This is a genomic window from Mangrovibacter sp. MFB070 (genome assembly GCF_000705335.1).
Classification (GTDB): Bacteria; Pseudomonadota; Gammaproteobacteria; order Enterobacterales; family Enterobacteriaceae; genus Mangrovibacter; species Mangrovibacter plantisponsor.
In genome coordinates this window covers 1-57,671 of sequence record NZ_JJMI01000008.1, presented here as the reverse complement: position 1 = coordinate 57,671, position 57,671 = coordinate 1, and the positions used below count along the sequence as shown (strand labels likewise).

At 50.0% G+C, this 57,671-nt stretch carries 48 protein-coding genes; 20 read left to right on the top strand and 28 right to left on the bottom strand.

The genetic code is table 11. The features are described 5' to 3' along the window. Window positions 1-500 precede the first annotated feature (500 nt). The gene (gene proX / locus DT73_RS03050) at window positions 501-1,508 is read left to right on the top strand and encodes a glycine betaine/L-proline ABC transporter substrate-binding protein ProX (RefSeq protein WP_036103740.1); all 1,008 of its coding nucleotides are present in this window, start codon (window positions 501-503) and stop codon (window positions 1,506-1,508) included. A gap of 148 nt (window positions 1,509-1,656) precedes the next feature. Here the strand turns inward: proX and DT73_RS03045 are convergent, their stop codons facing one another. Further along, window positions 1,657-1,911, bottom strand: coding sequence for an EF-hand domain-containing protein (locus DT73_RS03045; protein ID WP_036103737.1), 255 nt, complete (start codon window positions 1,909-1,911; stop codon window positions 1,657-1,659). Between the two features lie 319 nt (window positions 1,912-2,230). Here DT73_RS03045 and DT73_RS26535 point away from each other — a divergent pair, with 319 nt between their 5' ends. The 5 genes from DT73_RS26535 to DT73_RS03020 are packed head-to-tail and all read left to right on the top strand — an operon-like array spanning window position 2,231 to window position 7,159. Continuing rightward, complete coding sequence (locus DT73_RS26535; RefSeq protein ID WP_200874769.1) at window positions 2,231-2,659, top strand: hypothetical protein; 429 nt, start codon at window positions 2,231-2,233, stop codon at window positions 2,657-2,659. 15 nt (window positions 2,660-2,674) lie between these two features. After that, window positions 2,675-3,862: an efflux RND transporter periplasmic adaptor subunit gene (locus DT73_RS03035; protein WP_036103734.1), complete on the top strand. Its 1,188-nt coding sequence runs from the start codon at window positions 2,675-2,677 to the stop codon at window positions 3,860-3,862. Continuing rightward, complete coding sequence (locus DT73_RS03030) at window positions 3,846-4,985, top strand: ABC transporter permease (RefSeq protein ID WP_036103732.1); 1,140 nt, start codon at window positions 3,846-3,848, stop codon at window positions 4,983-4,985. The genes DT73_RS03035 and DT73_RS03030 overlap by 17 nt, the downstream gene beginning before the upstream one ends. Further along, on the top strand, window positions 4,982-5,704 hold the full coding sequence (locus DT73_RS03025; protein WP_036103729.1) for an ABC transporter ATP-binding protein: 723 nt from the start codon (window positions 4,982-4,984) through the stop codon (window positions 5,702-5,704). Before DT73_RS03030 ends, DT73_RS03025 begins: the two co-directional genes overlap by 4 nt. 3 nt (window positions 5,705-5,707) lie before the next feature. Further along, window positions 5,708-7,159 carry an efflux transporter outer membrane subunit gene (locus tag DT73_RS03020; RefSeq protein WP_036103727.1) on the top strand — a complete coding sequence of 484 codons (1,452 nt, stop codon included), beginning with the start codon at window positions 5,708-5,710 and terminating at the stop codon, window positions 7,157-7,159. Between the two features lie 71 nt (window positions 7,160-7,230). Here DT73_RS03020 and DT73_RS03015 read toward each other — a convergent pair whose 3' ends face one another. The 11 genes from DT73_RS03015 to DT73_RS02965 all read right to left on the bottom strand — a co-directional run bounded on the left by DT73_RS03015 (window position 7,231) and on the right by DT73_RS02965 (window position 19,979). Then, a complete protein-coding gene (locus DT73_RS03015) occupies window positions 7,231-8,532 on the bottom strand; it encodes an ATP-binding protein (RefSeq protein ID WP_036103725.1) in 1,302 nt (433 codons plus the stop codon). 101 nt (window positions 8,533-8,633) lie between these two features. Next, a complete protein-coding gene (locus tag DT73_RS03010; RefSeq protein WP_235234382.1) occupies window positions 8,634-9,365 on the bottom strand; it encodes a response regulator in 732 nt (243 codons plus the stop codon). A gap of 147 nt (window positions 9,366-9,512) precedes the next feature. Next, window positions 9,513-10,799: a Zn-dependent hydrolase gene (locus DT73_RS03005; protein WP_036103724.1), complete on the bottom strand. Its 1,287-nt coding sequence runs from the start codon at window positions 10,797-10,799 to the stop codon at window positions 9,513-9,515. Window positions 10,800-10,838: 39 nt separating this feature from the next. Next, window positions 10,839-12,287 (bottom strand): dihydropyrimidinase, encoded by a 1,449-nt coding sequence (gene hydA, locus DT73_RS03000; protein WP_036103721.1) that lies wholly within the window; start codon window positions 12,285-12,287, stop codon window positions 10,839-10,841. A 24-nt stretch (window positions 12,288-12,311) separates the two neighbouring features. Then, window positions 12,312-13,616, bottom strand: a complete 1,305-nt coding sequence (gene preA / locus DT73_RS02995; protein WP_036103719.1) for an NAD-dependent dihydropyrimidine dehydrogenase subunit PreA — start codon at window positions 13,614-13,616, stop codon at window positions 12,312-12,314. After that, window positions 13,609-15,009 (bottom strand): NAD(P)-dependent oxidoreductase, encoded by a 1,401-nt coding sequence (locus DT73_RS02990; RefSeq protein WP_235234379.1) that lies wholly within the window; start codon window positions 15,007-15,009, stop codon window positions 13,609-13,611. The genes preA and DT73_RS02990 overlap by 8 nt, the downstream gene beginning before the upstream one ends. Window positions 15,010-15,340: 331 nt before the next feature. Beyond that, window positions 15,341-15,988 carry a TetR/AcrR family transcriptional regulator gene (locus tag DT73_RS02985; protein WP_051691249.1) on the bottom strand — a complete coding sequence of 216 codons (648 nt, stop codon included), beginning with the start codon at window positions 15,986-15,988 and terminating at the stop codon, window positions 15,341-15,343. A gap of 55 nt (window positions 15,989-16,043) precedes the next feature. Next, entirely contained in the window at window positions 16,044-17,060 is a 1,017-nt protein-coding gene (locus tag DT73_RS02980; RefSeq protein ID WP_036103716.1) for an ABC transporter substrate-binding protein, read from the bottom strand. A gap of 132 nt (window positions 17,061-17,192) precedes the next feature. After that, window positions 17,193-18,260 (bottom strand): ABC transporter permease, encoded by a 1,068-nt coding sequence (locus tag DT73_RS02975; protein WP_036103713.1) that lies wholly within the window; start codon window positions 18,258-18,260, stop codon window positions 17,193-17,195. Next, on the bottom strand, window positions 18,260-19,156 hold the full coding sequence (locus DT73_RS02970) for an ABC transporter permease (protein ID WP_036103710.1): 897 nt from the start codon (window positions 19,154-19,156) through the stop codon (window positions 18,260-18,262). The genes DT73_RS02975 and DT73_RS02970 overlap by 1 nt, the downstream gene beginning before the upstream one ends. Continuing rightward, window positions 19,146-19,979, bottom strand: a complete 834-nt coding sequence (locus tag DT73_RS02965; protein WP_036103707.1) for an ABC transporter ATP-binding protein — start codon at window positions 19,977-19,979, stop codon at window positions 19,146-19,148. Before DT73_RS02965 ends, DT73_RS02970 begins: the two co-directional genes overlap by 11 nt. Before the next feature lie 438 nt (window positions 19,980-20,417). Here DT73_RS02965 and dapF point away from each other — a divergent pair, with 438 nt between their 5' ends. Next, window positions 20,418-21,302, top strand: coding sequence for a diaminopimelate epimerase (dapF, locus tag DT73_RS02950; RefSeq protein ID WP_235234376.1), 885 nt, complete (start codon window positions 20,418-20,420; stop codon window positions 21,300-21,302). 416 nt (window positions 21,303-21,718) lie between these two features. Here dapF and DT73_RS02945 read toward each other — a convergent pair whose 3' ends face one another. From DT73_RS02945 to DT73_RS02930, 4 genes are all read right to left on the bottom strand, one after another. After that, window positions 21,719-22,735, bottom strand: coding sequence for an alpha/beta fold hydrolase (locus DT73_RS02945; RefSeq protein ID WP_036103692.1), 1,017 nt, complete (start codon window positions 22,733-22,735; stop codon window positions 21,719-21,721). 127 nt (window positions 22,736-22,862) lie between these two features. Next, on the bottom strand, window positions 22,863-23,699 hold the full coding sequence (locus tag DT73_RS02940) for a DUF817 domain-containing protein (protein ID WP_036103690.1): 837 nt from the start codon (window positions 23,697-23,699) through the stop codon (window positions 22,863-22,865). 143 nt (window positions 23,700-23,842) lie between these two features. Further along, window positions 23,843-24,628: a nucleotidyltransferase domain-containing protein gene (locus DT73_RS02935; RefSeq protein ID WP_036103687.1), complete on the bottom strand. Its 786-nt coding sequence runs from the start codon at window positions 24,626-24,628 to the stop codon at window positions 23,843-23,845. Window positions 24,629-24,658: 30 nt separating this feature from the next. Further along, window positions 24,659-25,789 (bottom strand): slipin family protein, encoded by a 1,131-nt coding sequence (locus tag DT73_RS02930; protein ID WP_036103684.1) that lies wholly within the window; start codon window positions 25,787-25,789, stop codon window positions 24,659-24,661. Window positions 25,790-26,266: 477 nt separating this feature from the next. Here DT73_RS02930 and rtcR point away from each other — a divergent pair, with 477 nt between their 5' ends. Further along, the gene (rtcR, locus tag DT73_RS02925) at window positions 26,267-27,850 is read left to right on the top strand and encodes an RNA repair transcriptional activator RtcR (RefSeq protein WP_036103681.1); all 1,584 of its coding nucleotides are present in this window, start codon (window positions 26,267-26,269) and stop codon (window positions 27,848-27,850) included. Between the two features lie 83 nt (window positions 27,851-27,933). Here the strand turns inward: rtcR and DT73_RS02920 are convergent, their stop codons facing one another. After that, complete coding sequence (locus tag DT73_RS02920) at window positions 27,934-28,713, bottom strand: DUF3750 domain-containing protein (RefSeq protein WP_036103677.1); 780 nt, start codon at window positions 28,711-28,713, stop codon at window positions 27,934-27,936. A 1,053-nt stretch (window positions 28,714-29,766) separates the two neighbouring features. Between DT73_RS02920 and DT73_RS02915 the strand changes: the two genes are divergently transcribed. Beyond that, window positions 29,767-30,033 (top strand): DksA/TraR family C4-type zinc finger protein, encoded by a 267-nt coding sequence (locus tag DT73_RS02915; RefSeq protein ID WP_036103674.1) that lies wholly within the window; start codon window positions 29,767-29,769, stop codon window positions 30,031-30,033. Window positions 30,034-30,369: 336 nt separating this feature from the next. Here DT73_RS02915 and DT73_RS02910 read toward each other — a convergent pair whose 3' ends face one another. After that, window positions 30,370-32,493, bottom strand: coding sequence for a TonB-dependent siderophore receptor (locus DT73_RS02910; protein WP_036103671.1), 2,124 nt, complete (start codon window positions 32,491-32,493; stop codon window positions 30,370-30,372). A gap of 645 nt (window positions 32,494-33,138) precedes the next feature. Here DT73_RS02910 and DT73_RS02905 point away from each other — a divergent pair. Both DT73_RS02905 and DT73_RS02900 read left to right on the top strand, forming a co-directional pair. Continuing rightward, complete coding sequence (locus DT73_RS02905) at window positions 33,139-34,032, top strand: MurR/RpiR family transcriptional regulator (protein WP_036104087.1); 894 nt, start codon at window positions 33,139-33,141, stop codon at window positions 34,030-34,032. Between the two features lie 582 nt (window positions 34,033-34,614). Then, window positions 34,615-35,232: a Fic family protein gene (locus tag DT73_RS02900; RefSeq protein ID WP_036103668.1), complete on the top strand. Its 618-nt coding sequence runs from the start codon at window positions 34,615-34,617 to the stop codon at window positions 35,230-35,232. Here DT73_RS02900 and DT73_RS26530 read toward each other — a convergent pair. Beyond that, window positions 35,229-35,399, bottom strand: coding sequence for a hypothetical protein (locus DT73_RS26530; RefSeq protein WP_200874768.1), 171 nt, complete (start codon window positions 35,397-35,399; stop codon window positions 35,229-35,231). The genes DT73_RS02900 and DT73_RS26530 overlap by 4 nt on opposite strands. Before the next feature lie 419 nt (window positions 35,400-35,818). Between DT73_RS26530 and DT73_RS02895 the strand changes: the two genes are divergently transcribed. Genes DT73_RS02895 through DT73_RS02875 form a run of 5 tightly spaced genes read left to right on the top strand, consistent with a single transcriptional unit; the run spans window position 35,819 to window position 45,361 of the window. Beyond that, window positions 35,819-37,555, top strand: a complete 1,737-nt coding sequence (locus DT73_RS02895; RefSeq protein WP_036103665.1) for a DUF262 domain-containing protein — start codon at window positions 35,819-35,821, stop codon at window positions 37,553-37,555. A gap of 11 nt (window positions 37,556-37,566) precedes the next feature. Beyond that, entirely contained in the window at window positions 37,567-39,936 is a 2,370-nt protein-coding gene (locus DT73_RS02890; RefSeq protein WP_036103663.1) for a class I SAM-dependent DNA methyltransferase, read from the top strand. Continuing rightward, complete coding sequence (locus tag DT73_RS02885; RefSeq protein ID WP_200874767.1) at window positions 39,936-41,360, top strand: restriction endonuclease subunit S; 1,425 nt, start codon at window positions 39,936-39,938, stop codon at window positions 41,358-41,360. The genes DT73_RS02890 and DT73_RS02885 overlap by 1 nt, the downstream gene beginning before the upstream one ends. Then, window positions 41,347-44,781, top strand: coding sequence for a type I restriction endonuclease subunit R (locus DT73_RS02880; protein ID WP_036103661.1), 3,435 nt, complete (start codon window positions 41,347-41,349; stop codon window positions 44,779-44,781). The genes DT73_RS02885 and DT73_RS02880 overlap by 14 nt, the downstream gene beginning before the upstream one ends. Beyond that, window positions 44,774-45,361 carry a hypothetical protein gene (locus tag DT73_RS02875; RefSeq protein WP_036103658.1) on the top strand — a complete coding sequence of 196 codons (588 nt, stop codon included), beginning with the start codon at window positions 44,774-44,776 and terminating at the stop codon, window positions 45,359-45,361. Before DT73_RS02880 ends, DT73_RS02875 begins: the two co-directional genes overlap by 8 nt. Window positions 45,362-45,706: 345 nt before the next feature. Here the strand turns inward: DT73_RS02875 and DT73_RS25310 are convergent, their stop codons facing one another. The 5 genes from DT73_RS25310 to DT73_RS02850 all read right to left on the bottom strand — a co-directional run bounded on the left by DT73_RS25310 (window position 45,707) and on the right by DT73_RS02850 (window position 52,114). Beyond that, window positions 45,707-45,991: a transposase gene (locus DT73_RS25310; protein WP_369792557.1), complete on the bottom strand. Its 285-nt coding sequence runs from the start codon at window positions 45,989-45,991 to the stop codon at window positions 45,707-45,709. A 135-nt stretch (window positions 45,992-46,126) separates the two neighbouring features. Then, complete coding sequence (locus tag DT73_RS02870; RefSeq protein WP_036103655.1) at window positions 46,127-47,440, bottom strand: McrC family protein; 1,314 nt, start codon at window positions 47,438-47,440, stop codon at window positions 46,127-46,129. Between the two features lie 11 nt (window positions 47,441-47,451). Next, a complete protein-coding gene (locus tag DT73_RS02865) occupies window positions 47,452-49,962 on the bottom strand; it encodes an McrB family protein (protein WP_036103652.1) in 2,511 nt (836 codons plus the stop codon). Between the two features lie 752 nt (window positions 49,963-50,714). Then, window positions 50,715-51,767 carry a hypothetical protein gene (locus DT73_RS02855; RefSeq protein ID WP_051691248.1) on the bottom strand — a complete coding sequence of 351 codons (1,053 nt, stop codon included), beginning with the start codon at window positions 51,765-51,767 and terminating at the stop codon, window positions 50,715-50,717. 137 nt (window positions 51,768-51,904) lie between these two features. Then, the gene (locus DT73_RS02850; RefSeq protein WP_036103646.1) at window positions 51,905-52,114 is read right to left on the bottom strand and encodes an AlpA family transcriptional regulator; all 210 of its coding nucleotides are present in this window, start codon (window positions 52,112-52,114) and stop codon (window positions 51,905-51,907) included. A gap of 267 nt (window positions 52,115-52,381) precedes the next feature. Between DT73_RS02850 and DT73_RS02845 the strand changes: the two genes are divergently transcribed. Next, complete coding sequence (locus DT73_RS02845) at window positions 52,382-52,876, top strand: hypothetical protein (protein WP_036103644.1); 495 nt, start codon at window positions 52,382-52,384, stop codon at window positions 52,874-52,876. Window positions 52,877-52,946: 70 nt separating this feature from the next. Here the strand turns inward: DT73_RS02845 and DT73_RS02840 are convergent, their stop codons facing one another. The 4 genes from DT73_RS02840 to DT73_RS02825 form a co-directional block, all read right to left on the bottom strand. Next, a complete protein-coding gene (locus DT73_RS02840; protein WP_036103641.1) occupies window positions 52,947-53,867 on the bottom strand; it encodes a site-specific integrase in 921 nt (306 codons plus the stop codon). A 116-nt stretch (window positions 53,868-53,983) separates the two neighbouring features. Then, window positions 53,984-54,535: a hypothetical protein gene (locus tag DT73_RS02835; protein ID WP_152552474.1), complete on the bottom strand. Its 552-nt coding sequence runs from the start codon at window positions 54,533-54,535 to the stop codon at window positions 53,984-53,986. 89 nt (window positions 54,536-54,624) lie between these two features. Next, entirely contained in the window at window positions 54,625-55,047 is a 423-nt protein-coding gene (locus tag DT73_RS02830) for a DUF2787 domain-containing protein (protein WP_084172227.1), read from the bottom strand. A gap of 379 nt (window positions 55,048-55,426) precedes the next feature. After that, window positions 55,427-55,819 (bottom strand): hypothetical protein, encoded by a 393-nt coding sequence (locus DT73_RS02825; RefSeq protein WP_369792547.1) that lies wholly within the window; start codon window positions 55,817-55,819, stop codon window positions 55,427-55,429. A 122-nt stretch (window positions 55,820-55,941) separates the two neighbouring features. Between DT73_RS02825 and DT73_RS02820 the strand changes: the two genes are divergently transcribed. The 3 genes from DT73_RS02820 (at window position 55,942) to DT73_RS02810 (ending at window position 57,200) form a co-directional block, all read left to right on the top strand. Next, window positions 55,942-56,208: a helix-turn-helix transcriptional regulator gene (locus DT73_RS02820; protein WP_036103636.1), complete on the top strand. Its 267-nt coding sequence runs from the start codon at window positions 55,942-55,944 to the stop codon at window positions 56,206-56,208. 214 nt (window positions 56,209-56,422) lie between these two features. Then, a complete protein-coding gene (locus DT73_RS02815; protein WP_152552472.1) occupies window positions 56,423-56,767 on the top strand; it encodes a hypothetical protein in 345 nt (114 codons plus the stop codon). A 52-nt stretch (window positions 56,768-56,819) separates the two neighbouring features. After that, on the top strand, window positions 56,820-57,200 hold the full coding sequence (locus tag DT73_RS02810) for a hypothetical protein (protein WP_036103628.1): 381 nt from the start codon (window positions 56,820-56,822) through the stop codon (window positions 57,198-57,200). Window positions 57,201-57,671 lie beyond the last annotated feature (471 nt).

Here is a 57,671-nt window from a genome sequence, read left to right as displayed (position 1 = left end):
CTAAGGTTATACGCGCCATTTCAGCACCTTACCAGGCCAATAATCAGGCAGGAATTATTCTTTTAATTTATCGAAACCCACCACACAAAACACTCAACCTAACGCATTGATATATTTTATATTTTTCAAAACAAATAAAATATTACACTATATTCAATTGCAGGTTAAAATTGCCAGCATTAGTTAGCCAGCCGGGAAAATTAAGCAGAATATTAGCACTTGCTTTGAAGAGAGATTATGGTAGGGTTGATATTAACAACATATTTACACAGGAAAAAACAAGATAACTAAAACACCCATCCTCATTTTAGCACAATGCAAAAAACCGTTAAAAATTGATGGCGTTAATTTTGTTTTCACCATCATCCACATGAGCAAAAATCAATAATACGCCTGCTGCATATCAGCGCCGCCGCATTATTGATGTGTGCTCCAAAAAATCATAAATCCGCTCTGCTATGGCGGAGAATAATATGCACAACATCATAAGGAACCGTTCCATGAAAAAGACCTTTCCTGTTGCACTCACCTTAATTTCCACCGTACTGATGGCAACCGGGTCCGCAAAGGCTGCTGACTTACCCGGCAAAGGTGTCACTGTTTACCCTGTGCAAAGCCCACTCCCGGAAGAATCCTTTCAAACTGAACTGGTGAACCGCGCGCTTGAAAAATTAGGCTACGATGTTCAGCCAACCAAAGAAGTGGATTACAACGTTGCGTATACAGCCATATCAGAGGGCGATGCCACTTATATGGCAGTCAACTGGGAGCCGTTACAGAAAGACATGTACAACTCGGCCGGCGGCGACAAGAAGTTTTACCGCAAAGGGACTTATATTAGTGGTGCCGCACAAGGGTATTTAATTGATAAGAAAACAGCAGATAAATACCATATTACTGATCTCTCACAGCTTAAAGACCCGAAAATAGCCAAACTATTTGATGCGGATGGCGATGGTAAAGCCGATTTAACCGGTTGTAACCCTGGCTGGAATTGTGGGTCGGTTATTGCCACACAAATAAAGGCATATGGGTTAAGCAATACTGTTGAGCAGAATCAGGGGAACTACTCCGCAATTATTGCAGAAACCCTGACTCGTTATAAAGCAGGCAAACCGGTATTATATTATGCTTGGACACCTTACTGGGTTAGTTTTGTATTAAAACCGGGTAAGGATGTGGTATGGCTCACCGTGCCATTCTCCGCCAACCCTGGCGGATTAAAAGGGCTGGATACCACACTGCCAAATGGCAAGAATTATGGTTTCTCCGTTAATAACGAACACATTGTGGCAAATAAACAGTGGGCGGAGAAAAACCCGGCGGCAGCCAAACTGTTTGCCATTATGAAACTCCCCCTGGCAGATGTGAACGCCCAGAATCTACGGATGCATGAAGGCCAGGACTCAGCGCAGGATGTTCAGCAACAGGTCGATGGCTGGATTAAAGCGCACCAAAGCACCTTCGATGGCTGGGTAAAACAGGCTATGGCTGCCGCGGGTAAATAACCTGGTTAATTGTGTTACGCCCCGCCAACTGCGGGGTAACCAAACTCAGAAAAGGTTACCTGAAGAGTACAACCAGAAAGAAACCCGCAGGTTTCTTTCTGGTTTGTTTATGTACCACATACCACTGTGTATCACCGCACCGCGAATACTAACGGTGGGCGGCGACAAATGATTCAATCTGCGCCTGAGTGATACTGCCCGTACCCTGGGTATCAATTTCACTAAAATGCTTCGCCACCATCGGCATGCCCGCCTGCGCTTCCTGCAATGTCAGCTTACCATCATGGTTGGTATCCGCTTGTGAAAACCGCTGAGCCAATCTTGCAGATTGAGTGGCAGCAACAACCAGTGTGGTACTGCCAGCCAGTAACAACCCGGCCATTAAAAATGTACGTATTTTCATTGGAGCATCCTTTTATTTTCGCAGAATTGCGGCGCTATTTATTCACCACAATTTTATTTATGGTTACCAGAATAAAATTATGTCACCTGATGTCACTATAAATAAAACCAGTGACATGCCATGACATAATTCACCACTTCTGAAGTATGGAAAATAAAAATAGAATAATCAGTGCAGAGCAAGCTATGGCCAGTTGAGCGCAACAGGCCATTATTTTCGGTAATAAACTTTTGGTAATAAATACAGGCCACACACAGCAACCACTTAATTATCAACCTAAAAACTGAAATTCATTATTTATTAATAAAGGCTTAGCACCATGAATAATAAACCAATGAATAATAAACGATGCCAGCAGCTTATCGGTGTCCTGGGGTTATTATGCACGTCAATAACCGTGGCACCCAGGCTTATGGCTGAAGAGCCGGGGCACATCAACCTGGTTTCTCCTGCCAGGCTGGTTATTATTACCCCGGCACATCCCCCGCGTTTGTTAGTGGCAGCACCACCTCCTCCTGCGGGCCCCAGAATGCCCCGTGGGATGTATTGGAAACCCAGGCCCCCTCATGGGCCTTCTCAGCCAGGCCATCCCGGGCAGCCAATGGCACCCAATGGGCAACCTGGAATGAAACCACAGCAACCAGGGCAGCAGGGAGGTTCACCACAACAACCCGGGCAGCCACAACAGCCGCAAGGCGCTCCACAACAAGGTGAGCCGGGGTCTGTTGCTCCAGCCACACATGCCTGAGGAACGGTAACGATAATGCAGTGGCCTGTTACTCTCAAACAAACGTTACTCAATAACGCAGGCAAAATCAGCGTGCTTTTGCTGCTGGCTGCCATGCTGTGCACTATTGGGTATCTGTTACCTAAACGCACCCAGGTGTTTCGCCCAACGCGTGAAGTCCTGCACCAGTCATTCCACGGCGCAGGCGAAATAGCAGCACTTAACCAGGCACAACTGTCCAGCAAAACGCCATTGCGCCTGCAGTCTCTGCTGGTTGATACGGGCGATAAAGTCAAACGAGGTGAACTCCTTGCCCAGTTTGATGACCAGGAATTGCAGGCAGATGAGCAGGCAGCCAAAGCCGCCCTTGATGGAGCTGTGAGTAGTGAAGCCGCGGCACACACCAACTGGCTGCGCCAACAGCATATCGAGCAACAGGCCAAAGATGATGACCGCCGCGCACATATTCTGGCCCGCACAGGTAAAGGCGCGATTTCACAAAGCGACCTGGAAAATGCCAAAACCAGCCTGCAGACAGCCCAGCTAGACCTGGCGTCAGCCCGGTTCCAGTGGCAGCAGGCACAACACGCCCATACAGAGGCACAGGCACAATGGCGCGCCGCTCAGTCGCGCCTTGCGGATACCCGAATGGTGGCGCCATTCAGCGGCTTAATTACCGGCAGAAAGTGCAGTGAAGGCGACATTATCTCCCCCGGCACAGACTGTATTGAGTTAACCGATACTCAATCGCTGTACATCAGTGCACGCTTTGATGAATCAGTACTGGGCACCATCCAGGTGGGTGACAGTTGCGAGGTTTTTCTGCGCTCACACCCGAACCAGGCCCTGCACGGCTATGTGGAGCGGATAAACCGCAGCGTAGACAGCGACACGCGCGAATTCACCGCCAATATTGGGTTACCGGCCCTGCCCCCTGGCTGGGCGCTGGGTGAGCGGGCGGTTGTAGTTCTTCACCACACCAGTGCGCAGCCTGTTCTTACCCTGCCAGAGCACCTGCTCACCCATGCAAACGGAGAAACCTGGGTTTGGCTGCTGGACAAAGAGCATGCGGTCTTGCGCAAAGTGCAAATTGGGCAACACACCGAACAGGCCAGTGAAATCACACAAGGGGTAACACCAGACAGCCTGGTACTGCCACCGGCCCACTACCGCCCCGGGCGGCGTATCAGCCCGGTCAGGAGCGAAAATGAATCTCGCGATTAAAGACATTCGCGCGGGTCTGTTTCGCTTTACGCTAACCTGCGTGGGGATTGGTTTAATGCTGATGACATCGCTGGCTATGACTGGGTTGTATCAGGGGATCGTGGCAGATGCATTATCCATTATTGACCACGCCCATGCAGATTTATGGGTAATTGAAGCCGGAACCGAAGGCCCGTTCGCCGAAAGCTCACTCATTGACCGCAGCGTACTGAGCCGCTCTCTGGCCTTACAGGATGTCGCAACCGCCCGGCAGTTTACTTTGCAATCAGAGCGTTTCAGCGTGCACGGTAAAACAGTGCGCGCATCACTGGTTGGGCTGGATTACCCAACAGATACCGGCAGCACTATTCCATTATCCGCAGGCCGCCACCTGCGTGCCGGGCGCAATGAAGCCATTGCAGACCAAAGTACCGGCCTGCATACCGGTGACACACTGCGCCTCGGCACAACAGCTCTCACCGTGGTGGGTGTGGCAAAAAACTACCAGGACTACAACGGTAACCCCATGGTTGCTGTGTCGGTTAATGATGCGCTGGATATCCAGGCTCATCGCCCGGAAGAAAGTGTGTATATCTCGCGCGATACCGGGCGCGTCCAGGTGCCCAGTAAAACAGCTAATATTGCCGCAGTCCTGTTAACTCTGGTCCCCGGAGCCAACCTGCAGCAAGTGCAGCAACAAGTAAACCGCTGGGGAGACGTTATCGCTCTGACCAGCGAACAGGAGCGAGAAGTCTTTTTGTATGGCAGGCTGGAGCGTTTACGGGGCCAGATAGTACTGTTCACAGCCATTTTACTGGTAGTGACCGCCGTAGTAATTGCGGTGACGCTCTACACCATGACACTGGAAAAACTCCACGAAATTGCGCTCCTCAAACTGATTGGCGCACGCAACTGTGTCATTATCAGTATGATTTTACAGCAGTCTATTGCTCTGGGTGCTCTGGGTTACACCATGGCTGCCGTGCTCATTCCTGTGGTATCACCTTTCTTTCCACGCCGCCTGGTACTGACACTCAATGATTACCTGCTGTTTGCAGTTATTGTTTTGCTGTTATGCATTGTTGGTGCGTTACTCGGTATCCGCCGTGCCATGCAGGTGGAAGCACGCGAGGTGCTGTCATGAAACGTGCAGTCATTGAACTCAGCGGTATTACCAAATGCTATGGACAGGGCCTCACCCAGGTTACCGCCATCGCCAATGTCACGACCACGCTGTATGCCGGTGAAGTTGTTGCCCTGCTCGGCCCCAGTGGCTCGGGTAAATCCACCCTGCTGATGATTGCCGGGTTACTGGAATCCCCAACCCAGGGCACAGTGACTATTAACGGGTTATCCGCCAGTGGCCCTGATGCCGCAATTGGTAACGTGCGCGATTTCCGCCGCAAGAATATTGGCTTCGTTTTCCAGAAACCCAACCTGATCCCCTTTCTTACCGCCCAGGAGAATATTCGCCTGGCCATGGAAATCAATGATGTGCCGGCACCACAGCAAGCCCGAACACTCGCGGATTTACTCAACTGGCTTGAAATTGAGCACCGGGCCAATAACTACCCCGGGCAATTATCTGGCGGTGAGCAACAACGCGTGGCGATTGCCCGGGCTCTGGCAAACCACCCGCCGCTGCTACTGGCCGATGAACCTACCGCAGCACTGGACAGCAAGCGCGGGCGGCAGGTGGTGTCGCTGTTTCATAACATTGCGCATGAGCGAGATACCGCAGTAGTGCTGGTCACTCACGACCACCGCTGCCTGGACCTGGTAGACAGAATTCTGGAAATGGAAGACGGCCAGTTAGTTGAACGCCCCATGAATAGCATGATAACTCACGATAAGCGAAACTGAACCATGCGTGTTATGAACACTCTGTGTGCCTCACTGACTGCCCTGAGTATTGCTCTGAGCCTTAGTGGGTGCCATGCCCCTGCGCTGCCAAAAGACACTACACTGGCAATTCCCAACCGGTTTAACGCAACCAGCAGCGCCTCCACAACAGCACAACTGCGCCCGGACTGGTGGGTTGAGTTTAATGACACAACACTCAACTCACTGGTTCACCAGGCGCTGGAAAATAACCCCAATATTGCCGCATCAGCAGACCGCCTGAGCGCCGCAATGGCTCAGACAGCCCAGGCCCATGCAGACCGGTTGCCACAACTTTCACTGTCGCCACAAGCCAGTCGACGCAAAGCATCCACCGCAACGGATAAACCCTGGAAAGTCAGCAGCAACGGCCAAGAAAGTGCCCTCAGCAGTAGCGGCCTGTCTCTGGACACTCAACCCTATGCCACCGACTGGCAGGTACCGTTACAATTGAGCTGGGAAGTGGATCTGTGGGGAAAACTGCAAGCCAGTGAAAATGTAGCCGGGGCACAAGCAGAAGCCAGCCAGGAAGACCTGCGCAGCGCCCGGTTATCATTGGTTGCCTCGGTTGCACAGGGTTACATCCAGTTGCGGGCCGACCAGGCCAGTGCACAACTGCTCAGTAAACAACAAGCGGTACAACAGGCATTATTCGAAAACAGCCAGGCCAGCCAGTCGGCGGGAATCACCGACCTGACCGCAGCAACTCAGGCACAAATGGCATTGTTTGCGCTGAATAACCAGCAACGGGCGATGAGCCTGCATATTAGTGACGATATCCATACACTGGAGGTACTGTGCGGGCTGATGCCAGGTAGTTTGGCTGGTTTACGCAGCTCACAACACTGGCCGCTGAATTTACCTCAGACACCCGCCAGTCTGCCCGCCAGCGTGCTCAAACAGCGCCCGGATATTCGCCGTGATACCGACCAGTTGAATGCTGCCCGTGCTCAGGTGAAAGTCGCCCGGGCTGATTTTTTCCCGTCACTGAATCTCACCACCAGCCTGGGTACCGAGTCATCGAGCCTCTCTTCTTTGCTGAGCTCCGGCAGTCTGCTGTGGTCGTTAGGTGCCAGAATTTCTCAGCCCTTGTTTGACGGCGGGCGCCTGCAGGCAAATTACCAGGCAGCAACGGCACAATTTGAAGAAGCCGCGCATAATTACCAGGCCACAGTGATTCAGGCATTAAGTGATGTCGATAAAGGGTTAACCGCTCTGCAAATCAGCAAAACCAGCAGCGAAACCGCCACCAGACTCGTCACCGCTTCGGCACAGCTTACTGCACAACAACAGGCGCGGTTTAGTGCAGGAATGGGTACTCAGGATGCCGTAAATCAGGCCCGGCTGAGTGAATACCAGCAGCAGTCGGCGCTGGTCACATCACAAACGGCAGCCTTGCAGGCCTGGCTGACATTACGCCAGGCGCTGGGTGAATAACAGACCCAGGGTGAAAAACAGGGTATGGGCGAATCAATCGCCCTGACAAATGGCGTGAGCGGCAAACCCATTTACCGGTTCAGCGGCAACAGAACAGCTACCGCCAGCCCACCAGTCGCGGAGGCAGATATACGCAGTTGCCCACCGTGCTGGCGGGCAATGCGCTCAACAATCGACAACCCCAGCCCGGCGCCTTTATCCTGGCGCGCCTTACCACGGTAAAATGGCCGAACAATATCAGGCCATTGTTCTGGTGGGATCCCAGGCCCGCTATCTGCCACTTCCACCACAGCCATGGTCCCTTCAAGGCGCGTAGACACATGCAAACCCGTTTGGCCGTATTTCACTGCATTTTGCATCAGGTTCATCAGCGCGCGCTGAACGGAAACTGGCCGCCAGGTGAACTCGGGTAACTCTGCCAGTTGCACAGTGAAATCCACACCAAGGCCCGCGTAATCTGCCACCAGCGCTTCTACCAGGTGATTGAGGTTACCCGGTTGCGCCACTTCGTTATCTTCTTTACGGGCAAAATCAATAAACTGCCCCAAAATGGCGTCAATGGCCGCAATGTAACGCTCGGCGTCTTTCTGCCCGGACTGAAACAACGCAGGTTCTGCAACCACCATGCGTAGCTTGGTCAGAGGGGTGCGAATATCATGTGAAATCCCCGCCAGCATCTCTTCCCGGGCAGCATCACTACGCGCCAGTGTACTCACCATATGGTTAAACGCACGGGTGACTGTCGCCAGCTCTTCAGGGCCCTGTGGTGGAACCGGCGCAGGCCACTCCCCGGTTGCTACCGTGCGCGCAGCCGCAGCCAGTTGGTTCAGTGGGCGCGAAAGACGCCAGTGGATCCACGCAGCGCACAAAACGGGAAACAGCATAATAATAAAAGCGACCAGAACACCGGCAGCAGGCATCTGGTTGGAAATATGCTGAGCCGAAAAGGCTATCCACCAGCCATCATCTTTACGCAGGCGAACCCACAAACGCCGCTGCTCACCATATTCCCAATGCAGTGTCACACCGGGAGGTAACTGGCGCGACAGTTGCGCGAAAAAGTGATGCAGCATCATGCCTTCTGGCAGGCTGTCATGCCGTGCGGCTGTAGGCAGTTCGCTGTCAGGAATTCCATGCATATTGATTAATTGCTGGCGGCGCTCTTCGGGCGTCAGTGTTGCGAACAACTGGTTTATCATGCTGATCTGCTGGCTGACCAGTGCGGCTGCATCATCTACCCGGGGAAACTGCACCAGGCGAATCCACACGAACCACGCAGAAGCAAAACAGAGCAAAACCATTGGGATAAGCAAAGCGAGGTTGCGGCCGAGTAGAGACCGAAATAAGCGTTTGCTGAACACAGAGCCTGGCATGTGTGCTCCTGTTACTCAGAATAACCAGGTGGGAATGAAGCCTGGTTTGTTAAGACCTGGCAGGTTTGAGCGCTTAAAGGCAGGTGAGCACTGGCACGTTGTCAGGCAATAACCTCACCGGATAACAAATAGCCTTTCCCCCACACAGTGCGCAACCAGCGTGGTTCGGACGGGTTCTGCTCAATGATTTTGCGAATACGCAACACCTGCACATCCACACTGCGGTCAAGTGCCACATAGCTGCGCCCGCGCGCGCGGGCAATTAAATTATCGCGGCTTACCGGGCGGTTAAGCGTGGTCGCCAGCGCCACCAACAGGCTGATTTCTGCAGTATTGACCTCCACAGGCGTGCCCAAATGTGTCAGCAGTGACTGCGCCAGATCCAGCTCAAACTCACCAAAGCGCACTTTTTTGGGCGCAGCCGGGTTTTCGCCCCCCAGCATACGCTGGCGGCGCAAAATAGCCCGGACACGAGCCAACAGTTCCTGTGGAATAAAGGGCTTAGCGAGGTAATCATCAGCGCCACTTTCCAGGCCGGTTATCCGGTCTACCGGGTCGCCACGGGCGGTGAGCATCAACACCGGTAAAGTGTGCCCTTCTGTACGTATGCGGCGGCACACACTCAGGCCATCTTCCGGTGTCATCATTAAATCGAGGATAAGTAAATCCCAGGGGGTGCGGGCCAGCAGAACATCAAGCCGGGCGCTGTCCGCAATAGCCTGGACACGAAACCCATGCGCCTGCAGGTAATGCTGCAACATTTGGCGCAATTCACTTTCGTCATCCAGCACAATGATGCTGGCCTGGTTTTCCACTAAGCCCTGAGAGGTCACGCTGGTTTCTCCAACCTGAGTGTTACTGACTGACTGTAGCACCCGGGGCTAACAGGCCAAAGCGGGAAAATATGTCACCGTCTTACACGGCGGGATAAACGGGCAGACACCCGCTATCCCAATGCCTGGTTAAAACTGAACTGTAACTTACTTAAGCCCAACAACCCCGGCTTTTTCCAGCATGGCATGCAACAGCACATTGCCGCCTTTTTCGACCTGTTCTGGTGAGGAATACTCAATTTCGTTATGGCTGATACCGTCTTTGCAGGGGATAAAAATCATCCCGGTGGGGGCAAGCATGCTCATATATACCGCGTCGTGCCCGGCGCCAGAGACAATATCCATATGGGAATAGCCCAACTGCTGAGCAGCACGGCGCACGGCATCTTTGCAGGCCGGGTCGAAAGGCGCAGCCGGGTAGTGAGACACCTGCTCCAGCTTAACGCTCAGGCCACTTTCCTGTTCCACTTTGGCAATAAAGGCTTTCAGGGCGGTATCCATGTTATCCACATCAGCATCGGTCATGTTGCGGAAATCAATGGAGAACTTCACGCTGCCTGGCACCACGTTGCGGCTGTTGGGGTACACCTGCACCATACCCACTGTTCCCCGCCCATGGGGCGCAAACTGCCCGGCAATGGCGATCACTTCCTGCATAATGCGGGTGGAGACCTGGAGTGCATCCTGGCGCATGGCCATTGGGGTTGGCCCGGCATGGGATTCCATTCCCGTAACGGTGCAGTCATACCAGCGGATCCCCAGCACGGCCTGCACCACACCAATAGAAATATCCTGGTCTTCCAGAATCGGCCCCTGTTCAATGTGAGCTTCAAAATAGGCACCAATCGGGTGTTGCCCGGGAACTGCCGGCCCGGCATAACCAATTTTATGCAGCTCATCTTTTACAGTTTTGCCGGTGGTATCGGTGGCGGCATAGGCCTGTTCCAGCGTGAAAATACCGGCAAACACCCCGGATCCCATCATCACCGGAACAAAGCGGGAACCTTCTTCGTTGGTCCAGAACACCATTTCTACCGGTGCTTCAGTTTCAATACCGTAGTCATTCAGAGTGCGAATCACTTCAAGGGCGGAAAGCACACCGAAGTTACCATCGAACTTGCCGCCAGTGGGCTGGGTATCGATATGGCTGCCAGCGACAATAGGTGGCAGGCTGTTATCACGCCCGGCGCGGCGCATAAACACATTACCAATCTGGTCAACTTCTACAGATAACCCGGCTTCTTTGGCCCAGGACACCACCAGGTCGCGGCCCTGGCGGTCGAGATCCGTCAGTGTCAGGCGGCATACACCGCCTTTAGGCGTGGCACCAATTTCAGCCAGGCGCATCAGTGAATCCCACAAGCGTTCGCCATTAATGCGCAGGCTCTGGGTATCTGCCGTTTTTTTCGTTGCGGATAATACTTCACTTGTCATGACTTTCTCCTTCCTTCATTGAATTCGAATAACAGGGTATTAACGCGCTACTGCCTGCGGTGCCCGCTGGCGTTCCCAGGCGGCTGCCGCACTGAAATCCGGCCCAAATGCCGGGCGTTTGATATAGCGCCCGGCACCTTCGCGGGCACGTAACTCACCATCAGCCCAAACTACAACCCCCTGGCTGAGGGTAAACACTGGAACGCCGGTGACCGTCCGGCCTTCAAACACATTGAAATCATTACGGGAGTGATGGGTGGCGGCAGATAACGTTTTGCTGCCTGCCGGGTCCCACAACACCAGGTCTGCATCCGCACCCGGCGCAACACAGCCTTTACGCGGGTACAGGTTAAACAAGCGGGCGGTGTTGGCAGAGGTGATTGCCACAAACTCACTGGGTGTCAGCCGGCCACTGTTGACACCAGCATCCCAAATTACTGCCATACGCTCTTCCACCCCACCGCACCCGTTGGGAATTTTGGTGAAACTGTCGCTGCCCATGGCTTTCTGGCTGGCGCAGAACGTGCAGTGATCTGTCGCAGTGGTATGTAACTGGCCGGATTGCAGCCCGTGCCATAACGCACTTTGGTGGGATTTATCACGAAATGGCGGGCTCATCACATGGGCGGCGGCAACGGTGAAATCGGGGTGGCGATACACGCTGTCATCAATAACCAGGTGCCCGGCAAGCACCTCGCCATACACCCGCTGGCCACGGTTGCGGGCGCGGGCAATGGCTTCGGCAGATTCACGGCAGGAAACATGCACCACATAAATAGGTACGCCCATAATGCTGGCAACAGTAATTGCCCGGTTGGCGGCTTCGCCTTCCACTTCTGGCGGGCGCGATAACGGGTGAGCTTCAGGGCCAGTAATCCCCTGTTTCAGCATTTCTTGCTGCAGGAGATACACCATTTCGCCGTTTTCCGCATGGACGGTGGGCATTGCGCCCAACTCCAGGCAACGGCGGAAGCTGTTCATCAGGGTTTCGTCATCACACATAATGGCGTTCTTATAGGCCATAAAGTGTTTAAAGCTGTTCACCCCTTCTTCGCGCACCAGCGTGCCCATATCCCGGCGGACACTCTCATCCCACCAGGTTATCGCCACATGGAAGCTGTAGTCAGATGCGGCTTTTTCTGCCCAGCCGCGCCACTGATGGTAAGCTTCCATCAAGGGCTGCTGCGGGTTTGGTATCACAAAATCAATAATGGTTGTGGTGCCTCCCGCCAGAGCTGCCGAAGTACCGCTGTAGAAATCATCTACCGTGGTGGTGCCCATAAACGGGAAATTCATATGTGTATGCGGGTCTATGCCACCGGGCATCACGTACAACCCACCGGCATCCAGCGTTTCAGTGCCCACCGGAATATCCCACTGAGTGGCATCACCCACGGCAACAATCTTCCCGCCCGCACACAACACATCGGCGCGTTGCTGGTAATCGGCATTCACCACCGTACCGCCTTTAATCAACACATTACCCATTGTTTTCTCCTTTCTGTTCAGGGTTCAGGCGGTGGTTGCCATCGGGTTATTGGGGTGCGTTGTCCAGTTGGCATACTGGTCGGTCACCACTTTACCGGTGCGTTTATCCACTTCGCCGGGTTGCAAACTACGCAGAGAAATACAGTTTTCTACCGGGCAGACAGAGGCGCACAGGTTGCAGCCAACGCAGTCTTCTTCGCGCACTTCAAAGTGGCGTTCACCGTCTTGTAAGGTAGAGATGGCCTGGTGAGAGGTGTCTTCACACACCAGGTGGCAACGCCCGCATTTAATACACAGGCTTTGATCAATTACGGCTTTATCAACATGATTAAGGTTGAGGTAACGCCAGTCAGTAACACTGCCCAGCGCCATGCCGCGGAAATCTTCAATAGTGCGGAACCCTTTCTGATCCATGTAGTTTTCCAGGCCGCTAATCATGTCGCGCACAATCTGGAAACCATTGACCATCACGGCTGTACACACCTGAACGTTGCCACAACCGAGCGCGATAAATTCCGCCGCGTCGCGCCAGGTGGAAATCCCGCCGATACCGGAAATCGGCAACCCCTGGGTTTGCGCATCGCGGCCAATTTCAGACACCATATTCAGGGCAATGGGTTTCACCGCCGGGCCACAATAGCCGCCGTGGGAACCTTTATTGCCGGTATGGGGCGTCATCAGCATGGAATCCAGGTCAACGCCCATCACGGAGTTGATGGTGTTGATCAGTGAAACGGCATCTGCGCCACCAGCCCGCGCAGCTCTGGCGGGGTAGCGGATGTCGGTGATATTTGGGGTCAGCTTGACGATAACCGGCAGGCTGCAATACTGTTTGCACCAGCGGGTGACCATCTCAATATATTCCGGCACCTGGCCTACTGCCGCGCCCATGCCCCGTTCACTCATCCCGTGCGGGCAACCAAAGTTCAGTTCAATGCCATCAGCGCCGGTTGCTTCCACTTGCGGCAGAATAGTTTTCCAGGCGTCTTCTTCGCAGGGCACCATGATAGAGACCACAATCGCCCGGTCCGGCCAGCGTTTTTTCACCTGAGCAATTTCCTCCAGGTTAATGGCAAGGCTGCGGTCGGTGATAAGTTCAATATTATTCAGGCCAAGCACTTTGCGGTCTGCGCCGCGCAACGTGCTGTAACGTGGGCCGCTTACGTTAACGACATGGGGGTCAAGCCCGAGGGTTTTCCACACCACGCCACCCCAGCCAGCGGCAAATGCGCGTTCCACATTCAGGGCTTTATCGGTTGGCGGCGCAGAGGCGAGCCAGAAAGGATTAGGACTGTGGATGCCTAAAAAATTACTATGTAAATCAGCCATGAGCGTGCTCCCCGGCGAAATCAGCATGAGATGTAGCAACAGAAAGTGCCTGTGCAATGGAAACTGCGGCGATTTTTCCCTGCCGCACCGCATCAACCGTGAGATCAAGGCCACCGAAGCAACAGTCGCCCCCGGCCCAAACACCCGGCAACGAGGTCTGGCCCTGTTCATTGGTTAAGATGCGGCCCTGTTTAAGGGTTATCGCCGTTCCTGCCGGGGCGGGGTCGTAAGCCTGGCCAATCGCTTTCAGTACCCAGTCCGCCGCCAGGGTGTAACGCTCCCCACTGTCTGCCAGGCCGGTGTCACTTTGGGCCATCACACTGAATGTCACGCCAGTCACCTGGTTATTTTGCTGTTCATACGCCAGCGGCGCAGACCAGTAACGCAGCGTGACACCGTTGTCTTTGGCAAACGCCTGCTCTTTGGGCGAAGCTTTCATGGATTCAGCCCCGCGGCGGTATACCAAAGTGACGTCACGCGCACCGAGCTTCTTCGCCTGAACGGCGGCGTCAATCGCCGTCATCCCGCCGCCAATCACCACCACGTTACGGCCAACAGGCAACTGGCTGAGGTCTGTGCTCTGGCGCAGACGGGCAATAAAATCAACGGCATCCATAACACCTGCAGGTTCTGCTGACCCCAGGCTGGCATCGTTAACAGCCGCGAGCCCCAGGCCCAAGAAAACGGCGTCATACTCTTCACGCAGGGTATTAAGGTGCACGTCCTGCCCCAGGCGGGTTTGTGGGTGAAAATGAATGCCGCCCACCGAAAGCAGCCACGCCACCTCTTTGCTGGCAAAATCTTCGCCCACTTTGTAGCGGGCAAGGCCATATTCATTCAGCCCACCCGCTTTCGGGCTGGCGTCAAACATATCCACTTCGTGGCCTGCAACTGCAAGTTGATGGGCAGCAGCCAGGCCTGCCGGGCCTGCACCAACCACGGCCACACGCTTCCCGGAGGCGGGAGCGCGAACAAACAGCGGCTTGCCGCCATCAGCAAAGAACTGGTCGGTTGCAAAACGCTGGAGCAATGCAATGTTCAGCGGTTTGCCATCCTGAGCGTTACGCACACAAGCCTGCTGGCACAGGTTTTCTGTTGGGCAAACCCGGCTGCAAATACCACCCAGCACATTGGCTTTAAGGATCAGTTCGGCTGCACCACGCGTATTGTTTTGCGCCACGCGGTGAATAAAACCAGGAACATCGATATCTGCCGGGCACGCCTGGCTACAGGGTGCGTCATAACAGTAGTGGCAACGGTCGGCTTCTGTTACAGCCTGGTGTGCTGTGAGTGGGGCTTCGCAATCGGCAAACTCACGCGCGTAATCTGCCGGGGCTAATCTGCCAGCCTGTACGCCAGCCAGATCAATACCCAAAGGTGCATGTTTATTCACAAGCCACCTCCTGCACTTGCCAAAAATGAAACAGGGGCAGCTCGGTGGGGCAACGAACAACAACATACTGCGGGACGTCTCTGCTCATTATGCTTCTCCTGAAAGATGCAGCTCACGAAAAGTCCGGCTGCAAATTTTTGACCAAATGGTTAAGTTTTCAGGAATACCCATGCGATTTGCATGCCATTTATTTCATCTTCCTTTAACCCTGCTAAAAACAAGGCTTAAGACCACCAACACACGCTTATCAATGCACAATATCTCTTCATTTTGGTGCATTTCGCACCATTTTTGACACTTTTAGCTACATTAAGAGGCAACAGGCATGCCATCACTCAAGACCGCAAATCCGTAAAACACAACTCAGCACATGCTGGGTTGCACGCTCTTCAGCGCCTTCACTGTGGGCATCACTCCCCAGAATTGCGGCTATCTGAATATCAAAATCGGCGTAGGTCTGGGTCATCGACCAGACGGTAAAAAAGAAGTGGGTGGTATCAGTTGCGCGTAATTTTCCCTGCGCTATCCAGCCATCCAGCATGCGTGCTTTTTCAGCCACCAACTGGCGTAACTGATTTTGCAGTAACGGGTGCACCACCTGTGCGCCCTGCAATATTTCATTGGCAAACAGTTTTGAGGCGTCCGGGCGCGTAAAGCTGAAGCGGATTTTTTTGCGTACATAAGCTTCCAGCGCCGCTTTAGGGTCTGCGTCCGCCACCATGACTTCGAGTGGCGCCAGCCAGTCATGGAGAATGCGCTCCAGTACCCGCAGATAAAGGTTTTGTTTATTGCCGAAGTAATAGTGAAGATTGGGCTTCGGGAGTTGGGCTTCATCGGCTATTTGTTGCATGGTCGCACCGCGAAAGCCATAACGGGCAAACACCCGCTCAGCCGCAGGCAGGATAACGGCTTCATTGTCCTGGCGAATGCGCCCTTTATCCGGGCTTTCCACCACGCCACTGAGCAATACATCATTCATCAGTTAACTTACGCCTCCGAAACGAATGAAAAGCGCCCTCCCTGGCGCAAAAGCATTACTGCAGTTTGGCAGCAGCGTCCCATACTGCGTGGGACATAGCAGCATCGCCCGGGTCTTTCTTAATCACCGGGGTATCGCCGCCACTGTGCAGCAGAACATCAATGGTGCGATGGTAGGCTGCCGGGTCAAGCCAGCCAATTTTAGGTGTGTTCGCGTTGGTTATCAGTTTGGCGACATTTTCCATCTGGCGTGTTTGCCCTTCCACGGTGGAAGCACCAGAGGCATCTTCAGCAACCACAATTTTTGCTGCTTCTTCCGGGTGTTTAACGGCATAGTTCCACCCTTCAAATGACGCTTTCAGGAATTTCGCCATTTTGCTGACAAACGCCGGGTCCTTGAGGTCCGGGCCACGCACGTACAGGCCATCTTCCAGGGTTGAAACCCCTTCGTCCTCATACGGGAAATTAATCAGTTCATCTTTTTTCAGCCCGGCGTCAATTAACTGCCAGTATTCGTTGTAATTCATGGTGGAGATACAGGCAGCCTGGTCCTGTAACAATGGGTCAACGTTGAAGCCCTGTTTTAAGATGGTGATATCTTTACCCGGTTTCAGCCCCAGTTTGTTCATCCAGTTAAAGAAGGGGTATTCGTTGCCGCCGAACCAGACACCGAGGGTTTTGCCTTTAAAGTCTGCCGGGGTTTTAATGCCACTGGCTTTTTTACAGGTGAGCATCATGCCCGAGCGGTCATACACCTGGGCAATATTCACTAATGGAACGCCAGCTTCGCGGGAAGCAAGCGCATCAGGCAGCCAGTCAACAATGACATCTGCAGATTTACCGGCAATCACCTGGACTGGCGAAATATCCGTCCCGCCCGGCTTGATAGTGACATCCAGCCCTTCTTTTTGATAAAAACCTTTCGCCTGAGCCACGTAATAGCCAGCAAACTGCGCCTGCGGCACCCATTTTAACTGGAGTGTCACTTTCTCTGCGGCAAAGGTTTGAAAGGCGAGCGTCGCAGACATTGCCGCCAGCAACAATCCCCGGCGAAAAGCAGAACGTTTTATCATTGAGTAACTCCTCGGGTTAGGTATGTATATCCCCAGAATCATTCCGGCATACCGCTACCAGCCACCGGTATTAAAAAGGGAATACAAACGTGCTAAGCATCATTAATTAACGTTATTTTTCATTCACTTCGCTTACGACATACCACGCACTGTGGGATGCCAGAAATTCACCCGCCTGTCGAGGCGGACCACCAGGGCGTACATCAGCGAGCCGGCAACGGAGGCCACCACAATGGCAGACCACACCACCGGCATATGCATGCGCGCAGATTCAGTAGAAATACGAAAGCCCAGCCCGGCAGTGGGCGAGCCAAAAAACTCCGCAACAATGGCGGTAATTAATGACAGCGTCGCATTCACTTTCAGGGCACTAAAAATGAACGGCATGGCTTCAGGCAGGCGCAGGGAAAGCAGGCTCTGGCGCGGCGTGGCGGCATAGCAATACATCAGTTCCTGCTCCATTTTCCCGCAGGATTTCAGGCCTGCCAGGGTACTCACCAAAGCCGGGAAGAAGGTGACCAGGGTGACAACAGCCGCTTTGGAAGGCCAGTCGAAACCAAACCACATCACCGCTATTGGCGCCACACCCACTAATGGCACGGTACTGGTCAGGTTGGCCACTGGCAGCAACCCGCGTTGCAGGAACGGCAGGCGGTCTATCAACAAAGCAACCACAATACCCAGCCCGCTTCCCAGTACATAACCCGCCAGGACAGACTTAATCACTGTTTGCAGGACATCGCCCATCAGCATGCCTGAGCTGCTCACCAGCGCAGACACAATCGCCAGCGGCGCAGGCAAGATGACCTGGGGCACATCAAATGCCGTGACCAGGATTTGCCAGAACACCAGGATCCACAGCCCTAACAGGCTGGCAACCAGGCTTGCCGGTAGTGGCGTGCGGGCAAGGCGCTGCACACTGACCACCGCCAGTAATGCCACCGCCGCCAGAGTTAACCCGCTGAGCGGCAACCACGCAAGCCACACGGTACCTGCCGCCAGAGTGATAGCAAAAGCCGCCATGCGCCAGACCGGCAATGTGGGTGAACAGGCCAGCAGCGCACTGGTAATCAGCACCAGATTTACCGCCACCAGCGCACCGTTCACCGGCGAGGCAACAGAGAGTTGGACCAGGGATAAAGCCAGTAACAGCAGTGCCAACAGCAGTGAGATAACACCCGGAATAGTTTTACTTTTCATCACGCCCCCTTACGCTTACGCATGACCAGGCGTTCAGCCAGTGTGACCATGCCGGTTAATACCAGGCCCAGCAGCGACGCCATCACCAGTGCCGACCAAATCTGCACTGTGTTGCCGTAATAAGAACCGGTCAGCAGGCGAGCCCCTAACCCGGCCTGCGCGCCTGTAGGCAGTTCCGCCACCATGGTGCCCACCAGCCCACTGGCAATAGCGACACGAAAAGCGGGGAACAAATAAGGCAAAGCGGAAGGCAGGCGCACCATCCAGAAGATATGGATCCGGCTGGCCGCCCAGGTGTGTACCAGTTCCATCTCCATTTTCTGCGGGGAACGCAGCCCCTGCACAGTGGCTATCGTCACCGGGAAAAAGCACAAATACATGGCGATGGTGGCTTTGGGCAACATACCGGTTATCCCCATGCTGCCGAGAATTATCAGTACGATGGGGGCAATAGCCAGTACCGGAATGGTTTGTGAGGCCACAATCCACGGCAGCAATGCTTTATCCAGGGTGCGCGAATGAACGATACACACCGCCAGCAAAATCCCCAGCGCCACCCCCATGGCGAAACCGGTTAATGCGGCGCTGGCCGTCACCCAGGTGTGCAACAGCAGGTTACGTGGCGATGTCACCGGCCATTGAGTGAGGCTGTTCCAGATATCAGCAACAATTTGGTGGGGAGCTGGCAGTAACGGGCGAGTGGCATTCAGTGAGGCAACAATCAGGTCTGCCGTGTTCCAGGAAGCCCGGTGGGACAACACCCGGTCAATAGTGCCATGGGCATTCAGCGCCACAGCCAGGGCGTACCACAACACGACCACTGCCAGCAGTACCACACTGACGGGCAGCGTATGGAACGTTAAACGCCTGCCCCAGGAGAGCGTTCTAGTGGTCATGATGCCCCTCCACCAGCGCTTCCCTCACCGCCTGAGATAGCTGCATAAATGCAGCTGTGTCGCGGATTGACAGGTCGCGCTCAGCAGGCAGGGGCGAGTCAATCACTTTAATAATGCGCCCGGGCCGTGGAGACATAATGACGATTTTGGTGGACAGGTACACTGCCTCAGAAATGGAGTGGGTCACGAACACCATAGTGCGTTGCTCGTGATACCACAGTTGCTGCAATTGTTGGTTAAGGTTGTCGCGGGTCAGTTCATCCAGCGCGCCGAAAGGTTCATCCATCATCAATATTTTGGGTTCAAAACCTAAAGCACGGGCAATGGAGACACGCTGCTGCATGCCGCCGGATAACTGCCAGGGGTACTTTTTCTCAAACCCTTTCAGCCCAACACGGGCCAGTTGCTCACGGGCAATTTCATCACACCGGCCTGGCGGCACACCCTGAATTTGTAACGGCAACATGACATTTGCCAGCACCGTGCGCCACGGGAGCAATACCGGTGCCTGGAAGACATAACCATAAGCCCCGGCCTGGCGGGCTTCAGAAGGAGACATATCGTTGACCAGCAACTCACCTGAACTCACCTGTTCGAGATCGGCAATGGCACGCAGTAAGGTTGTTTTTCCACAACCGGACGGCCCAATGAAAGAGACAAACTCACCCTGGCGAATTGTCAGATTCACATCTTTAAGTGCATGTACTGGCTGGTCTGCCGCCGGGTAAATGACATTTACATCACGCACCGTAACGGCTGGCCGTGCCGTGGCAGGCTTTAAGGACACCACGGCAGACTCTTCCTCATACATTAGCTGGCTCATTCCCCTGCTCCCCCTGTCAATTTTTGACTGGTTGGTTAAGTTTCTCTTGGTTATGCCATTTTTGTGCCAGAGTGAAAAACTGTAAGAACACAGCACGTTTAAAGCAATTAGCGGCATGATATGAACTTTTATTGACCATATGTGGTGCAAAAAACAGCAGAGTTGCTTTGTGATGGGGCAAGGAAAGTACGTGGGCGATAAAACTGTGGTCAGGGCTGCCCAAAAAGTGATGAAAAAGGCAGCAACTGCCATCCTATAAAAGGCTCGCAGTTGCAGTTAGTGACAGATGCCCACAACCGCTGTGGCAGTTGGTGGAAAAAACAGCAAAAATACCGTCATGGCTATCAGAATGACTAATATCTGTAGCCCGATGCTGAACATTCTTTCTGCCAGAACAGCAACACTGGCATAACCGGCAAAAAACGGTATGGTTTGCTGATGAAAATTGTTGATGACTTTCAGGAACTCCCCATGGAAAACCCGCTTACCTTCCACCGCTACCACGGCCTTGGCAACGACTACCTGGTCTGCCACCACAGTGTGGCGGCACAACTGACTAACCAGCAGATCCAGCGCATTTGTGACCGCCATTACGGCATTGGCTCCGATGGCCTGTTGGTGGATGGCGATGACGGCGATATCCCCACATTGCGTATTATTAACCCCGATGGTTCTGAAGCCGAGAAAAGCGGAAATGGGCTCAGGATCTATGCCCGTTACCTGTTCGATTGCGGCCGTGTAGCGCACACGCCTTTTAAGGTAAACACCCTGGGCGGCCAGGTTTCCTGCCTGGTGGAAGAAGGGGCACATCAGGTAGTTGTCGATATGGGCGAAGCCCGCTTTAACCCGGCCGCCCTGCCAGCATTAGTAGAAGGCACAGAAGCACTGGCTCTGCCATTAATGCTGGGCGGTAAATCCTGGCAGGCCACCCTGGTTTCCATGGGCAACCCACATTGTGTTATCCGTGTGGAAAAGCTCGACCTGGAGCAGGTTCGGCAGTTGGGTGGGCAAGTGGAAACCCTGCCATTATTCCCCCGGCGCACCAATGTGCAGTTTGTGGAAGTTGTGGACCGCAATAATATCAATATTGGTATCTGGGAGCGGGGAGCCGGTTATACCCTGGCTTCCGGCAGCAGCAGTTGTGCCGCCGCCAGTGCCATGTACAAACTGGGGTTAGTGGATGAACAAGTTACTGTGCATATGCCTGGCGGGCAACTCACCATTACGCTGAATAAAGATTTCCAGGTCAGAATGCGTGGCCCGGTACAGAAAGTTGCTACTATTCAGCTGGATAACGACTGTTTTTTTGATATGCACAGTTAAGCTCATATTAAGCCCGGTATATAACCGGGCTTAGATTGATGAAAAAGAAGGAAAAAGCGTGGTTTTTTCTTCTTTTTAGTTAGCAGCTGAAAATCAATAAATTGATTTTCCTGGTTTTTTATTGGGTGACATCCTCTCGTTCTGTGCGGACATGAGGTTTGTCATCAGACTCAGCCCGGTGTGTAACCGGGCTTCGATTTTTGTGCGGTTTTAATACACATAAATCAGCCGCAACCGCACACACATGTTCTGCGTATTCCCTTCAAGTTATTCCCCGGTAAGTCTGTAGCAAACTGACGGTCGATGAAACACTGAGTGCCAACCAGTTGGCTGTGCTGGATATCCGGCAGAAAATCCACTGACCACAAAAGGAAACTGCCCCATGCATAATCAACTGGGGCAGTATTTTCAGAATGTTATTTACCGCTGACGGCAGCCATACCTTTTAATAACGCGGCATTAAACACCGCAGGGTCCTGAATTTGTGGGGCGTGGCCCAGATTATCAAATTCAACCAACGTGGCGTGAGGCATTTTGCTGGCCGCTTCTTTGCCCAATACCGCATAGTTACCCAGTGTGGCCTGCACCGAAGGCGGCGCACCATCTTTACCCGGCGCGGTATTGTCTTTCTTACCCACCATAAGCAGCACCGGCATGTGTAAATCACCCCATTCATACATAACAGGCTGGGTGTAAATCATGTCGTACAGTTGTGCCGAGTTCCAGGCTATACGCTGTTTGCCCGGGCCGTTATACATACCCGCCAGCATGTTCACCCATTTATCCCATTCAGGTTGCCACTCACCGGCATAGTAAGTGTGCTGTTCATATTTGCGAATAGAAGCTGCCGTGGTTTTCAGCTCTTTTTGGTACCACTGGTCGATAGTGCGGTAAGGTACGCCTTTACGTTTCAGGTCTTCCAGACCAACCGGGTCCACCAGAATCAGTTGCGACACGGAATCCGGGTACATCAGTGCAAAACGTGTCGCCAGCATCCCACCGGTAGAGTGCCCCATCAGGCGAAAGCGGGTTATTCCCAGGTGGTTCAGCAACTGGTGGGTATTTTCTGCCAGTTGCTGAAAACTAAACTGGTAAGCTGCCGGTTTGCTGGATTTGCAAAAACCGATTTGGTCCGGCGCTATTACCCGGTAGCCCTGTTCTGACAACAAGCGAATGGTGCCTTCCCAGGTATCTGAGCAAAAGTTTTTACCATGCATCAGTACCGCCACCTGCCCATTCGCTTTTTCCGGGCGAATATCCAGGTACGCCATCTCCAGGGACTGCCCCTGGGAGGTAAAGGTAAAATGCCGGGCAGGCCAGGCGTAGTTAAAACCTTCCAGTTGCAGCCCATAGCTGGGGGGTTGCGTTTGTGCCCATACAGGAAAAGCACAACAAATCGACAGTAAAGCTGCAGGTAAAACACGTATTCCCATTATCCACCTCCATATAAAAGCCCGGCACCAGGTATAACGGTTTCAGTTAAGTGACAGGGGGAAAACGTGCTATTTGCGGTGAGTGAGGCAAGAAATACACGGCCTGCTGTTATTGCAGGCCGTGGTTTCAGCGCGCAACATGAATGCGCTTTTTAACATCTTTCAGAAATAACGTGAGCGTGAAACTCATTAATACCAGTAAACTCCATGAGCTCCATTTGCCCACATGAACCACTGACCAGGCACCCAATTGGTTGGGGTAACGCCACACTCCCATAAATGTGCTGATGTTCTCCGCCAGCCAGATAAAAAAACCGACCAGCATAAACCCAACCAGTAACGGCATTTTGCGGGGTTTATCGTAAGGCGTGAACACCACTTCACTACGCGCATACAGCCCAACCACCAGCGCAGTAATATACCAGCGGTAATCGCCAATATAATGATGAGTGAAAAAATTCAGGTAAATCAATAATGAGGCAATAACCGCAAACCCCAGAGGCGGGTGGTGGCGAATATGTAAATCCAGCAAACGCCAGGCCTGAATAATATAACTGCCAACGGCGGCATACATAAACCCGGCAAATAACGGCACGCCGCCTACTTTACTCCAGGCAAAATCCGGGTAACTCCAGGCACCAATAGCAGAAGAGGTTTTAAATAACTCAAGAATAAACCCAACGATGTGAAACAAGGTGATGGCTTTAAACTCATCCCAGGTTTCCAGTTTGGTTGCCAGCATCAGTGCCTGAATACCCAGGGCAATAATCAGCAGCAGATCATAACGCGCCAGCGGCCCAACCCCACTGCGTGGCACCACAAACATCGCCAGAAAGAAAAGCCCGGCAAACAAGCAGGCCCGGGCTTCTTTCAGGCCAAACCACAACAATTCAAAGAAAAAGCGCCGCACACCGGACATCAACCGGTTGGAGCCCGGGTACGGAAGTAATTCGGGGGGTGTCATTTAGCGTCCCTGCATCGTAATCAGGTAAATCGCCGCCAGGGTTTCTGGCGGCGGAAAAGTGCACTATTTTGCTATAAAACAATGGGTAATAATAGAAGATGCTCCCCACCAAAAAAGGTTGTACAGACCACAAACAGGTGCCGTTACCCCATTACCGTGCGGTACAGCAGGCTGTCGAGCGCCCCTGTTTTACCCGTTGCGCTCAGGGGTAATTCCGGTGGGATTTCCCCTCTTGCCAGTTCGTGTTCAATAAACGCATGCAAGTGCTCCCTGCGCGGGCCATACCCGGCTTCCCCGGTACGCTGTTTAATTTCCAGTAACTGGTCTATTTCTGCCAGAAGACTGGCATCAGTAACTGTTTTTGCCAGTAATTCGCGGAACAGTACTGGTGGTTGCCCAAGCCCGGCCTCAATCCAGCGCACTGCCAGTAAAGGCCGCAGCACATAAAAGTACTTTTTCAGCCGTACCGAGTCGCCCTGCAAATAACCGCGAAAGTTTTTCCGCGCCATTGAGTAATAGTGCCAGCGAGCTCTGACAGGTGAGAACCAGTCTGGTTGCTGTGCACGCAACTCGGCCATCACACTTTCATCCTGCTGATAAACCACCGGGGAGTTCAGCCATTCGAGCAATGTAGGGTTGGCGGCTTTTAACAGCCCCAGTGCTTTGCGCCACTCCCAGCCACTGACATCCAGCTCATCATCAATGGGAAGCTCGATGACATCGCGTTGCGGTTCAACCCGCAGGTACCACTCGGCCGGGTGAACATATAAAAACCGGACATCGTAGTCGCTGTCTGGTGAGGCAAAGCCCCACCCACGGCTCCCGGATTCACAGGCATAAAGCACTTTCACCCCAAACCGGCTTTCTACAGATTGTAATGTGTGCCGCACACGGCTCTGCATGGCGGCGTCCACTGCTAATATTGCCATTTTCTTCTCCTTTTTTAGCCTGTTGCCGGGTTACACATTAATTTTCACTAAACCCTGTAATACCTGGTCCAGCCCGCCAAATACTGAAATTTTATCAATACGTTCAGCCACTTTTTCCAGGGTTTCCATTTCTTTAAGCCGCAATGCGACCGGGTTGTTTTCCATCACTTTGGCTGTATTCAGCAAAGATCGGGTTGCTGCTGTTTCTTCACGGCGGCGGATGACATTTGCCTGCGCTGATTTTTCCGCTTCCACCAGCCGGGTTAAAATCGCTTTCATATCACCAGGCAAGATAATGTCCTTCACGCCGACAGACGCAATTTCAATACCAAAGGGAGCCAGCCGCTGTGTTACCTGCTCACCCACGATGCCGTCCAGCACCAGTTTGTCTTCCAACAATTCGTCCAGTGAGCGGGTTCCCACAGCCTGGCGCAGCGCGAACTGGACCTCGCGGTACAGGTATTCCAGTGGCTTAGTCAGTTGTGCAAATGCGCTCAATACATCCTGGTAGCGCCAGTTCACCGCCATATTCAGGCGAATGCTGACTTTGTCTTTCGTCAGGATCTCCTGGCCGCTCACTTCCAGCGCCTGTAAGCGCATATCCACCACTTCGGCTTCCACCTGGTGGTTTACCTTCCAGTACGCATGTACGCCTGGTGGTAACAGTTCCTGGGTTACACCATCTATTTTCAGTACCCCGGTATGCCAGGCAGGGACTTGTACGCTCAGCACAAGGTCGCGGCCTTTAACCGCTGCACTACCAGTGCGTGATTTCACCAGCAGGTTTTGCAGCGCTTCTGGCAACTTCACATCCTGAACTTCTACGCGTTCCAGGCGTAATGCGCCCTGGTTCTGCCAGTACAGACGGCGCGTTGAAGGGGGAATCAGTGCCTGTAACACGCCATCGCAGTACAACACACCCACTTCATCTTCACCGGTGTCTGCTTCCAGGCAATAACGCGCCACCCACTCGGGTTTGTAGTGGCGTAAATAGCCACTGAGCTCTTCATCCACCATGCTGCCATCCAGTTTTATCAACTGCACTTCAGCAGCCGAAAACCAGGGTAAACGGTGCTGGCCCGCTTCCAGAATTTTTTCAATTTCTTCGTGTTGCGCCAGCAAACCAATCTGACCTTTCCGTATTGTGATTTTTTTAGCCATGTTGTTTTCCTTTTTCTTAATACCGGTGCAACCACGGATGCAGGGGCGAAACCGCAGGGGAAACGTTGTTTTGCCCACGGCCCGGCACCATTACCGGTGGTTGCCTGGGGGCTACTCCATACTGGCTGTAACCCGTTGTACTGCGAAAGTTGTTTCACTCAGTGACAGTGAGGTGCGAACCCAGGAATCGAACCTGGCATGACCGACTTTTCGCTAATGCCGTTCTGCTGGCGGAACACACCCCGGATAACGACCGTATCGTTCCAGGTGCGCTGGCGGAGAGTTATTAACTCCGGCAATTCCAGCATGCTGACGTAGATAACATTGCCAGTTCCGTGCCAAAAACCAGAAAAGCGCAAAATAAATTCATAACCAATTGAAAAATATATTATTTATAATATAAAAGATGAATATCACTTGTTCACCACCAGGCATTTTTATATCCTTATTTATCGTATTTTATCTTTTAGGATAAACATGAATAAACGCCGGGTTGTGATAGGTGTACTGGGAACTGAACTGGACAGGCGAGGAAAACGCGCCAACCGGATGAAAAAGTGGCGCCCGACTGTTGGGTTGTGCATGCAGGAAGACATGCCGGTTGACCGTCTGGAATTATTACACCAGCCCACAGATATCAACCTGGTGTCTGCGGTGCAGCAGGATATTCAACAGGTTTCACCAAAAACGACGGTAAACACCCATGCTATTGCGATTAATGACCCGTGGGATTTTGAAGAGGTGTATGCCGCATTCCTCGATTTCGCCACACACTACCCGTTCGACACCAGGCATGAAGAGTACCTGGTGCATATCACCACAGGTACGCATGTGGCACAGATTTGCTGGTTTTTGCTAACCGAGGCCCGCTACCTGCCCGCCAGCCTGTTACAAACCAGCCCGGCCAAACGCCAGGGAGATGAACCGGTTTCTCCCGCAGGCACCTGTTCCACAATTGATCTCGACCTGAGCCGTTACACTAAACTCACCAGCCGCTTTCTGCATGAACAGCAGGAGTCGGTGTCATTTCTGAAATCTGGCATTGAAACCCGCAATGCAGACTTTAACCGGACTATCGACCAGATTGAGCGGGTGGCACTGCGTTCATCTGCACCGGTATTGCTTACCGGGCCAACCGGTGCCGGGAAGTCGTTTCTGGCCCGGCGTATTTACCAGTTACGCCAGGCCCGCCATTTAGTTAAAGGGCAGTTTGTCGCCGTGAACTGTGCAACTTTGCGGGGCGATAACGCCATGTCTGCGTTATTTGGCCATGTGAAAGGTGCCTTTACTGGTGCGCTACAGGCCAGAAGTGGCTTGCTACGTGAGGCCAACGGTGGCGTGCTGTTTCTGGATGAAATTGCCGAACTGGGGCAGGATGAACAAGCAATGCTTCTGAAAGCTATCGAAGAGAAAACGTTTTTTCCTTTTGGTTCAGATAAAGAAGTCCACAGTGACTTCCAACTGATTGCCGGTACGCACCGCAATATGCATGAATGGGTGGCTCAGGGCCATTTCAGGGAAGATTTATTCGCCCGTATTAATATGTGGACGTTCCGCTTACCAGGCCTTGCTGAACGCCGGGAAGATATCGCGCCAAATATTCGCTATGAGCTGGAGCGCTATGCCCGCGACCACCAGGCACAAATTCGCTTTGATAAAGAAGCGCTCACCCGCTACCAAAATTTTGCCTGTTCAGCCGGAGCACTGTGGCGCGGTAACTTCCGCGAGCTGGGCAGTTCAATCGCTCGCATGGCAACCCTTGCAGAACAAGGGCGCATTACGGAATCACTGGTAGATGAAGAAATTGCCCGGCTGCAGGCAAACTGGAACCCTTCTGCACATTCAGCGCCGCCCTTACCCGTCGATATCAGCCAACTGGATGTGTTCGACCAGCGCCAGTTAGAAACTGTAATTGAGGTTTGCCGGCGGTCCGCAACCCTTTCCCAGGCAGGGCGAGAATTATTTGCCGTATCACGGCAGAAAAAAGCCAACCCAAATGACGCCGACCGGCTTCGCAAATACCTGGCGCGCTTTGGGCTCAATTGGGATGATGTGAAATAGCTTATTGGGAAGAGCTAAGTGAACAACTCTGTATAAGAGTTGTTCACGATAATATTGCCAGCCAGGCCAGTGTGTGCGAACGCTTACCCTTGTTCGTTATCACCAGAATGACCACCCGCGCCAATGCTGCCAATAAACGGCAACCGCAGGCTCAACGGTGTAAAATCCAGCCCTAAATTCAGACCAAGAACGTTCACCTCAACGCCCTCTTCTGCGCCAACAGTAATACCCGCCACACCCAGTAACGACAACTGGACACCGCGCCCGGATGGCGGTAAGCCAACCGGGTTTAGCAACGAACGGTAATCCTTCCCTACTGCATTAGCCGGCATATCCAGTTTTAATGCCGGTACTTCCCGGCCGATATGGGCAAGAAACGTATTACTGTTAGGGCCCGGCCAGGCGTGGTAGGTATCCGGCCAGGGGTAAGAGGCAATCGCCGCTTCAATTTTAGGGATCAACGCAGCAGCTTCAGCACCACGATGCGACACCAGCAAGCGGGGTTTAGCGCCATACCAATAGCCATCCGGTGTATTACTGTTGCGCCGCACCTTGTCGCCAGAGCCCCAACTGATGACTTCGTAGCGGGTGTACTGCGTTTCCCCGGCGCGTTTAAAAATAATCCACGGGTGTACTGCTACCGCCCCTTTCCAGCCCCAGGTTGGGGCTGCATAAACTTGCACAATAGCTTGCTGAGCGTATTTCACCGGGTTGGGAGCGACGCCTGCCGAATCTCGCCGCGCAGACCACCATTGTGACTGACTCGTTGTTTCACGCTGATGCACTGCCTGGGCGACACTGGCGGCCAGTGATAACAAAAAAATAGTTACTATGCCGAAGCCTGTGACTTTGCTCAGACTCATAAATATTCACCGTAAAATTAGTTAGTTGCAGTAAGGTGACCATATAAAAGCAGCAACATTTAACAGGGCACACATGCGAAGGGTCATCACTTTTCCATTGCAGGTATTTTTTTAAAATCTAAAGGTGTTTCGCATAACATGTGGCCGTTTTATCTACCACCTGATTAACGTATTCTGGTTTCCAGCAGATATGAATATGGGTTGCCCTTTTAATCAGATCTAACTCTTTGTGCTCTGTTACGGCCGCTTTAGAAAAGCATCTTGTGTCATATACAACGTATCTGCTTTGTCTACAGCCACCATCAGAAGCGGGTGATTAATCAACGGGGAGCAGGTCGTGGCATCAAACTCCACTAAATCCAGAATACAGCACAGTGTATATAAGAATGCTGAGGCAGGGTGTTTATGTGTGCGGTAGCAACACTCATTCCCTTCACGATATTAATCAGATGAAATTACCGTAATTTATTCATTAGTTAGGTTATCTGCCCCAGTGTAAATAATTCCACCACCAGCACTTTCCTGAGTACGAGCCTGTATTGCTTTCTCCAGGCAAACCTGCAAGGTAAAAACGCCTGCATTCCGAAGGCCATGACACACTCAGAGAAACCATACTGAAGGAAGGAAGCTGTCAGTTACATGACAAAAAGATAACAGTGGTGACAGGCAAGTATAACGACACTGTATCCTGATACCGCATCGTAAAGGTAAACGTGTGTTATTCATCCCATAACAATGAACCATAACCTTGCTGGTAATATTCAGGTGAAGCGTGTTCAGGGCAGTTTCAGTCACTAACAGTGATAAAAGCAGCAACCTGTTTTTTCATGGCAAGCAATCATATGTGGAATACGGTCAACACTACCGAAAGGGTACTTTCTGGGGAAGGTAATTGTGAACAACAATGGCCAGGGAGTGGAACACACCCATGCGTTGCTGGTGCGTTATCTTCTCTTGACAGCGAATAGCGCACTTTTCAACCAACACACCTATTGAGCCGGATACAAACCCGATCCATACTCAGTACAAGAAGGATTTCCCCCGGAGGCGGTGATGGCAGTAGGTTGGGCAGGCGATGGTGCCGTTCAGGCGCAAATTGACAGCACTGTTGATGATGCAGTTGCCAGAGCGCGCAGTGCACTCCCGGCAGGGGAAAGCCTGGAATTTTGTGCGGAGTGTGGCGAGCCTATTCCAGAGGCCAGGCGCAAGGCGGTACCCGGTGTTCGGTTATGTATCAGTTGCCAGCAGGCACTGGATACACAACACGGACCGGTTTCCGGTTATAACCGCCGGGGTTCAAAAGACAGCCAGTTACGTTAGTATTTAGTTGGTATCAGGTGCAGCTTGTAATGTACCCAGGCAAAACGGACTATTCCCTTTTAGGTATCTTCCGACTTACTGACCAGACCTGCTGCTGTACGTATTCAATACGCAGTATCTTACTCATTCCACGCCTGTAGCCGTATAGACAAAGAACAACTCAACACCGCTTTCGCCGCCATACTCATCCATTCGTTCAGAGAAGAACACTGACGTTTGTCGCTGCTGTCAGCCAGTGTAATGGCAGTTCAGGCTGGTTATACTCCGCTAAATTATCAACGCTTAGATAAGGGGCTCTCCAGTTAGAGAGCCCAGCTAAATGCATGCTGTGCAGCCTCAGAACTCAACGTTTGCGCTGAGCACCAGGTTGCGAGTTTCTCCTTCGGCAACTCGCAAATTTCCGCCACTGGAGGTGTAATAGTGTTTGTTAAACAAATTATTGATATTTAACTGCAGGTGCGTCTTCTTACCCAGTAATTTGTTATCCCAACCAATAAAACTGTCTGCTACGGTGTACGCAGGCAGCGTGAAGCTATTGTCTGGATCGCCAGCACGGGTGCCGACATAACGAACACCGCCGCCAATGCGGAAACTACCGGGTAACAGATTAAAGTGCACATTATGGCTTAAATATAACGCCCCTGAATTACGTGGAGCATTTTGCAGACGGTTGCCATTGTTATCCGAATTATTTTTGTCGTTAACAATTTCTGCCTGGTTATAGCTATAATTCGCACTAACATCCCAGTCTGGATAAATCTCGCCGTTTATCTCAAATTCAACACCGCTTGATCGGGCCTTATCCACAGCATAGGTGTCACCATTTAACGTTAAAGCAATATTACGTTCATCAATACGGTAAAGCGCGACTGTAGCAAAAAGCGCCGGAGTCACCTGCCATTTACTGCCGATTTCATAGGTTGTTCCCTGTTCCGGCGCTGCAACATTGCCGTTGTCGTCAGGATTTGTGGATGGCGTAAAAGATTTACTCAGACTGCCATAAAAAGAGATATCTGGTGTCAGCTTATAAATAAGCCCTGTTTGCGGTAAGAACTTATTACCTTCACTGTCATAAGTCAGTGTGGACGGGTTGCCTTCTGATTGACGCTGTTCATAGTGCTGGTAGCGAGCGCCCCCCACAACAGTCCAGTGAGACGTCAGGTCAATGTTATCTTTGACATAGACGGAGCGGCTATGGAGCCGATTAAGTTGATTACTGCCAGAAGTTTTTTCTGTACTACTGTCTGTGACCGTCTCCAATCCATAAACTGGGTTACTCAATGTGAAATCAGTATTTTTCTTGCCGTTATAAGCATGAGCGCGATAGGTCTGATTCATTTCATAATCGGTACCAACGACCAGATTATGTGTCATACCAAATATTTCTGGTGTACCGATGGCATCCCACGATACATATTTCGTTTTATGGTTGAAACCACGAAAAGCATCCGGGCGGCGAGTCACGACTCCAGTGGTTGTATTAATAGCAGTGGTAGTAACAGTATTACTGCTGTACTGGCGCTGGTTCAAACCTACAGTAACACGTGTTGACCAGGTGTCATTGAACTGATAATCCCAGTGAGAGCTAAATGTTTGATTACGCCCCCATGCGTGGTTTGAATAATCATCCAGGCGAGTTTTGTAGCCAATATTTATCGGCTTACCATTAATAAATGCAGTACCACGGTCGTAAGGAATATCATATTGAAAACTTTCGTAGCTGATATTAAAGCTGGCTTTATCTCCATACCATTGTAATGATGGCGCCACCAAATTATGTTTATCATTACCGTACCCACGCCAGTAATTCTGAGCCTGTTTTTCGGCAATCAGACGAAATGCAAAACCATTACCCAGGGGCCCAGTGATATCAATATTTCCCGCGCCGCCGCCAGTGCTGTTGTAATGCCCACCAATACTTGTGTGCCATGTATATTGTGGCTTTTTACTGACAATATTAATCATCCCGCCGGGATTCAGGATGCCGTATAACAGAGAAGACGAGCCCTTAAGTACTTCAACATGATCGGTAGTGGCATCAAGGTTGAGCCCCTGACTACTACGAATACCATCGCGGAAAATCGAACCGTCAGCATTCGAACCAAAGCCGCGGCGGATGATCCCATCTTCTGTCTGGCCGAGCGTATTAGACTGAGAAATACCACTAACAAAGCGTAAGGCGTCTGACAGGTTACTGGACTGGTAATCATCCAGCTCCTTTTTTGTCACCACGCTAACCGACTGCGCTTCATTCAGTCTTGATGTAGGCATTTTACTGGCGACTGAAGTGGTAGGGCTGGTGTACCCGTTATCACTTTGTTCAGTAGCCGTCACCGTTATGGTATTGCCATCGTCTGCAGCATAGCTGCTGGCTGACGAAATTAACGCGCTACTGTAAATCGCAAGCCATATTTTTCCCAGTGGGTGCTTGTGGCGTTGAAGGCTTTTATGTTGCTTCATTTCTTTATGTTTTCCCTGGAAATTAACTCAAATTTTTTATATTTAGCTGCCATTACGTCATACTCCCGGCGGTTGTTACATGGGGAAAGTGTGTGAAGCATGACAGGTGTTTTTTATCAATCGAAATGATACTCAAGTGTAAGTGATAATCATTCCACCACATGAATATGTAGTAGTAAATATAAAAAACAGCTTTATTACTACACGTTTCAGTTAGCCGATTTTTACCAGGCGGTATCGCCCTGATACTTTTTAAGTCATTTATTTTCAATGAAAAAAAATGAACACCACTTAACGAGTGGCAATAGATATGTCTTCGAACCCCGCTTTTTTTTATTCTTGTTTTTTTCTTGACTACTACATTTGATGCACACAAAATCACGAGGATAATGATACTTATTACTATTTATTTCAGTAATTTCCGGCACATAATCTCCAGAGAAGTATCAGACAGGGGTTGCCGCTGTCAGTGGATAAAAACGCGGATATGCTCAGATAGATTGCCAAGAATCGGCGTATTGCCAGCGAGACAAAACCGTGAACGTCGATGATGGCAACCCCACGGTTCCGGCAGGAGAAGTAACGATATAACCGGGTGTGTGGTTCTGCCCAACGGGTATGCAATTAGAAATGAAGGAAACCCTGATGTTGCCAGCGAAAAAAGTCAAAAGTCGTGTAGATGTTTATGGCGAGCGTCTGAGTTCCCGAGCGCCATCGCTGTCACCACGTTTGCAGGCGGTACTTCACTACATTGATGAGAACCGCGATACCGTGCTGGAATGTACAGCGTTGGAGATAGCTGCAGCCACAAATACCTCTGATGCCACTGTTGTACGTGCCGTACAGGCATTGGGTTTTGCCGGGTTGCGTGATCTGAAAAAAACGCTGGCGCAGTGGTTTGAACCGGTTATGAATTCCAGCGAGAAGATGCATGTCACAGTCAGTGAACTGAATTGCGACATCAATTCCAGCATCGATTTCGTGCTTGAAGGGCACAAACATGCTTGTACTGTTCTGGCTGACACACCTAACCGTATTGCGCTGGCTCAGGCTGTTGCACTGTTACGCGAAGCGCGTCAGGTAGCGATTTTTGGTATTAATGCCTCCGGTATTCTGGCTGATTATACAGCGCGTTTATTTAATCGCATTGGGCTGCCTGCATGTACCCTGAACCGCACCAGTATTGGGCTGGCAGAACAATTACTGGCGTTGCAACGTGGCGATGTGCTGTTGATGATGGTTCAGAAGTCACCACACCGCGAAGGAATGACGACATTGCGCGAAGCACAACGGCTGGGAATACCCGTGATTGTTCTCACCAGTGCGCTGGACTCGTTATTTGTACAGGAAGCTGATGTCGTGGTTAACGTGCCACGCGGAGAAGAAAATGAGCGAGTGCCGTTACATGGCGCGGTTATGGTTTGCCTGGAAATGCTGGTATTGTCAGTCGCAACTTCATCCTCACAACGCACAACCAGGTCAATGAAACACTTGCATGAACTAAATCGCCGCCTGAAACCAGGAGGCAAAAAATACTGAACCTGGACTTAATGAATTGCCACCCAGTCTTTAAGCCTGTGTTCAATCAGCCATATAAATAACTGGTGCCTTTATGCACAACAAATTGGGCAACAACAGTAAGTGTCTGTTCTGGTTACAACAGACACATAAGCCACAGTTCTTACCAATACCGGCTTTATCTTTATCTCCTGGGGCATCATTTCTGCCGTTTTAACCCCCAGAGTCCTCACCGCTTATTTGCCTGCCACTAAGAGTTAGTTATCATACCCCCAGCGCTTTTATGACCCTTTTACTGGTCTTCACTATATGTAATGAGCCCGTGTAACACGTAACAACAAAATAAAACCACAAACTCATTACAATTCAATTGAATGGACATCACAACCTGATGAGTACAACCGAGAATTTCGACGCCCACACCCCAATGATGCATTGGTGTGTTAATACTGATAAATAACGATTATTTTTATATAGATAATAAAAACTATAATTTAACCTATACTTTATTAACCACCTGATTTTAGGAATATTGTTTGCTGTACTCATCCAGCGTTATACTCCCTCTGTTTTCCCATCCTTCTAATAACACAGGGCATCTCCATGAGCCGATACCATGTATCCAGCAGTGAAGGCCAGTATGAGAAAGACTCTGGCGAGCAGGTGTTGGCTAATAAACTGGGTATCGCTGCTTCCGATGAGATGGATGAGGCTGAACTTGTCCTGTTAGAACAACTCTACCAGTCTGTTTTTGAAGAACAGTTCCCGGAAGGACAGCTCAGCGTAGCCATGCTAAAAAGCTGGCACCGCCGCTGGTTAGGTAACATCTACGAGTGGGCTGGACAAGAAAGAGCGGTCAATATCAGCAAGGGCGGTTTTATGTTTGCCCCTTCAGCACAATTGCCAAAACTACTGAACGAATTCGACACGAAGTATCTGGCTCAATACACGCCATGTAGCGGCATGGACGAAGAGCAACTCATCACCGCTATCGCCATCACCCATGTCGAGCTGATACTTATCCACCCATTCAGAGAGGGAAACGGACGCCTGTCGCGACTGCTGGCCGACGTGATGGCCGTTCAGGGAGGATATAAACCGCTGGATTATCAAAGCTGGGAGCAAAACAAAACCCAGTATATCTCGGCTATCCATGCAGGCTTATCAATGGACTACGAGCCGATGAGATACTGGGTCAGAGAAGTATTAAGAAGGAATTAAACCGCAAGACGTAAATGAGCAAATTTTTTGCGCGTCACTTCAAGGGAAGCTTCAATCTTCGCAGAGGACTGCCCTGTTTCAACAGCTGTTGACGTCGCTACTGAGCGAACGATGTCAGCACGAGACGGCTTAGCGTAGCTTGCCTGAGTTTTTTTGTTGTTGCTCATAGTTACTCCTGAAAGCAGAATCTGGTCGGACAGTCATCGAACAAACATTATACCAAAATTTCCAAGCGAATTCACTCAAGTCTCTCAGGGACTCACTCAATGCCTTGTTAAAGAGCAGATCATCACTGATAACGTTGTCGAGGTTAGTTTTAGTAAGAAATAATCATAAATCATCCTCTTGCTGTGAAATCAGGCATAGTTGTACAAGGTCTAATTATGTAAAATTTTCGGCAAGTTATAGGTGGTGGAAAGGTTATATAGGTTTGAGCATGGCGGTAGAAAGATGTACTTAAATCTGCACCATTCATTACCCAAACGAATAGCTGCGCCAATCGCTACAACAGCCAACTAACGGACTACGATATCAAGATTGCCAGGCGCCAAGCAGTGTCCAACAAGAAGCTAATAGAGAAAATTAAATGGCAAAGACTCTTGAAGCCCATGACAAGTTAATTCGTGAAATTTTTGAAGGTAGCTATCAGTTCGAGATACCGGATTATCAGCGTCCTTATGCTTGGACAACCGAACAGACTACAGAACTGTTCGATGATTTGTACTCAGCTATGCTCGATGCACGTCTTTCCGGGGCAAATAGCCAATATTTTTTAGGCAGCATTGTTCTGATCAAAAACGATCGAGAACCTAAGTCCTTTGTTGTTGATGGGCAACAACGTCTGTCCACTCTTACTATGTTATTCTCTGTGCTACGGGCAGTAATGCCAGAAGCTGCTGACGACATCACCGATTTTCTCTATAAGAAGGGAAAGGTCAGTCTGGGAGAGAAAAACGAGTATAGATTGACTGCCCGGGAAGAAGATGCTGACTTTTTTCGCTCCAACATCCAGGAACCGAACGGTATTGCAAAGCTAGTCGCAAGCATCGACAAACTAGAAGATAGCCGTCTGAGGTATCGAGAAAATGCAGCTTTGCTCCTTAATAAGGCCAAGGGGCTGCCCCAAACCGACCTTATTGCTTTATGGAAATTTCTAGCTAATGATTGCTCGTTGGTAGTCATTTCCACGCCAGATCTCGATGCTGCATATCGCATCTTCTCCGTGCTTAATAACAGAGGACTGGATCTAGCTCCAATCGATATCATCAAAGCACAAGTACTCGGACTGCTGCGTTCTATAGAAGGAGAAATCAAGAGCCGTACTTATGCCAAGGTGTGGAGTCGTATTGAAAGTTCCTTGGGACGTGATGCATTTGGTGAACTATTCACCCACATTCGTAGTATTTATGCGAAGAAAAAGCAAAAATTCACTTTGTTAAAAGAGTTCCAAGAGTACGTTCCCGAATACAAGATCCCTATGGCATTAATTGACAATGTTATAATACCTTATGCTGACGTGTGGAACTTTGTACGAAACGCTGATTTTGAGGCAACTGAATATGCCGAGACTATTAATGAATACCTTTCGTGGCTGAATCGCGTTGATTTCAAAGATTGGGTCCCTCCTCTATTAGTTTATTTTAAGCGATTCAGGCAACGTCCCCAAAATCTCGTGCACTTTTTACAGGCCTTGGAACGTTTGACCTTTTTCCTGCTTGTAACCAAAGTGGGCATTAATGAGCGAATTGAGACCTACGCCACACTTATTAAAGAGATCGAACCAGAGACATATCAGGGAGAAGTTGCCAATCTGACGGCACTAAATCTTACTGGCGTACAAAAGAGAGAATTTATCGCTGCACTTGATGGTGATATTTACCGCAAACTCACCAAGGCTCGAATGACACTATTTTTACGCCTTGAAGCATTAGTCAGTGATGGAAGTAAAAAACAGGTTTTCGACCATCTTTCTCTAGAGCATGTGCTACCGCAGAATCCCCCACTAACCTCAGAGTGGATGAACTGGTTTCCTGACGCGGAAGAACGAGACTACTGGACACACCGTCTCGCTAATCTGGTACCCTTACACATTCGCAAGAATCCAGCAGCCAGTAACTATGACTTTGCTACCAAAAAGAACGTTTACTTTAAGGGTAAAGGAGTCGCATCTCCATTCGTTTTAACCCAAGAGGTCAGGTCAGAAGACGATTGGACTCCAAAGATTTTAGCTAAACGCCAGCGACACTTATTAAACGTATTTATAGAACATTGGCATCTCGCTGTCCCTGATGACGAAATAGCAACTGGGTTAGCGGTAAGTTAAGGAACATATTGATGCATAAGAAACAACAAGATCAAAGTCAGATCAAGTGGGTATCTGACTTTATCTGGAATATCGCTGATGACCGCCTGCGTGATGTGTATGTGCGCGGCAAATATCGTGACGTAATCCTTCCATTCACTGTACTACGGCGATTGGATGCCGTTTTGGAGTCCACCAAAGAAGCGGTACTGGAGCGCAAGAGGTTTCTCGATGCCCATAAAGTGGTGGAGCAAGATGGGGCTCTACGTATGGCTGCTGGGCAAGCGTTTTATAATGTCTCTGATTTTACTTTGACCAAATTGAAAGCCAGTGCGGCAGGACAGAGACTTCGTGATGATTTTATTGCCTACCTCGATGGTTTTTCGCCCAACGTGCAAGAGATTCTATCTAAGTTCAACTTCCGAAATCAAATCCAGAAGCTGGTGGATTCGCAAGTACTCGGCTATTTGATCGACGACTTCCTCGATCCTAAGATCAATCTCTCGCCGCTACCAGTCAAGGATGCCGACGGGCGCATCAGGCTCCCGGCGCTAGATAACCACGGCATAGGTACAGTGTTTGAAGAGTTGATCCGGCGTTTCAACGAAGAAAATAACGATCAGGCAGGTGAACACTTCACTCCTCGTGATGTGGTACAGCTTATGGCCAAATTACTATTTTTGCCTGTGGCTGATCGAATAGAATCCAGCACCTACTCCCTGTATGACGGTTCCTGTGGTACCGGTGGGATGCTGACTGTAGCTGAAGATGCTTTGCTAGAATTGGCTGAGGAATATGGCAAAGATGTGTCCATTCACCTGTTCGGGCAGGAAATCAGCGATGAGACCTATGCCATTTGCAAGGCTGACTTACTCCTCAAAGGGGAAGGCGAAGAGGCTGAGAACATAGTAGGCGGTGCGGACAAATCAACTCTTTCCGCCGATCAATTCAGTTCGCGTGAGTTCGATTTTATGATCTCCAACCCACCCTACGGTAAGAGCTGGAAAACGGACCTGGAACGGATGGGCGGTAAAAAGGAGTTCAGTGATCCGAGGTTCATCGTCAATCATGGTGGCGATGCCGAGTTCAAGCTCATTACTCGCTCCAGCGATGGTCAGCTTATGTTCTTGGTCAACAAGTTGCAAAAGATGAAGCACAATACTCCGCTGGGCAGTCGCATCGCGCTGGTGCACAACGGCTCGGCTCTGTTCACTGGGGATGCTGGACAGGGGGAGAGCAATATCCGCCGCTGGGTGTTGGAGAACGATTGGCTCGAAGCAATTATCGCACTGCCGCTCAACATTTTCTATAACACTGGCATCGCTACCTATATTTGGGTGCTGGCCAACAAGAAAGCCGAACATCGTAAGGGCCGGGTACAACTGATCGATGCGAGCAAGTGGTTCCAACCGCTTCGTCGGAACCTTGGCAGGAAAAACTGTGAACTCTCCGAAGCGGATATCAAAAATATCTTGGATTTATACCTAGGCGAGCCACAGGAAAATGAGAATTGTAAGTGGTTCGATATTGATGACTTTGGCTACAGGAAGATCACTGTTGAACGTCCGCTGCGTCTCAAGAGCCAGCTTAAGTCGGAGAGTATTGAGCTCTTGCGCTTTGCCTCAGGTGATGAGGCTTTGCGAGCTGAAATTTATCAGGAACATGGTGAAAAACTCTATACTGAGTTCGCTAAAGTCAAGCCGCTCATTGATGCTTGGTTGAAAGGTGAAGATGAGAACAACGATGATGATGACAGCGATGAAGAGGGTGAAGAAAACAAGTCTGCCAAGCAGATAGTCCCGGCAAAACGTCGCAAGAAACTGCTCGATGGCACGACATGGGGGCGCGACAAGGGACTGGTCGAGCTTGCTTTACTTGCGCAGAAGGAGATCGGCCAGACCGTTTTTGACGATCACAACGAATTCCGCACTCGTTTCGATGCTGTGCTAAAGGCGAACGGTAAAAAAATAGGGGCAGCCGAGAAGAAGATGATCTATAAGGTGGTGAGCTGGCGAGACGAAACGGCACCACCTGTTATTGCTAAGCGCAATAAGCTTAAAGAAAGCGATTTCTTTGAACAGGGATACGACGGCGTATATTTAGAAGTTGTGGGCAAGGATCGCTTCATTGTCGAGTATGAAGCGGACTCCGATCTTCGCGATACTGAGCAAGTCCCTCTAAAAGAACAAGGAGGCATTGATGCTTTCTTTGAGCGAGAAGTACTTCCATTCGCTCAAGATTCTTGGATTGCTATGGACAAAACTCAGATTGGCTATGAAATTTCATTTGCCCGCTACTTCTATAAGCCGGCCAAGTTGCGCACGTTACAGGAGATTCGTACAGATATCCTCGAGCTTGAGCAGCAGTCAGAAGGCTTGTTGCACAAGATAGTGGGAGCGTAATGATGGCCGAAACGAAAAGGTATCCGGCTTACCGGGCCGCGCGAATGCGTTGGCTGCCACCAGTGCCTGAACATTGGAATGAGCAACGTGCCAAAACTTTCTTTCACGAGGTAGATGAGCGTTCCAAAACTGGCCACGAAGAATTATTGTCTGTATCGCATATTACCGGCGTGACTCCGCGTAGCCAGAAGAACGTAACCATGTTCAAAGCGGCGAGCTATGTGGGATCAAAGTTGTGCCGTCCAGGTGATATAGTGATTAACACCTTGTGGGCTTGGATGGCTGCGCTCGGCACGAGTAAGCATGCAGGGATTGTTAGCCCAGCTTATGGTGTATATCGCCCGCATAGTGCCGACAGTTTTAACCCAGTGTATCTCGATTACCTATTGCGTACCCGCGTTTATGTCGCCGAGTATATTGGGCGCTCGACTGGCATCCAATCTTCCCGTTTGCGTTTGTATCCGAACCAGTTCCTCGATATCCCATTGCTGCAGCCGCCGAGAGCTGAACAAGACCAGATCGTCGCCTACCTGCGTGCAAAGGACGCCCACATTGCCCACTTTATTAAGACCAGGCGTGACCTAATTGCTTTGTTGACCGAGCAGAAGCAGTGCATTATTGACCAGGCAGTAATACGAGGACTGGATAACGCGGTAATGCTCAAATATTCTGGCAACGAATGGCTGGGTGAAATCCCTGAACATTGGGATGTTGTTTTGCTGAAACACATTACAGATGTGCGCTTCAGTGGCGTCGATAAGCACTCACATGGTCATGAACTTCCGATTCGTCTCTGTAATTACACCGACGTTTATAAGAATAACTGCATCACTAGTGAAATGGATTTGATGCGCGCAACTGCAACATCAGCAGAGATTTCTCGTTTTACCTTGAGGTCTGGTGATGTCATCATCACTAAAGACTCTGAATCGCCTGATGATATTGCAGTTCCTGCATGGGTGCCGGAAGATATACCGGATGTCATTTGCGCATATCACCTTGGCCTGCTCCGTCCTATTCGTGAACGGGTATGTAGTGAGTTTTTATTCTATTCAATTGGGTCTGCCCACATTGCCGAGCAGTTTCATGTTCTTGCCACAGGCGTTACTCGCTTCGCTTTGTCGAAAAATGATGTAAAGAATGCAGTTATTCCGTTACCGCCAGTTGCTGAGCAACAGGCTATTTGTAGCTGGATTGCTGATGAATGTAAGCCCCTCGACGAAGCGATTCAGCGTGCCAAAGATGAAATTGGTTTAATTCATGAGTACCGTAATCGACTGATCGCTGATGTAGTTATTGGACAAATGTATGTGTGCGATTGGCAGCCTAACTCCGATGATGTGGTAAACGACGAAATTCTGGTTGCGCTCGGTGATGAACAAGAAGGTATGGTTGAAGAGGGGAAGGACGATGGCGAAGGCTGACACTAGCGAGCTTGGGTTCGAGGCACGCGTGGTGAGCAGACTGACTGGGGTGTCACAGCCAAGGGACAACCACGAGCTATCACTGACAGACTTCGCTGCCACCCATAATGGTTATGTTCAGGGCCAGGCCAAAGACTACAACCGTGATGTCGCCTTGGACGTCGTGCAACTGCTCGCTTTCCTTCATACAACGCAACCCGATGCAGTGGAAACGTTGGAATTATCGGTTGAAGGGATCAAGCGCACCCAGTTCTTACACCGTTTGCAAGGTGAGATCACCAAACGAGGTGTGGTTGATGTGTTACGCAAAGGGGTAAATCATGGACCGGTTCACCTAGATCTTTACAAATGGTTGCCTACACCAGGCAATCCTGCTGCAGCGGAAGCCTTCAACAAGAACATCTTCAGCGTTACCCGGCAGTTGCGCTATAGCAATGACTGTGGCAATGAACTAGATATGGTGATTTTCATCAACGGTTTGCCAGTACTGACGTTTGAATTGAAGAACTCTTTGACCAAGCAGACCTTGGCGGACGCTATTGTTCAGTACCAGACAACACGGGAGCCCCGAGAGCTGTTGTTCCAGTTGGGGCGCTGTGTAGCCCACATTGCGGTTGATGATGTTGAAGCGGCATTTTGTACTGAACTGAAGGGCAAAACGTCTTGGTTCCTTCCCTTCAACCAGGGGTGGAATAGCGGTGCAGGCAACCCACCCAACCCGAATGGCATGAAGACAGACTATATGTGGAAGTCAGTGTTGACTCGGGAGTCGTTGGCCAACATCATCGAAAGTTTTGCTCAGGTGGTGGAAGAAGAAGAGATCGATGCAAATGGTAAGAAGCGCAAGAAGCGCAAACAAATCTTCCCGCGCTACCATCAGCTCCACACTGTCCGCGCCCTTCTGCGCCGTGCCCGTGCTGACGGGGTTGGCAATCGCTACTTGATCCAGCATTCAGCAGGTAGTGGTAAGAGCAATACGATTGCTTGGTTAGCTCACCAACTAGTAGAGCTGCGTACCGCCGCTAACCCTCTTACTACTCAATTTGACTCAATTATTGTCATCACCGATCGGCGAGCGCTGGATACGCAAATTGCTCGTACCATCAAGGGCTATGACCATGTTGCCTCTATCTTTGGTCACTCTGACAATGCACAAGAGTTACGCAGCTTCTTGCAAAAAGGCAAGAAGATCATCGTTACTACGGTACAAAAATTTCCCTTTATCCTTGATGAAATGGGCGATTTATCGAGCAAGAAGTTTGCATTGCTAATCGATGAGGCACATTCCAGTCAAGGGGGGAAGACCACCACACGGATGCATGAAGCTCTTGGCGGGAAAGTTGGTGAGGAGGATTTTGAAGAGGATGCCACTCAATCTGCAGTGAATGCAGAGATTGAGAAGCGTATTCAGTCACGTAAGTTGTTAATGAATGCTAGCTACTTCGCCTTTACCGCTACCCCAAAGAATAAGACCTTGGAGTTATTCGGCGAGAGAATCGTTATAGGTGACGAAGTGCAGTTCCGTTCACCGGAGGAATTAACCTACACCACCAAGCAGGCGATTCAAGAAAAGTTCATTCTGGATGTGGTGGAGAACTACACTAGTTACGACAGCTTCTACCAGGTTGCCAAGACCGTCGAAGATGATCCCGAATTCGACAAGATGAAGGCGCTTAAGAAGATCCGCCACTATGTAGAATCACACGACAAGGCCATTCGCAGTAAGGCCGAGATTATGGTCGATCATTTTATCACTCAGGTCGTAGGTAAGCACAAGATTGGCGGCAAGGCACGGGCGATGATTGTGTGCAATGGGATTTCCAGAGCTATCGATTACTTCCGTGAGGTGTCAGATTACCTTATCCAGATCAAGAGCCCATATAAGGCTATTGTTGCGTACTCTGGAGACTTCGAGATCGGTGGTGAGAAGAAAACGGAAGCTGATCTCAACCACTTCCCAAGCAAAGATATTCCAGCCAAACTCAAGCAGGATCCTTATCGTTTTTTGATTGTAGCCAATAAGTTCGTCACTGGTTTTGATGAACCTCTCTTACACACCATGTATGTGGATAAGCCTTTAGCGGGGGTATTGGCAGTACAGACCCTGTCACGGCTTAACCGTGCCCATCCGCAGAAGCATGACACTTTCGTGCTGGACTTTGCTGATAATGCTGAGGCAGTGAAGGCTGCATTTCAGGACTATTACCGTGCCACAATTCAAAACGGTGAAACGGACCCCAACAAATTGCACGATCTGAAAGCTGAGCTGGATGGGCCACAGGTTTATAGCTGGCAGCAGGTAGAGGATTTAGTCATGCTTTATTTAGGAGGAGCAGATCGGGATAAACTCGACCCAATCCTCGACCTCTGTGTAGAGGAATATAAAGAAAACCTGGACGAAGATGGCCAAGTGAGATTTAAAGGGAAAGCCAAGGCATTCGTGCGTAGCTATAGCTTCTTGGCAGCGATCCTGAGCTATGGGCATCCAGCGTGGGAGAAGCTTTCGGTCTTCCTGAACTTCCTTATACCGAAGCTACCAGCGCCCAAAGAGGAAGACCTTTCTAAAGGAGTGCTGGAGTCGGTTGACATGGATAGCTACCGGGTGGAAGCCAAAGCGTCACTCAAGATGGCTATGGAGGACATAGATGCAGCAGTTGAGCCTGTTCCTGCCAGCAGCAGTGGTGGCGTAAGTGAGCCTGAAATAGACAGACTGTCGAATATAATTAAGACCTTCAATGACCTGTTTGGCAATATCGACTGGAAAGACGAGGATCAGATTCATAAGGTCCTTACCGAGGAGATCCCTGCACGCGTCGCTCGTGATAAGGCTTACCAGAATGCTCAGGTGAATTCTGACAGGCAAAATGCCAAGCTTGAGCATGATAAAGCACTTCGCCGTGTTGTGCTTGAACTCTTGGCCGATCACACCGAACTGTTTAAACAGTTCAGCGATAACAGCAATTTCAAACGCTGGTTGACAGACATGGTGTTTGATGTGACTTACAAGAAGCATCTGTCTAATCAGCCAGTTAGTGATGAGTTAAAGAAACGAGTGCAGGTTTTGGTTCGTGATAGGTTCGGTGAGGCGGAGATATGGTCAAACGCAGCAAGCCTTTTGATAGATCGTTTGATGGGCAATGAGCGCAGCAGCATAGGTCTTTCTGATTTGGCCATGATTGAGGAAAGCAGTGGATTCTCTGTAAGCCATATTCTCTTCCCTGTCTTAAATCTTTTATCCGCCAATGATGTAGGTTTGTTACATCGTGAATTTTTACGTATGGATGCATCACATGCGCAATACACGATTAGTTTTGATGAGGTACGATTCATGAGTTCAGTAGTGCAAACGGACCGCGACTGGGCAGAAGGCTTGTCTATCCGCTGGACGCTTCCTAAAACACAGGATGGCACACATGGTTGATAGTTTGAAAACATTGTTTGCTTGGTTTCCTGTTCTGAGAAAGCTTTTTGAAGCGAGGACTGCCGAGGAATTTGACGATTTTCTTGATCGCCATTTTGAGGAATGTGTGCAACGTATGGAGGCCGAGGCACATCACTTGAATGGAGACAGTGAAGAAAAGCTATCTGCTTTTCTGGCGGCAGCGTTAAGTATGCCGGGACTCTCTGTGGTTCGAGAGGGATATAGTAACGGGCGTGTTGATCTAACCATCAAGTCTGAAAGCATTAATACTCCTCAGCGTCGTTTGGCCGAGGCAAAGATCTATTCAGGACCGAGTTATCATACGCAAGCCATAGTACAATTGGTTTCCCGATATTCAACAGGTCGACAAAGTCGTGGTTATGTTGTCGAGTATGTAAAAAAACCTGGAATTTCCGATATTGTAATTAAACTCCGCACTATTGCTGATGAAACTCTTCCTGTGTTCCAACATGGGATTACCAAAGAACATTCGATGAAATGGGCATATGAGAGTAGTCACAAACATGCAAGTGAAGAGCTAATTCATGTGGTTCATATCAATGTGAATATTCATAGATGAAGCAACTTTTCTTATATATAAAAATGATAGATATTCTAAATTTTTTGTTCCTGCTAAGTTTTAACTATTTATCTAAGAAGGCCCTTAAATTTTGAAGGGCCTAAACCCATTCAGTCAGAGCAGTAAATAATTGGAATTGCGCTTACTTCTTTTACTGCATGAGAAAACAAAGATAATATCCATAGCAGTTGAGTAATTTGACCATTAACCTTCTCACCCCTTGATATTTTATCAAACTCATTTTTTATTTCATTCTTTGACATAAATGAACAGCTCAGAATACATTTTCGATGTAATTTAAAATCTTTTAGAAGATTGACCTGCCCCCAGGATTAGATACAACTTTCAGTTAGTAATGTCGGTTGATTTTTCTTCATATTTCCCGTTTCGCCAGCCCGCTGCAAATTCAGACGGCGTTAGGTAATCCAGCGATGAATGTGGACGACACTCGTTATAATCCTGCCGCCAGTCATTAATCGTTTTCCTGGCGTGAACGATATCGCTGAACCAGTGTTCATTGAGGCACTCATCTCTGAATCGTCCGTTAAAACTCTCAATAAATCCGTTCTGGGTCGGTTTGCAGGGATGCTTACAATGCCAGTTACCTGTATCTGTGTGCATTAGTAAAATTTGATTATTTGCTGCGCTGCAGCAACCGTTTTCTGGTCTGCCGCATTTGGTAGTTGTGAGCGAGGAACAGATGATTACAGTGCAACTCTATATTGAATAATTTCAGATAGAATTGAGGCCAGGCAACGGTCGTTCTTAACATTTTTTGGAAAAAAAAACACCGAGAGTATTGCATGGAGGCAATAGCAAGTGCTTCTCTCTCAGACAAAATGGCAGTACCCACAATCGTAAACCATTAGGAAATGCGAAAACCGGTAGCGGTTGTTCGAAACGGTCCGTTTTCGGGTAAATCAACACCACATCACCTTTACCATCGAGATAGCTTTGACCGTAAGCGTATAGCTGATAGAAGTCACTCTGATCTAACCCGTACTTCTCAGTTCCGTTGGCTTTGTGGGCGTCAAGCAGCTTCCATTTAGTATCCAGAACGACCTGGTTAACCTTAGCGGCCTGCACCAGCAGATCGGGGTTGAGGCGGAACCAGTCCTGTTTGTTATGTTTGACAAGCGAAAAACTGCGAGCCTGTGCTCTCAAGGTGTAACCATTACATAGTTGCCGAGACAGATGCTTGGCGACGAAAGCCTCGAACACCCTTTCCATCGGAAACAGTAAGGATGGAGCCCCATTAACACCCTGCCCGGTAAGAGGTGATTCATCCTTAAGAATCAAACGCGCCCAACCCAAAGCTGCATCGTAATGCGCCATACCTCGGTCAAGGTGCACTCGCGTAAAGTCAGCATCGGGTTGATCGGAAATAGGAATATCAGCGAATACAAAACAGAGTTCTTGCGCCAGTTGCTGGTTGGCCTGCGTAGCAGTCCATGCCAAGACACATCTGAGAGCCGCGTGTAGCACACGGTTTTCTGGCCGGTTAAGGGAAAACTCGTCAAACTCAGCAAAAAATCGATCGCGACGACACAGATTGTGGCGCAAGTGCTCCGACATACTCAGTTTACCACGCAGAGCAAAGATGTTGTCTTGCCTGGAACGATAATCGCTGCGCATGCCCCATTTGACAACATGCTCCACTGCGCGCAGAAACTCGCTGATGAATACCTCCAGCAAGGGCATTCGACGTGACAGCAACTGAGCACGATCAGTCTGAATATGACGAAAACTACCCAGACAGCGCAGCATCTCGATCAGTAACTGCCGTGCGTTAACCTTGCCGTTAACCTTGCCGAGTTTGGGCAGCACTTCAATCTGAAAACCATCCGGGCAACGAATTACTCCGACGAAACTTGTAACCTGCACAACTCTACACCCGCACCGCTGAGTCATACGCAACCAGACATTTTCACCAGCTTCAGCCAGACGTAAGGCCTGTGCTTCCAGCCAAGAGAAAATATGGCTGGGAAGCATACGCAATCCCTCAACATTGCGCATTACATTCCCATCAGCAGATATGTCAGCCAATGCGTCGTACTCAAAGATCGTTACCCCCGTCATCACTGAACCAGTCATATAGCAGTTTGATAAATGCCAATATAGGCAGCAGGATTAACAAATGCCAAAGACTGAGTTTGATAACGGCGCTTAGTAGAATAACTGTCGAGGCCGTGATCGTTGCCAAATAGTTCACTCAAATCCTGTTCGTGTGCATCGCTCTCAGTGATAAATTGCTCTGCATCTGGTTTCTGGTTGTCACCAAGCACCAGGCGAATTTTGCGCCAGTCTTCGAAAAAATACTCCTCTAACAACGGAACGATACGTTTGCGGAATACTTCAGCCAGCATATCGAAACGAATTGGACCGTCTGCTATCTCGCTCAATGAGATAAAATAGGCATGACCGATACAGTGATCACGGTCATACAACGCCTCAATACGCTCGTTGATCCGTTCCAGCATCCGGCGCACATCAATCGCACCCTTCTCTGTTTTTACTTGTAAACCCGCCAATGGTGCGCTGTATGGATCGTCTGCGGTTTTCTCGGCGCGGGTATCTGGTAGCAAAGGTACAAAGTCGAAACGGCGGCGTAATGCGGTATCAATAAGTGCCAGGGAGCGATCAGCCGTATTCATTGTGCCTATAATATCCACGTTGGCGGGCACTGAAAACTTCTGACCTGAGTAAGCTAATGTCAGTTCCAGAGGAGGCGGATTTCCATTGAGGGGATCGCGCTTGTCAGGTTCGATCAGCGTAATCAGTTCACCGAAAATTTTGCTGATATTGCCCCGGTTAATTTCGTCGATCACCATAGCGAAGCGTTGGTCGGGGAATTTGCGGGCATTAAGGCAGAGTTCTTTGAAGGCACCAGCATGAATCTTGTATCTCACTTCGCTATCCTCGCCGTCTTGGTCATCCAAAATGGGGCGCAGGCCTTCAACAAACTCCTCGTAACCATAGGACTGGTGAAACGTAACGAAACTGTAGTACTGGATTATGCTGGCTTTGTGCGGACCTTGTTTCAGTTGCTTGACCAGCGCAATCACGTCTTCACAAGCATCTTGCCATTCTCCGGCTAAACACCATTCAGATCCATCATCTTTGTTAAATATGAATGGGGTTAACATGGCCTTTTGTTTTACCAACGTTGACTCTTCAACAGTATGTCTTTGCAGAATACTTCTTACTCTGGAAGATAAATTTACTCCAGATTTGTAGGCTTGAATCGCCTTGATAAACGGATGTTCGTACAACACTTTTAGACTACATTTTCCACCTTGCTCATACAGCGCTGCCGCCACCCCTTCCCACCATTTCAATGTTGAAATTTTTTCTACAATAAACTGGTGTTCCCACTCTTCCTGAGAAATCGACGTAACCTTCTTTTCGTAGTCACGCTTGAGTAGTTGCATCAATGTGTAAGTCTTCCCCGTACCTGGAGGGCCATAATAAATACGGTTGAAGCTATTGGCTACAGACTGCTTGACCATTGGGGTTAATGTGGAATTAGACGCTGCCTCTCTGACACTTTCTGTGTTAACAACATCGATAGGTTCACTCGCAAGCGTAGCCAGTTCAGCCAAATCAGTACCAAAGAAGGGCTCTAGCAGAACAGATTCAAATTCCTTCAGGTCGCGGGTGGTAACTTGCATGAATGTGGAATTGTAATTGGGAGTCCACCCCTTCTTACCACCTTGATAACTATCCTCAACGATAGCCATCCTCAATACTCTGTATCGGCGCTGAACCCAACCATCCCCTTTCTTACAAGGCTCAGATTCTGAAATGAACTGACCAATGAGTGGCAGGCTTACATTGCTGTGACAAAGGTAAAAAATCGTCCCTTGAGGAGCGCCTTGAAATTCCTTTCCCTGACTTTTGGGTGTATCTCTATGTATCACAGCAAGTCGGGCTTGAAGGTAGTGTTGCAATTCTTCGGCGGAGAACTCATTCAAACCATGAGAAAGCTTCCATATTGACAAATTTTTCTGGCTCCAGACTTTCCATACCTGACGCCCAAACTCTAGGATCCCGACATCATTCGATCGCTTGGCCAATGTAGCCTTCTGCAAGTCAGCCATGCCCTTGATGGTAGAATCACCAAGGTAGGATGCCAGCCACGCAGGCTTAAATATGGACACGATCACAGGGCTTTGTCGATCTTGGTAGTGGAAGGCAATCTTCCACTTAAAGGCCTCACCCAGTTTCCCGAAGGCATCTATAGCCTCCAGATCGCCTTTCTCAGCCCAATGTACCACCTGCGCTATGAAACCGCGTATCTTCTCAAAGGCTTCACCGGCAGTAGTGCCTAACGACGAGTACCAACCATAGGTGTCGGAATAGCTTAGTTTGGCATCGGAACTTTTATCATCAGTATTCTTACGCGAAAACACACCAAACTTGAACGCCGATCCCCCCCAGATGCTACCAAGCTCATCCAGTCTCGATTCGATCCAGTAGGTGAAGCTGTTCTTCGAACCTGCTTGAGTGTATTCGTCCAACGTCATTGTGGCCAACCGCGAGGCAGGCCAAACCTTCAGAAACTCATCCCACAGGGCGTACTGTCCTTCGAAATTACTCATTATCGAATGCACCTCATAAATCTTTCTACAGAATAGCCTGCTTACGAGCAGCACTGCCATCTCTCACCAATTGCATCTCGGCAATCTAGTTCACGGATACCCTCAATTACAGCAACCAGAAGAAATGTGCCGAGTAGTATAAAGTTGATTTATATCGTAAAGGTTTAATCTACCAGCTTAACTGGTGTCAGGTGAACACCTAACTCTCGGGTTTGCGAGATAAAAAAGCTGTCCAGTGAATAACTGCTAAGTCAGCAGATTATCCGTAATTCTACTGTGTCGTTAGGGGGAGTGGCTCACGATTTTCGACCATCCGAAAAAAGGTATAACACTTCCGCTTCTGGCTTAAAGCTGCCAGTCAGCCTCTGTAGACTCGTCCTTGCCAGAAACTGCCATAGCAGTCTGCATTTCGCCAAAGATGACCGGTAAACAATGTTTGACCCCCTATAATGCTTTCTTTGGTGCGTCTTCTGGTGAGTCGTTAACCAGTGGAACATTTACTGTGACAAACCAGGCAGGGTTAATGGTTCAACCATTTTCTTATATTCCCGGTGTGTGCTGACCTGATCCGGGAAAAAGCCAATTTTAACCAGGAAACGACATGTTTTATCCTGGGTGGGGTATCTATAGGTACGTGCGACAGTTTTACTTAATTCCTGATACCCAATGGTGTACAGCACGTTTCCACCGAATCCATCAACTTGAGCCAAACCAGAGCCAGTTAAGGGCATCCCTGCCCCATCTCAACAAATTTACTCGCCTGAACCACCCAGGATTCGCCCAAGGCGCTGAACGCACTCTGGCCAAAAGCTCCAGACATGGTTTTTATCGAACAACTTCACCCGGAAACGCTCGAGATTCTCTCTCCCTTTTCGGGATTTCCAGTATGTATCAGGTGACATACTCGAGGAACGTTTGATATGGGTTTTTGTACCGCGTCCAGCATCGACTGCCTGACCATAGGTCCCCGCTTTGATGCGTTCAATGTTTACAGGATAAATAATCAAGCGCTCAAACGGGTAATCAAGCATGCCTAAACCCCTTAACATCAGGCAGTCATGTTTTTTTGACCCAGGACGCCCTCCGGGACGTATCTTTGCTTCTACACGCAAAAAATCTGACGACTCATTCAGAACCATATCCATACTTCCATCAGGCTGGTGCAGACATTTGGACAGCAAATCCCCTGTTGCATCATGTTTTTCATAACACAGGACACACAGTGGAGACCGTTTACTGCCAAGACGTTTGCCAGGTAAACCACTTTTCTTATCGAAAAAATCATACCTAAAGGCACTTTTGAGCCTCCATTCATAGTCATGAAGATGGCAGCCATAGACATCCAGTGCAACATCCACTTTCGTCACCCAGGATTTACGCAATAGTGGGAACAGACCATTCCCGAGCTTACAATCCAGCCAACTCAGCATTTTATCAAGCTGTTCCGCCGACATATGCTGAGGGCGAAAATCAAGACGCACAGCCCCCGTTCTTTTATTAAAAGGCTTAAAGTCGATGCGTAACAGCATTTTCCCGTCTGACTTCCGACGAATAATAAGCGCTGCATAGTAATGTTTTTGCTTAACCTCTTTTTTATTTAAATATTTACACTGAATATCATAAGTCTTGTATTTCCCTTCACTCATTTCTAACAAAAGAGAATACATCACCTCCGCTTTCGCCATTCCTTTAGATAAAGGAAGAACAACTGTCAGCTTGTCACACCGCATTTTAAGCTCATGACCTTCCTTATCACTCCCAATACGCAATGATTCATTTCTCTCAATATTTTTAACATTCAACATTATCACATACCTCTTATTTTGTGCGTACAGAGACCGTCATCGCTGTATAACCAGCAATTGATAAACCTGATAAATTCAGTAAATAGTCTCTGTACAGCCAATTGTTTGCATTTATAACGTGCTATTAGACTGACTCATCAGCAGCCCAATCCATTACCTCTCAACGCAACCTTCTTCAGCTCGCTGATACATTCCTCAACTTCATCCAGATTCCAGGCAGATCTGCGTGTTCCGAGGCGGTAAGGCTCGGGGAAACTGCCGGATTTAATCTGGCGATAGAGGGTTGCCCGTGAAACCGGGTAGATATTCAGAACTGTTTTAAGGTCGATCAATTTGTAGCTTTTCATGTTAATACCTCAGTCAGTCCACTCCTTGTGAGTGGCTGAAGGGCGATTTACAACATCATTTTTCGCCATGCTTTTTACTAAAAAAAGCGTGATAAACCGTGACAGTCACGTCAATTTAGCCGTTAACTGCGTGACTGTTCGAAAAAGCAATTTTTATAAAAATTTCTTCGTTATGTTTTTGATACAAATGCTGTACCAGTCACACTCTTCAAGTGACTCACTGAGGGGGAGTATGCGGTGCTCCGCTACCAATAGATGAGGATAACAATGTTAAAATCGCGACCAAAGAAAAGCAGTGATGCCATCCGGCAAAGTAAACGGAGAACCAAGCTGAAAGAAAAATTTGGTCCTTCAGTCACCCTTCACATGACGAAAAATAATAAAATAAGACTCAACAAAATAGCCAAAATCCACACAGGCTGTAGGCATCCTGGCACAGAAGAACGATGTGAAATGATTGCTGAGCTAATCAACCAGCACTACATTGAATATGTTTTTGACCACACAGAGCCTATTCCTGCATATATTTTTAAAAAATATCGGGATATTAAAATAATGTATAAGATCGAAGGTCTGAACGATAAACAAATCGCAAAAAAAATGAATGAAAAAAAAGAAAAACAGCTACGAAAAGTCGGCACTAATGAGGCTTCATTCGTGGACAAAACCTGGGAGGCAAAGGATGTCAAATCCTTCAGGGATTCACAACACGTCTGTAATCTGATGAAAAAAGCCACAAGAGCGCCAGGTGGTAAAAAATAGTGCGGCAGAGCACATCTGACAGACTATATGTAAACACAGCCAGGATGTATCCTGACTGTGTTTTTTCATGTCAAAACCGCACAGAGGAAGAGACCCGCGACAGACTCAGCGCGGAGCGCCGGTCATAAATCGCCGTGGTACTGATATCACTGTGTCCGGCGAGCTGGCGCACAATATTGATATCCGCACCCTGCTCCAGCAACCGGGTAATAAAAGTGCGCCGCAGGTCATGGGGGGTAAACGTACTCACCTGTGCGGTTATCTGCAGATGGCGCAGTATCCCTGTCAGGCCAGATGGCGTCAGCGGCAGACCGGTAATATTCCCGCTCCGGTGAATGCGGCAGAACAGGAAACGGTTACTGTCACTGATTTTCAGCCATGATGCCAGTGCCTTTCCGACCGCGGGTGACACCACAATACTGCGATGTTTGCGCCCTTTCCCCTGCCGGACAGTCAGTGTTCGCGTCGGGATATCGTAATCCTGGCGGTTCAGTGCCACCAGTTCCCCGGCCCTGAGCCCGGCACCACACAGTGTGAGCAGTATGGCATGGTCCCGCTTCTGGCGGCTTTTGTGCGCATGTTGTTTTGCGGCATCCATCAACAGGCGGATTTCGTCCCTGCTCAGTGCCCGCCCGGCGGGAGCCCGCTCGCCCCGGAGACCTTTTACTGACCGGATGCGGGCCAGTGACTCCGCATCCATCTGTCCCAGATTAAAGGCGGTCTGTGCCACACCTTTCAGCGCAGCCAGTGTCATATTGATGGTGGTTATCGCGTACCCCTGCCCGGAGAGCGCGGCCCGCACCGCAGCCACATCAGCATAGCGCAGTGCTGACCAGTCGAGACTGCTCACTGTGGCGTGCTTTTGCAGTATTGCGGCACTCAGCGCCAATAAGGAAAGCATACTGCGCCGCCCGGTCGGGGCCAGCCCTTCAAGCCAGACACTGGCCGGGCTGAGTGAGCCGTCTGACGATACATTCGGTTGTCGTTTCATCCCGCCCCCATTAATGCACATTAACAAAAGTCAGCATTACTGCATCACGGTTCACCGCCGTCTCCCGGGAGCAGTTGAATGCCACGTGAGTCCGTCGCGTTCCGGTCTTAAGGTGTTTATGCGTTTTCATCATCAGCCTCGCCTTTTTCAATAAACCAGATGGCCTGGCGGAATAACTGGTGCCCTCCGGGCCTGGCGCGCAGTGACCAGTAACGTTGCCGCACCCGCGTGTAGCTCCCGCTGTCGAAAAAATACATCCATTTGCTGTCCATATGACTGACGACTGACCAGTGATACTGGTCACCAAGCAACACCACCCGGTCGGGGTGCTGCGCCAGCCAGTTCCGGCACTGCGCAAGAATGTCACGGGTTGTCAGTCCCCGCGTCTGAGCAAAGGGCTTATGGAAGTGGAAAGGCCAGCGCGATTCACGGCGCGACTGCAGAAAATTCAGCAGTGCATCAAGCTGCGCTGATTCCGTGCCGGTTATCAGGCAGTCGGCGATGTCATAGTGCTGACTGAAAAAACTGACCAGCGCCCTGAACAGGGGCTTTCTTCTCAGGCCGGGATGAAGCCAGTAAAGCGCATTCACCACACTGTAAATGCCGCAAAGGGCATCCAGGTCACCCTGAATGGCGGGACGCAGTCCCCGGTTGTGTTTCTCTTTCATATACTGAGCCATTGAATATTCGCGATATGGCTCATGACGCCATGAGTACTTTGTTGCTGATGCGCGCGTTTAACTTAACCTGCTGACTTTCAGTTTCCGGTATGCAGGGTTACCGTGTAAATCTTCATCCGGCAGTACTGTATGAAGTTGCGCTGCCAGAGTTCGAACAGGGCTTCGCCTTCTTCTTCATCCAGGTCACCCCCCATGGCGTACCAGATATACCCCTGACTCCAGCAAAAATCGATTTCCTTTTCCAGCTCCGGCCAGGGGTGCCCTGAGTAACTGAAGTCGGTGATGTAATCGAAATACCACCCTCCAGTCTGATGTGTCAGCCGGATTTCGACCGGATGGAAACCACCGGTTTCCGCTGAATACTGCGGGTCACGAAAATTAAGGGTGACAGCCGAAGGAATAAAAGGCGGTTCAGGTAAGTACGCTTTCAGTATTTGTACCAGCACCCGGCTTACGGGCAAGTGAAGCCCTGACTGACAGACAGCCATTTCATCTTTCATGATACTCTCCACATTATTGTGCCGAAAAAAGACGTTATTTACCCGTCAGGAATAACCCGAAAATAATAAAAATATAAACCAACAGCTTTATTCACCACGCCATTAATATAGACCAGCGTCCGGATACATCATTCATGGCATATATTATGTGAACTTCATATTTTCATATTTATTCCCGGCTTACCCGTTTGGGCAAAAAGCGACCCTCCCGAAATACAGGATAATTCAGCAGCATTTGATATTTTGGTGTCATACACCCATTGTGCTGGCAGCAGTAAAATAAAAACGTGTCAGCACAGCTATTATAACAAAACAGCCAGACAAGAGCAATTTATAGCCAAATAAAACATTTATTAATCAGGTAGTTACAAAGTTTCACTTACTCATCCCGCTCAGGTTTACCAAGCTCTTCAGCAACCTGTTCCAGCGCCAGTTTCAGTAACCGGTCCCGGGCTGCCGGTGACATCGCCCGGAACAGCTCAGTCAGCAGGGCCAGTTTTTCATCTGAAGGTAACTTAACAGCTTCCCTTTCGCTTTTCAGGGACATACCCGCAGCACTGATATGGTAAACAAACCCCTTGCCACTGGTTCTCTTGCGCCTGATTTCAGGATGAAGCTCAGCCAGCTTTTCCAGTCGCAGTCGTGCGCCTTTTGGGGTGCCAGGCATACCGTCCATTCCGACGAATTCTGCGGCTGTCAGCCATGTGCTGTCTTCCCTGCTGTTGTCTTCTCCGGACAGTGTTCCGGCCTGATGCTGCATATTGTTATCCATAAAATATTTCATCAGATATCAAAGCGTTAACGGAGTTTTAACTGCAACCCATAAAAAGGTAGTTGATAACTTCCCTTTGTTCGCTTTTAATATCCATGTACTAAGTATGTGGAATGACTACCATGACTAACTCATCAGCTTCGCAGAAAAAGCGAAGTAAGGGAAGTGTTACAGACTGGCACCGCGCCGATATTGTGGCGGCCCTGCACAAGCGTGGCATCACACTGACCCAGTTATCCCGCTCTCACGGGCTGGCGGCACGGACCCTCAGTAATGCAATGGAACGCCACTATCCCCGGGCAGAACGCCTGATAGCCGACGCTCTGGAGATGAAACCGGAAGACATCTGGCCGCTGCGCTACCGGAATAAAGGCAACACAGGGCAATAACACCGGCCATGCCCGGAAGGATGAATGAATAACCCGTTCGGTGCGCGAGCAGGTTTCCCGCAACAGGGACCAGCATCACCGGGCTGCCAGTAAAACTGGATTTAACAGAACTGCAGGCGGAATAAAGCCTGTATGGCGGTATTGCTGCCAGCCGTTATGGCACGGCAATGCATTTTATTTCTATATCAACACATTCATTATGCGGGGTATTTGTATGGCTGACGGACAGGATATAAAAAAACAGAAGGACAATTATGCGGAGAAAATGCGCCTTCTGCTCAGTGGAAAACAGGGGCTGGCAAAACTGTTCTGGTATTACTGGTTTCCTGTCACTGTAATTCTGAATATTTTTTATTTTATGGTCAGCACCGGACACCTTCATATTCTGTGTGGTGTTTATTCTGCTTATGTGGGCATACAGACCCTGCGGGGCACATGGAATATTATCCGGGAAGGAAACAAAGGCTGGGCCATTGCCGTACTGCTGCTTGTCGGGCTTAACCTGATTTTTGATGTGGCAGGCCTTGCTATTGATATCAGTAATTTTCTTAACCGCTGAATATTCATCAACGGGCCGGGAAATACCGGTCTGAATAAAAGAAGAGATTATCATGCAGGTGATTCATATAACGGCATCCGCCCTTGTAGCAGCCAGTCTGTTGCTTACCGGCTGTCATGACAGTACCCCAAAATGTAACAGCGATGATGCCAAAAACCTGGTTGTCAGCATTGCACAACGCCAGATGGCAAAAGAGTTTGCACAGATGAGAAACTCCCAGATGTCAGGCATGGTGCCGAAAGGCGCAGACAATGCACAGCTGTCGGTTCTCAACGTACTCACCACCTCGCACCAGTCTTCGCCCGATGTTTACCAGTGCAGTGCTGACCTGCAAATAACGCTGTCGGGCAAAAGCACCACCATCCCGATTACTTACAACATCCAGAATACGGATGACGGGAAAAATTTTGTGATAAACGTCTTCGGGCTGTAATCGTAGTAAGACAGTGCCAAAGTCCCCGGCTCCCTCAGTCCACACACGGTGCTTTTGCGGGTAACACAAAGCTGAAGCCGGGGCTTATCAACACTCGCAGACTCAGTAAGGACAGAACCATGAAAAATACAACTGCGCTGCTCGCACTCATACTGACAGCCACATCCGCCAGTGCAACGATACACCAGACCCAATGCCGCCTTTCTGACACCGGACGGCCATAACATGGCATTCAGTATCAATTCTTCGTATGGTGAGACAACCGGGGTATGTAACATGGAAGGTATCGCCCGGACAGTTCCTCCCATGTCCGGTCAGAAAGGTCGATGGGTCTGGAGTGATAACAACTCAGAGTGTGTCGCTGTGATCAGCGAAATACGCAGCGGCCTGGTGGAAATCACAACGAGACGCTGTGACGGGTACTGCGGTCTGTCTGCGGCAGGATCGATGGATGGGCGCTACCATCAATGA

What these genes read in the sequence shown, in the direction of transcription:
- DT73_RS02895 (WP_036103665.1), top strand. Translation starts at nt 35,819, where the DNA reads ATGGCAAAGACTCTTGAAGCCCATGACAAGTTAATTCGTGAAATTTTT.
- DT73_RS02965 (WP_036103707.1), bottom strand. Translation starts at nt 19,979, where the DNA reads ATGAGCCAGCTAATGTATGAGGAAGAGTCTGCCGTGGTGTCCTTAAAG.
- DT73_RS02835 (WP_152552474.1), bottom strand. Translation starts at nt 54,535, where the DNA reads ATGAAAGAGAAACACAACCGGGGACTGCGTCCCGCCATTCAGGGTGAC.
- DT73_RS02875 (WP_036103658.1), top strand. Translation starts at nt 44,774, where the DNA reads ATGGTTGATAGTTTGAAAACATTGTTTGCTTGGTTTCCTGTTCTGAGA.
- DT73_RS03005 (WP_036103724.1), bottom strand. Translation starts at nt 10,799, where the DNA reads ATGACAAGTGAAGTATTATCCGCAACGAAAAAAACGGCAGATACCCAG.
- DT73_RS02850 (WP_036103646.1), bottom strand. Translation starts at nt 52,114, where the DNA reads ATGAAAAGCTACAAATTGATCGACCTTAAAACAGTTCTGAATATCTAC.
- DT73_RS03020 (WP_036103727.1), top strand. Translation starts at nt 5,708, where the DNA reads ATGCGTGTTATGAACACTCTGTGTGCCTCACTGACTGCCCTGAGTATT.
- DT73_RS02845 (WP_036103644.1), top strand. Translation starts at nt 52,382, where the DNA reads ATGTTAAAATCGCGACCAAAGAAAAGCAGTGATGCCATCCGGCAAAGT.
- DT73_RS02840 (WP_036103641.1), bottom strand. Translation starts at nt 53,867, where the DNA reads ATGAAACGACAACCGAATGTATCGTCAGACGGCTCACTCAGCCCGGCC.
- DT73_RS03045 (WP_036103737.1), bottom strand. Translation starts at nt 1,911, where the DNA reads ATGAAAATACGTACATTTTTAATGGCCGGGTTGTTACTGGCTGGCAGT.
- DT73_RS02985 (WP_051691249.1), bottom strand. Translation starts at nt 15,988, where the DNA reads ATGAATGATGTATTGCTCAGTGGCGTGGTGGAAAGCCCGGATAAAGGG.
- DT73_RS02930 (WP_036103684.1), bottom strand. Translation starts at nt 25,789, where the DNA reads ATGGCTAAAAAAATCACAATACGGAAAGGTCAGATTGGTTTGCTGGCG.
- DT73_RS02825 (WP_369792547.1), bottom strand. Translation starts at nt 55,819, where the DNA reads ATGGATAACAATATGCAGCATCAGGCCGGAACACTGTCCGGAGAAGAC.
- DT73_RS02830 (WP_084172227.1), bottom strand. Translation starts at nt 55,047, where the DNA reads ATGAAAGATGAAATGGCTGTCTGTCAGTCAGGGCTTCACTTGCCCGTA.
- DT73_RS02945 (WP_036103692.1), bottom strand. Translation starts at nt 22,735, where the DNA reads ATGGGAATACGTGTTTTACCTGCAGCTTTACTGTCGATTTGTTGTGCT.
- DT73_RS02815 (WP_152552472.1), top strand. Translation starts at nt 56,423, where the DNA reads ATGGCTGACGGACAGGATATAAAAAAACAGAAGGACAATTATGCGGAG.
- DT73_RS02810 (WP_036103628.1), top strand. Translation starts at nt 56,820, where the DNA reads ATGCAGGTGATTCATATAACGGCATCCGCCCTTGTAGCAGCCAGTCTG.
- DT73_RS02865 (WP_036103652.1), bottom strand. Translation starts at nt 49,962, where the DNA reads ATGAGTAATTTCGAAGGACAGTACGCCCTGTGGGATGAGTTTCTGAAG.
- DT73_RS02940 (WP_036103690.1), bottom strand. Translation starts at nt 23,699, where the DNA reads ATGACACCCCCCGAATTACTTCCGTACCCGGGCTCCAACCGGTTGATG.
- DT73_RS02855 (WP_051691248.1), bottom strand. Translation starts at nt 51,767, where the DNA reads ATGTTGAATGTTAAAAATATTGAGAGAAATGAATCATTGCGTATTGGG.
- DT73_RS02935 (WP_036103687.1), bottom strand. Translation starts at nt 24,628, where the DNA reads ATGGCAATATTAGCAGTGGACGCCGCCATGCAGAGCCGTGTGCGGCAC.
- DT73_RS03030 (WP_036103732.1), top strand. Translation starts at nt 3,846, where the DNA reads ATGAATCTCGCGATTAAAGACATTCGCGCGGGTCTGTTTCGCTTTACG.
- DT73_RS03035 (WP_036103734.1), top strand. Translation starts at nt 2,675, where the DNA reads ATGCAGTGGCCTGTTACTCTCAAACAAACGTTACTCAATAACGCAGGC.
- DT73_RS02890 (WP_036103663.1), top strand. Translation starts at nt 37,567, where the DNA reads ATGCATAAGAAACAACAAGATCAAAGTCAGATCAAGTGGGTATCTGAC.
- DT73_RS26535 (WP_200874769.1), top strand. Translation starts at nt 2,231, where the DNA reads ATGAATAATAAACCAATGAATAATAAACGATGCCAGCAGCTTATCGGT.
- DT73_RS02970 (WP_036103710.1), bottom strand. Translation starts at nt 19,156, where the DNA reads ATGACCACTAGAACGCTCTCCTGGGGCAGGCGTTTAACGTTCCATACG.
- DT73_RS03015 (WP_036103725.1), bottom strand. Translation starts at nt 8,532, where the DNA reads ATGCCAGGCTCTGTGTTCAGCAAACGCTTATTTCGGTCTCTACTCGGC.
- DT73_RS02905 (WP_036104087.1), top strand. Translation starts at nt 33,139, where the DNA reads ATGTTGCCAGCGAAAAAAGTCAAAAGTCGTGTAGATGTTTATGGCGAG.
- DT73_RS03025 (WP_036103729.1), top strand. Translation starts at nt 4,982, where the DNA reads ATGAAACGTGCAGTCATTGAACTCAGCGGTATTACCAAATGCTATGGA.
- DT73_RS02820 (WP_036103636.1), top strand. Translation starts at nt 55,942, where the DNA reads ATGACTAACTCATCAGCTTCGCAGAAAAAGCGAAGTAAGGGAAGTGTT.
- DT73_RS02900 (WP_036103668.1), top strand. Translation starts at nt 34,615, where the DNA reads ATGAGCCGATACCATGTATCCAGCAGTGAAGGCCAGTATGAGAAAGAC.
- DT73_RS02910 (WP_036103671.1), bottom strand. Translation starts at nt 32,493, where the DNA reads ATGAAGCAACATAAAAGCCTTCAACGCCACAAGCACCCACTGGGAAAA.
- rtcR (WP_036103681.1), top strand. Translation starts at nt 26,267, where the DNA reads ATGAATAAACGCCGGGTTGTGATAGGTGTACTGGGAACTGAACTGGAC.
- DT73_RS02920 (WP_036103677.1), bottom strand. Translation starts at nt 28,713, where the DNA reads ATGAGTCTGAGCAAAGTCACAGGCTTCGGCATAGTAACTATTTTTTTG.
- DT73_RS26530 (WP_200874768.1), bottom strand. Translation starts at nt 35,399, where the DNA reads ATGAGCAACAACAAAAAAACTCAGGCAAGCTACGCTAAGCCGTCTCGT.
- dapF (WP_235234376.1), top strand. Translation starts at nt 20,418, where the DNA reads ATGAAAATTGTTGATGACTTTCAGGAACTCCCCATGGAAAACCCGCTT.
- preA (WP_036103719.1), bottom strand. Translation starts at nt 13,616, where the DNA reads ATGGCTGATTTACATAGTAATTTTTTAGGCATCCACAGTCCTAATCCT.
- DT73_RS02880 (WP_036103661.1), top strand. Translation starts at nt 41,347, where the DNA reads ATGGCGAAGGCTGACACTAGCGAGCTTGGGTTCGAGGCACGCGTGGTG.
- DT73_RS02870 (WP_036103655.1), bottom strand. Translation starts at nt 47,440, where the DNA reads ATGACGGGGGTAACGATCTTTGAGTACGACGCATTGGCTGACATATCT.
- DT73_RS02885 (WP_200874767.1), top strand. Translation starts at nt 39,936, where the DNA reads ATGATGGCCGAAACGAAAAGGTATCCGGCTTACCGGGCCGCGCGAATG.
- proX (WP_036103740.1), top strand. Translation starts at nt 501, where the DNA reads ATGAAAAAGACCTTTCCTGTTGCACTCACCTTAATTTCCACCGTACTG.
- hydA (WP_036103721.1), bottom strand. Translation starts at nt 12,287, where the DNA reads ATGGGTAATGTGTTGATTAAAGGCGGTACGGTGGTGAATGCCGATTAC.
- DT73_RS02980 (WP_036103716.1), bottom strand. Translation starts at nt 17,060, where the DNA reads ATGATAAAACGTTCTGCTTTTCGCCGGGGATTGTTGCTGGCGGCAATG.
- DT73_RS02915 (WP_036103674.1), top strand. Translation starts at nt 29,767, where the DNA reads ATGGCAGTAGGTTGGGCAGGCGATGGTGCCGTTCAGGCGCAAATTGAC.
- DT73_RS02975 (WP_036103713.1), bottom strand. Translation starts at nt 18,260, where the DNA reads ATGAAAAGTAAAACTATTCCGGGTGTTATCTCACTGCTGTTGGCACTG.